Origin of the sequence: Nioella ostreopsis, from assembly GCF_004000255.1 — a bacterium.
Lineage (GTDB): Bacteria > Pseudomonadota > Alphaproteobacteria > Rhodobacterales > Rhodobacteraceae > Nioella > Nioella ostreopsis.
The window spans coordinates 1-54566 of record NZ_RCIQ01000007.1; the positions used below are offsets into that span (position 1 = coordinate 1).

A 54566-nucleotide genomic window follows, 5' to 3' on the forward strand; every position below is an offset into this window, starting at 1 on the left:
AGAGCGCCTCGAACTCCGCATAGTTATCGAATACGCGGCGGCTTGCTTTGTCGATGAAAGTCTCAGCAGGGGCACCATTGGCGAGGATGATCTCATGGGCCTCTGTTTCGATGTGGTAGACAGTAACGGCATTTCAAAGCTCCAGATCAATCAGCCTGAACCCGGTGTCCCCCCGTCCTGCGTCGAACGCTGATCCTCCGATCAGTCCCTTTCCAGCTCTGTGGGGGCTGCGATTGAGCAATGAAAGCTTCCGCACCGCTTGAGGCTCGAAAGAGAAAACCCGTGACAGCCGATACCACCTGTCAGGTTGAAGTATCGACAACCGCACCGAGAGGCTTCATCTGCTCAGGTCCTCCGCTGTCACGTCGCCCCAAATGGCGGAGGCTCACAGATCCCCGGGCCGTCGCGCATAGCGACTCTCCATCACGTAATCCTTGCGCGGGCCTGTGACCTGCCAGATCGCGCGCCAGGCGGGCCAGGTGCTGAAATCATAGCGCACTTGGTAAAGATCCGGCGGACAGTCATGGCTGGCTTCGGTCTCCTCGGCGGAAAACCAGTGAAACGCACGCCCGTCATAGAAGAACACGGCGATACCGCCTGCCTCCGACCGCCACAGATAGCGCCGTTCGGCCTGCAAGGGCGCGCCATCGCCGTAGCGCAACATCCCGGTTTCGGTCACCACCAACCCGCCCTGCCCGACCTCGAACCGCGCCTCGCCCTGCAACCGTCCCGTCAGCCCGGCGCGTTGGTCCACGATCTTGCGGCTGAGGCTCCAGCGCCCTTCGAATTCGGCCAGCCCCGTCACCTCAGCGGCCTGCCGATGGTGCTGTTGCCGTAAGCGGCGTCCCACCGGACCGCGCCGGTGTCATGGCCAAAGACGTCATAGCAATCCCACTCAAGCCCCGGCGGCCACTGGCTGCAATACTGGCCACCCTCCACCCGCCAATATCCCCAGCTGGGTTCCGCCGAGGTATAGCGCGTGCGACCCGAGCCATGGAAATGCTGCGTGGCCGTGTCGTCATAGGCGAAGTCCCGGTCCGTCAACGCTGCCTTGATCCCCGCATCGTCCAGCTGCACCCAGTCGGCATGGGCCATGCCGGTCATCATCATCAGGGCAAGCCCGGCCTTTCCGATCATCCTGCGACACCCCTTAACTTGTGGTCACGGTCCTCTGCCCTTAAGAGGACGCCAACTCCTCCCCAAAGGCAAGGCTGCGCCCCATGATCCCCCGTTATTCCCGCCCCGAAATGGTCGCCATCTGGAGCCCGGAAACCAAGTTCCGCATCTGGTACGAGATCGAGGCCCATGCCTGCGACGCGCAGGCCGATCTTGGCGTGATCCCGCGCGAGAATGCCGAAGCCGTCTGGAAGGCGAAAGATGTGGAGTTCGACGTCGACCGCATCGACGAGATCGAGGCCGTCACCAAGCATGACGTGATCGCCTTCCTCACCCACCTGGCCGAGATCGTCGGCAACGAGGAAGCCCGCTTCGTGCATCAGGGCATGACGTCCTCGGATGTGCTGGACACCACGCTGAACGTGCAGCTGGTCCGCGCCGCCGATATCCTGGTTGCGGATGTGGAGGCGCTGCTGGCGGCGTTGAAGCGCCGCGCATTCGAACACAAGGACACGGTCCGCATCGGCCGCAGCCACGGCATCCACGCCGAACCCACCACCATGGGCCTGACCTTCGCGCGCTTCTATGCCGAGATGGACCGCAACCTCAGCCGCCTGCGCGACGCACGGGCCGAGATCGCCACCGGCGCCATTTCTGGCGCGGTCGGCACCTTCGCCAATATCGACCCGGCGGTGGAAGAGCATGTCTGCGACAAGATGGGCCTCGTGCCGGAGCCGATCAGCACGCAAGTGATCCCGCGCGACCGTCACGCGATGTTCTTCGCCACTTTGGGCGTCGTGGCCTCCTCGATCGAGAACATCGCCATCGAGATCCGCCACATGCAACGCACCGAGGTGCTGGAGGCGGCGGAATTCTTCTCCATGGGGCAAAAGGGCTCGTCTGCCATGCCGCACAAGAAGAACCCGGTCCTGACCGAGAACCTGACGGGCCTCGCGCGGCTTGTCCGCATGGCGGTGATCCCGGCGATGGAAAACGTGGCGCTTTGGCATGAACGCGACATTTCGCATTCTTCCGTTGAACGGATGATCGGGCCGGATGCCACGATCACACTCGATTTCGCGCTGAACCGTCTGACAGGCGTGATCGACAAGCTGCTGGTCTACCCGCAGAACATGCTGGACAATATGAACAAATTCCCCGGTCTGGTGATGTCGCAGCGCGTGCTTCTGGCGCTGACGCAAGCGGGCGTCAGCCGCGAGGACGCCTATCGGCTGGTGCAACGGAACGCCATGAAGGTCTGGGACCACCGCACCGATTTCCGCGAGGAACTGCTGGCCGATGACGAGGTCCGCGCGGCGCTGTCAGAGGACGAGATCAACGAAAAGTTCGATCTCGGCTACCACACCAAGCATGTGGACACGATCTTCGCGCGGGTGTTTGGCGAGGACTGATCCGAAAGGGTGTTTCGCCGCCTGACGGCGTCGACCCGCGGGGGGCGCTGCCCCCGTCGCCATTGGGCTTGAACCAATGGCGCATCCAATGGCGACCCCCCGAGGTATTTCTGCCAAGATGAAAGGGGAAAACGAATTCGGTGTGCGGGGCTTCGCGCGCTAGAGATTTCGTGCTAGTATTACGCCCGCGTCGACATGCGACACAGATTTCCCAAGCAGGAGGCCCCCATGCGCCCCGCCGCTTTGATCATCGCCCTGACCTTCGCTCTGTCGCCTGTTGCGGCACTGGCCCAATCGGGCTGCGAGCATGGCGACCGACGAGCGAGCTGCATGGATGGGACGACCTGGGACCCGGTAACGGGCCGCTGCGAGACCTCGGTCAGCAGCTGATCACCCCCAAACACCCCGTGCTTTGATCCGGACAATGCTTTGGCGTTGAGCCCTGTCCGATTTCGCGTTACCTCCCCCACCACTACTTGACCAAAAAGGAACAGCCCATGACGGCGAAGGTCTTCATCGACGGTGAAGCCGGCACGACCGGCCTGCAGATTCTCGAACGGCTTCAGGGCCGGGCGGATATCACGCTTGTCCAGGTGGAGCATGAGCACCGAAAGGATGCCGCCGCCCGCGCCGAGGCCTTTGCCGAGGCCGATGTGGCCATCCTCTGCCTGCCCGATGCCGCCGCCATCGAGGCCGTTTCGCTGGCCGGTGACTGCCGGATCATCGACGCCTCGACCGCGCATCGTGTGGCGGAGGACTGGGTCTATGGCATGCCCGAACTGCCCGGCCAGGCCGAGGCCATCGCGGGCGCCTCCCGCGTCGCCAATGTGGGCTGCTACGCCACCGGGTCCATCGCGCTGATCCGGCCCCTGCGGGATGCGGGCATCTTGTCCGAAACCGATGCGCTCGTGCTGACCGGCACCTCGGGCTATACCGGCGGCGGCAAGGCGCTGATCGCGGAATATGACGCGGGCACCGCCCCTGCCTATTTCCTCTACGCCACCGGGCAGACCCACAAGCATGTGCCCGAGATCATGCGCTATGGCCGCCTGACCCGTCAGCCCGCCTTCCAGCCCGCCGTGGGCAATTACGCGCAGGGCATGATCGTTCAGCTGCATTTGCATCGCGATGCGATGGCGGGCGCGCCTGATTTGGCCGCGCTGGAGGAGGCGTTCCGCGCCTTCTACGAATCTGCCCGCTTTGTCGACGTGGTCCCTGCCCCGGCGCGTCTGGATGCACAGGCGATGAACGGCACGAACCGGATGCAGATTTCGGTTCACGGCAGTGACGAGACCGGGATCATGACCGTGACCGCCACGCTCGACAATCTGGGCAAGGGGGCATCCGGCACCGCCGTGCAGAACCTCAACCTGATGATCGGCGCGCCGGAAGACGCCGGGCTCTGAGGCCCCGTCCGATTTTAACAAAACCCGCCGCGTTTTCCCTGCGGCGGGTTACCGGCCCTTAACCCCTGTTCTCCGATCCTGCCTGACGGGTGAGTGACAACAGATGTGGGGCTGAACATGCAACTGACGCAACGACTCGTGGACGCGCCTGCGCCGCCTTTGCGGATGTCGAACGCCGACAAGGCCGCGGTGATCGTGCGGCTATTGCTCTCGGAAGGGGCGATGCCCCGGCTGACGGGCCTCTCGCTGCGCCAGCAAGAGGCACTGGTGCGGCGTCTGGCCGGGCTCGGTCCAGTAGACCGGGACACCCTGTCTGCCGTGGTCCGCGAATTTGCCCACAGGCTGGACACGATCGGCCTGACCTTTCCGGGCAGCGTTGCAGGCGCGCTCGACATGGTGCGCGACCACCTGTCGGAAGAGGCGCGTGACCGGATCGCGGAACTGGCAGAGGGTGACGGCCCGCCCGATCCCTGGCGTCGCATTGCTGCCGCCGACCCGGACCGGCTGAAACCCATCCTGGCCCGCGAAAGCGCCGAGATCTGCGCGATCCTGCTGTCCAAACTGCCCGTCGCCAAGGCCGCCGCGCTGCTGGCGGATCTGCCGGAGGACCGGGGGCATGTGGTGGCCCATGCGGTCGCCCTGACCTCCACCATCGGGGAAGACACCATCACCCGTGTCGGGCGGTCCCTGCTGGACCAGCTTCAGGCGCAACCGACACCCGCCTTTGCCAGTGCCCCGGCGGACCGCGTGGGCGCGATCCTGAACGCCGCCGCTGCGGCGACCCGCGACAAGGTGCTCGAAGGGCTCGACGGGGCGGATGCGGATTTCGCCGGGCTGGTGCGCAAGGCGATCTTCACCTTCGACCATATCCCGAAGCGGCTGGATCAGAAAGACGTGCCCAAGGTCATGCGGGCGCTTGACGCGGAAACCACCACCACAGCGCTCGCCGCCGGGATGGAGGCCGCGCCCGTGGCCGTCGAATTCCTGCTGGAAAACATGTCCAAACGCATGGCCGAACAGTTGCGTGACGATGCCGAAGCACGCGGCAAGGTGCGTGGCCCCGAGGGTGAGGCCGCAATGGCAGACCTGGTCACCGCGATCCGGGATCTGGCCGATAGCGGCGAAATCCGCCTGATCGAGCAGGAGGATTGAGCAGCGCTTGACCGCACCGGGCCCGACGGATCATGATGGTCACCCACCCGCAGCGATCCCCAGAAAAGGAGGAACTGACATGGGAACCAGCGACCTGATCCAATATGCCCATGCGCTCTACAACGCGCATGGCGACAAGGCCGAGGCGGAGGCAGCACAGAAAGCCTTGGCGGAAGAAAACGCCGGAAATGCTGAGGAAGCACAGAAATGGCGGTCTATCCGCGGTCACATCAAGGAGTTGCGCGGCCCGAAATCGACCTGACGCGGCTCAGGCCACGCCCTTGACCGGCACAGCGCGCCGCCCATCTGCCCAGGCCCGGGCGGCGCGCCCGAAAGCCTCGAACAGAGGCCGCGACACCGGGTCTTCTGCAGCCCGGTATTCCGGGTGCCACTGCACCGACAGGGTAAAGCCCGGCGCGTCCGCGATATAGATCGCCTCGGGCGTGCCATCCTCGGCCTGCCCGTCGATCACCACGCGCGCGCCGGGGCGCTTGATGCCCTGCCCGTGCAGAGTGTTGGTCATGACCTCACGCGCCCCCATCAACCGGTGGAACGGCCCGCCTTCGGTGAAGCTCACCGTATGGCGCAGGGCGAATTTCTCCTCCAGCGTGCCATCGGGCGGCATCCGGTGGTTCATCCGCCCCGGCAGGTCGCGGATTTCCGGGTAGAGCGTGCCGCCCATGGCGACATTCACCTCCTGAAAGCCCCGGCACACGCCCAGAATCGGCTGTCCCCGGTCCACGCAGGCCCGGATCAAAGGCAGGCTGACCGCATCCCGGCAGCGATCAAACGCCCCATGCGCCTCGGTCGGGTCCTCGCCATATTCCTCCGGGTGGACATTGGGCCGCCCGCCGGTGAACAGAAATCCGTCGAAGACCTCCAGCAGCTCGCCAGTCGAGGCATAGCGCGGGTCGGCGGGAATCAGCAGCGGCACGCAATCGGAGACCTCGGCAATCGCCTCGGAATTCATCGTACCGCCCGCATGGGTCGGGTACTGATCGTTGATCAGGTGATGATTGCCGATAATGCCGATGACCGGTCGCCGCATGGATACCCTCTGATTTCAGCGCTTTCCCAAGCATATACGCCGCCGCGCGCGGCGAGGAAAGCAGCGTCAGCGCACAACCGACCCGCAGACTGTGCGCTGCCTGCGAATTGGGCGCTCATGCAACCGGGCTAAGCCCCGCTGCGATGATCCCAGCCACCGCCGCCTTGGCATCGTTGTCGGAGGTGTCGCCGGTCACGCCCACGGCCCCGATCACGGCGCCCGACGCGTCCTTGACCAGCACGCCGCCCGGCACCGGAACCACCTTGCCGTCGAAGGCGCCGTTCATCGCGGCCATGAAATAGGCCTGATCCTCGGCCCGCGCCATCTGGGCACTGCCGGGCATGCCCAGCATCACCGCGCCATAGGCCTTGCCGCGCGCGATTTCGAAGCGGCCCGGACTGGCCCCATCCTCGCGCTCGAAGGCCAGCAGATGCCCGCCCGCATCCAGCACCGCCACGGAGAGCGGCTTCAGCCCCAACTCGCGACCGGTGTCACGGGTCACCGCCACCATCGTCTTCGCCTGCTTCAGAGTGATCATCTCAACGCCCCATTAAGGTTAACGGCGCGCCCGCCCCCGTCAGGGAACCCCCGGATGCGCCTTCTTCTTGGCAAAAATACTCACAAACCATAGGCTGGCCGCAATGCGACCAAGTAGGGGATCCTGCCATGGACAGGCTTGAAACCGCGCTCATCATCCTTGCCCTTGCGCTCGTTGTACTCGCCCTTCTACGGCGAATCCTCGGCGGGCGTCGCCGCAAGCCGGGTCTCTTCACCCTGTCTGGCGGCCTGTCGCTCTTCTCCCTGTCCTCTGACGACTCGGCCTCGGACGGCGGAGATTGATCAGCCCGCTTCCTTCAGCTCCAACCGCCGGCGATGCAGCACCGGTTCCGTGTAGCCCGAGGGCTGAACCCGCCCTTCGAACACCAGATCGCAAGCCGCCTTGAAGGCAATCCCGTCGAAGCCCGGCGCCATCGGCCGATAGGCCGGATCGCCCGCATTCTGGCGGTCCACCACCTCGGCCATTTTCTTCATCGCCTCCATCACGCGGTCCTCGCTCACGATCCCATGATGCAGCCAATTGGCCAGTGCCTGGCTGGAAATCCGACAGGTCGCGCGGTCTTCCATCAGGCCCACGTCATGGATGTCGGGCACCTTGGAACAGCCGACACCCTGATCGACCCACCGGACCACATAGCCAAGGATCCCTTGGGCATTGTTCTCGATCTCCTGGCCGACCTCGTCGTCAGACAGGTTCCGCCCCTCCATCACCGGGATCGTCAGCAGATCCGCCAGCGTACCGCGCGCGCCACCGGCCTTGATCTCCTCTTGGCGCGCCAGCACGTCGACCTTGTGGTAATGGGTGGCGTGCAGCGTTGCGGCTGTCGGCGAGGGCACCCAGGCACAGTTCGCGCCGGACATCGGATGGCCGATCTTGGCCTCCAGCATCGCGTGCATCAAGTCGGGCATCGCCCACATGCCCTTGCCGATCTGCGCCTTGCCCTGCAGCCCGCAAGCGAGCCCGATATCGACATTGCGATCCTCGTAGGAGGCGATCCAGGGGGTCGATTTCATCTCGCCCTTGGGCAGCATCGGCCCCGCTTCCATGCTGGTGTGAATCTCGTCGCCGGTGCGGTCGAGGAAGCCCGTGTTGATGAAGGCCACGCGATGTTTGGCGGCCCGGATGCATTCCTTGAGGTTCACGGAAGTGCGCCGTTCCTCATCCATGATCCCCAGCTTCACGGTGTATTGCGGCAGGCCCAAAGCCGCCTCGACGCGGGTGAAGATCTCGTCCGCGAACGCCACTTCCTCCGGCCCGTGCATCTTGGGCTTAACCACATAGACAGACCCGGTGACGGAATTGCCGCCCGGTTTGCCAAGGTCATGCATGGCAATCAGCGTCGTCACCATCGCATCCATCAGCCCCTCGCCCACTTCCAGACCATCCCGGTCGAGGATCGCGGGGTTGGTCATCAGGTGGCCGACATTGCGCACCAGCATCAGCGACCGGCCTTTCAGCGTCAGGGACTCGCCACCGGGCGTCACCACCTCCACATCGGGGTTCAGCGCGCGGGTGAATGTCTTGCCGCCCTTGCTGACCTCTTCGGTCAGATCGCCCCTCATCAGGCCAAGCCAGTTGGAATAGGCCAGCACCTTGTCTTCGGCATCGACGGCGGCGACGGAATCCTCGCAATCCATGATCGTGGACAGCGCCGATTCAAGGATCACATCGGCGATACCGGCGGGATCTGACGCACCGATAGGGCTGCTGGCATCCACTTTAACGCGGATATGCAGGCCATTGTTCTTGAAAACAAATTCCGTTCCATCGGCAGAGGTTCCAACGAATTGCGGATGCCCCGTCAGCGCGCCCATATCGGTGACGGTCGACCAGCCGCCCTCGACCGGCACCGCCCCATCCAGAAACGCCTTGGCCCAGGCAATCACCCGCGCGCCGCGCTCGGGGTCATAGCCCTTGCCCGCGGGCAGATCGCCCATGGCATCGGTGCCGTAAAGCGCATCATAAAGGCTGCCCCAGCGCGCATTCGCGGCATTGAGCGCAAAGCGCGCATTCATGATCGGCACGACCAGCTGCGGGCCCGGCACATGCGCGATCTCGGGGTCGGTCGGGCCGGTGTCCAGGGTGAAATCCGGGCCTTCGGGCACCAGATAGCCGATCTCTTTCAGAAAGGCCGTGTAGGCCGCCGCGTCATGGGGCTGCCCGCGCCGCTCAACATGCCAGGCATCGACCTGCGCCTGAATTGCCTCGCGCTTGTCCAGCAGCGCCCGGTTCTTCGGTCCAAGATCATGCACCAGCCCGGACAATCCCGCCCAGAATTCCTCTGCCGAGACACCCGTTCCGGGCAATGCGCGGGTTTCGATGAAGTCCACAAGGCGCTCATCCACCTGAAGCCCGTGTTTGTCGCTGCGCGCTGTCATGGCCGTAACCCTCTCGATCTGTTCGGTTCGTATGCATTCGCATGCCGTTACCGCATGATCTAGAGCGGAAGTTTCCTATAGGCAACAACCGAGCTTGGGTTCAGGGGCCTAATATAGTTTCAAATCGGAAATGAAAGTTGGCGTGGGGAGGTCTGAGCCGGTTTCGGCCTTGCGGGCCGCAGGGACGCATGGCGCTGCAGCAGCGCGTCTCGCGTGTCGCGGAACCCGTCCTGATCCCGAACCGCCCAGATTCGCTGGCGGGCAGCGCGGGCGGCCTTTGCCGGTTCCACCACCGGCACCGGATAGGCCCGGCCCAGGAACCGCCCTGCCCCGGCCCAGTCCCAGGGGCTATGCAGGAAGACATCGGGCACCGGGCGCAATTCCGGCACCCATTGACGGATGAACCGCCCGTCCGGGTCGTGGTCCCGCCCCTGCTTCACGGGGTTGTAGATGCGCGGCGTGTTCATGCCGGTCACTCCCGACTGCATCTGCGCCTGCGGCCAGTGAATGCCGGGCTCGTAATCGGTGAAGAGCCGCGCCAGATGCGCCCCAGTCACCCGCCAGTCGAGCCACAGGTGATAGCTCGCCACCGCCATCAGCATCGCGCGCATGCGGAAATTGATCCAGCCGGTGTGGATCAGCTGGCGCATGCAGGCATCGACGAAGGGCAGCCCGGTTTCACCGGTCTTCCAGGCCTCCAGCCGTTCGGCATCGGGCATGCGGGGGCGCAGGCTTTCATAGGCGGGATGCAGGCAATGGGTTTCGATATCGGGCTGGCTTTCCAGCTTCTGCATGAAGTGATCGCGCCAGGCCAACCGCGATCCATAGCCCGCAAGCGCCCGGTTCGGCCCGCTCTCGGCCCGGTGATCCTCCAGTGCCTGAACCGCCTCGCGCATCGACAGCGTGCCATGGGCCAGATGCGGCGACAGGCGCGAACAGACCCCGGCTGCCGTCACAGGCGAGGACATGCCCGAGAGATAGCCCACCGCGCGCCGGTCGAGGAACCCCGCCTGAAGCTCCAGCGCGCGCGCCCGTCCACCCTTCTGGCGCCCCGGGCAAGGGTCGAACCGCAACCGCAGGTCTGAGGCGTCGGGAATTGCCCCCGGATCCAGACCATGCGGGGCCAATGCCTCGGGCGCCGCCACCAATGGCCCGCGCATCGCCTTGTCGCGCCGCGCCTGCCAGCCGCGCCGATGGCCCAGCCCGCGCGTGATGCCGGGCTGCGGCAGCTCCTGCCAGGCCACGCCCTGCGCCCGCGCCCATGCGGTAACCCGGCGATCGCGCGCGAAGGTCCACAGGTTTCCGGTTTCCTCGTGGCTGACAAGCCGAGTCACCCCATTGGCGACGCGCAGATCCTCCAGCACTTCCACCGCCTCCCCCGTCCGGACAAGCAGCGGCGCGCCAAGCCGGGCCAGATCCGCCCGCAAATCGGCGAGGCTTTCGGCCACGAAGCGCCATTGCCGCGCCGACATGTCGGGTTCGGCCCAAAGTCCGGGCTCGACGATATAGAGCGGCAGGAACGGCCCGTCTCCGGCCACCGCTGCCGCCAATGCCGGGTTGTCCGCCACCCGCAAATCCCGCTTGAACCAGAGAATCGTGCCCATGCTGCAAATCAGAACATAAAGTGAACATCTGCGGAAGGGGTCAGAGGTGCTTTTCCCCCCAGACATCCATCTTGCGATAGAAATCCTGCAACCGCTTGCCGCGCTCGGGCTTGAAGCTAGGGCCGTCCCCGATATCGTCCATCCGGTCGAGCCTGAACATGCGGAAATCGTCGCGCAATTCGCACCAGCCGACCAGTGTCCAGCTGGCCCCCCAGAACCACAGCCCAAGCGGGCGGACCGTGCGGCGCGTGGCGGCGCCGTCCTTGTCACGATAGGAAAAGGACAGACGGACAGACCCGTCAACCGCGTCTTCCAGCCGGTCGATCAGCGCCCGCAGATCCTCCGATATGCGCCAGCCGATGGCATGAACCTGCACCTTGGCCGCTTTTGCGCGGGTCTCTTCGGGCAGCACCGCGCCGATCTTGACCAGCGCCTCCTCTGCCGCGCGGGCCATGCCTGCCCCACCGAAGGCCCGGATCAGCCGCGCGCCTGCCACCAGCGCCGTCACCTCGTCATGGGTGAACATCAGCGGCGGCAGGTCATAGCCCGACTCCATCACATAGCCCACCCCGGCCTCGCCATCTATCGGCACGCCGGTGGACTGGAGATCCGCGATGTCCCGGTAGATCGTCCGGGTCGAGACCTCCAGCCGCTCGGCGAGTTTCTGCGCCGTCACCAACCGCCCGCCCCGCAGGTACTGCACGATCTGGAACAGGCGGTCGGCGCGGCGCATCGGATTACGAAGCCTCAAAGAGGCCGATGGAATTACCATCGGGATCGGTGGCATAGAAGAACCGGCCCGCCGGGATCTCGATGGCAGGCGAAATCACCTTGCCCCCTGCGGCGGTCACCCGGTCCATCGCCTCTTCCAGCGTGCCTTCGGCGGCCAGATGCACGGTCGGGCCGGTGCCATCGCCCGCGGGTTTGCCTTCATAAAGGTGGCCCGCCACGCCGGACATGAAATCCGAGGCCTTGAACAGCGCCGTTTCATTGGGCCCCATCTGCATGCGCTCCATCGTCAGGCCGGTGGCCTTGCTGTAAAACGCCATCGCGGCGGTCAGGTCGCTGACCGGCAGCTCGATCCAGACGGTTGGGTGGGTGGGGGTAAAGCTCATGGGTCTGTCCTTTCGGGTGAGAGTAGCGAATGCACCCTGTCTGTCACAGCCCTGCTGACAGCATTCTGTCAGCATCCCCCTTGCACCCGTCCGCCGCATGCGAAACCCTGCACGCAGCTTACAGGAGGCCCCAGATGCGCGACGCTGCCCCACAGGTGATTCACCTTGCCGATTACACCCCGCCCAACTGGCTGATCGAGCTGGTGGAGCTCGACTTCACCCTCGACCCGAAGGCGACCCGCGTCCGCTCGCGCGTGCAATTCATCCGCAACCCTGCCGTGCCTCGGGGCGACCTGCATCTCGACGGCGAAAAGCTGACCCTGATTGCGGCCGCAATCGACGGCGAAACGCTCTCGGAAAACGAATACCAGCAGACCGAGACCGCACTGACCGTGCACGCCGAGCGCCTGCCGGACGAGGCCTTCATCTGGGAGGCAGAGGTGGAAATCTCCCCCGCCGAGAACACCGCGCTCGAAGGGCTCTACATGTCGGGCGGCATGTATTGCACCCAGTGCGAGGCCGAGGGCTTCCGCAAGATCACCTATTACCCCGACCGCCCCGACGTGATGGCCCCCTTCACCGTGCGAATCCATTCGCCGATGCCGGTGCTTCTGTCAAACGGCAACCCGGTGGACCGGCACGGGTCGGTGGCCCAATGGCACGATCCCTGGCCCAAGCCCGCCTATCTCTTCGCCCTCGTCGCGGGCGATCTGGTCGCCTATTCTGATCATTTCGTCACCATGTCGGGCCGCCCGGTGGCGCTCAATATCTGGGTTCGGCGCGGGGATGAGGACAAGACCCATTACGCCATGGGTGCGCTCAAACGGTCGATGACATGGGACGAACAGGTCTATGGCCGCGAATACGATCTCGACGTGTTCAACATCGTGGCCGTCGATGATTTCAACATGGGCGCGATGGAGAACAAGGGGCTGAATGTCTTCAATTCGAAGTATGTGCTCGCCAGCCCCGAAACCGCCACCGACCGCGACTATGAGTTCATCGAGGGCATCATCGCGCATGAGTATTTCCACAACTGGACCGGCAACCGCATCACCTGCCGCGACTGGTTCCAGCTCTGCCTCAAGGAAGGGCTGACCGTTTTCCGCGACCAGCAGTTTTCCGGCGACATGCGCGGCCATGCGGTGAAACGCATCGACGATGTGCTGAGCCTCCGCGCCCGCCAGTTCCGCGAGGATGCGGGGCCATTGGCCCACCCGGTGCGGCCCGAAAGCTTCGTCGAGATCAACAATTTCTACACCGCGACCGTCTACGAAAAAGGCGCCGAGGTGATCGGGATGCTGAAGCGGCTGGTGGGGGATGACGCGTACTCCAAAGCGCTCGATCTCTACTTCACGCGCCATGACGGAGAAGCCGCCACGATCGAGGATTGGCTGAAGGTGTTCGAAGACGCCACCGGCCGCGACCTGACCCAGTTCAAGCGCTGGTATTCCCAGGCCGGCACTCCCCGGCTGAGCGTGTCAGACGACTTCAAGGATGGCACATACCGCATTGAGTTTACACAGGAAACCAAACCAACCCCCGGCCAGACCGAAAAACTGCCACTGGTGATCCCGGTGGCCATGGGCCTGATCGCAGAGGACGGCACCGAATTGGAACCAACCCGCGTTCTGGAAGTGACAGAGCCCCGACAGGCCTTCCAGTTCCACGGGCTGACCTCCCGCCCTGTGCCCTCGCTCCTGCGTGGCTTCTCCGCCCCGGTGATCCTCGATCACAGCCCCAGTTTCGAAGACCGCGCCCTGCTGCTGGCCCATGACACCGACCCGTTCACCAAGTGGGAGGCAGGCCGCTCGCTCAGCCGCGAAACCCTGCTCGCCATGCTGCGCGACGGCACGCCCCCGGCAGAGGCCTATCTTCACGCACTTGCCACTGTCGCGGGCGACGACAGCCTCGACCCGGCCTTCCGCGCCCTCGCGCTGGCGCTCCCGTCGGAAGATGACATCGCCCAAGGCTGCGTCGATGCGGGCCTCGTGCCCGATCCGATGAAGATCCACGCCACCCGCAAGGCGCTGGCCAACGCCATCGCGGAGGCCGCCAGAGATACGCTGGAATCCCTTTATGATCAGATGGTTACGGATGGACCTTACAGCAGCGATGCAGGCCCCGCTGGCCGCCGCGCCCTGCGCAATACCGCGCTGCGCCTGCTGACCCCGCTGGACGGCCCCGTGCGCGCCCGCGCCCATTACGACGCCGCGACCAACATGACCGACCAGCTCGCCGGTTTCGCCTGCCTGCTAGAGGCCGGGGACACGGACATCGCCGCACGCTTCCACGAACAATGGCACAGCGACCGGCTGGTCATGGACAAATGGTTCATGATGCAAGTGGCCCATGCCGCCCCCGAAGATGCTGTAAATCGCGCGAAGATCCTCACGGAACATCCTGATTTCGATTGGAAAAACCCAAATCGCTTCCGGTCCGTCATCGGCGGGCTCACGGCTGCCAACCCGGCAGGCTTCCATGACCCCTCCGGCGCGGGCTATGCGTTCCTCACCGACTGGCTGCTCAGGCTCGACAAGGCCAACCCGCAGACCGCCGCGCGCATGTCCACGGCTTTTGAGACCTGGAGCCGCTACGACGCCGACCGGCAGGCGCTGATCCGCGAACAGCTGGACCGCATCGCCGGAACCGACGGGCTCAGCCGCGATCTGGCCGAGATGACCGGGCGCATGCTGACAGGCTGACCGCGTTTTCACGACCCTTCCCCGGCTCTGCCATGAAAAGGGCGGAATGCGGCGGCATGCTGCCGTCATGAGCAAGCGCTACACATATCTGGTGCATCAACGCTCCGGGCTGGCCTGGATGGGGCTGGCGTCGGGGCTGATGATGCTGGTCACGGCCATGCAAAGGGACGCGCCGCTCTGGGTCTGGGCCCTGCTGGCCCCCTGCATCCTGATCTGCGTGTTGCAGATCGCGTTGCGCCCGTCTTATGGCATCGACTACAGCGCGAAAAACCTCTCGATCTTCAACGGCTTCTCCCGCCAGAACCTGCCGCTGTCCCGCGTCGATCACCTGCGCCTCGCCGATGATCGCGCTGTTGTCGTGCTGCGGTCGGGGGCCGAGATTCCGCTGCCCCATCAGGCCCTGCGCAACACCCTTGCGCTGATCCGCGAAACCACGGATCGCGGTATTCCGGTGCGCGCGCTCTAACCGCTGCAATACTCCTGTTCCGACACCCAGGCCCGCATCCCTTCGCGCCGCTGGCTGCTGTGAAACGGCCCCCATTCCGCCGCGACGCCGCGCATGCCCCGCGACACGACGCCATCGCGTTCCACGTTCTGCGCCATGATCCGCACCGCGCAGCGCAGATTCGCGGCCCCGTTCATCAGCGCCTCGCCCGTGCCGACGGCGCAGCCCCGATAGCGTGCCGTGGCCGGCGCGATCTGCACCAGCCCGAACCAGCGCCCGCCGCCGCCGACCGCATCCGCCCGGTGGGTGCTCTCATACCAGCTCAGCGCCGAAACCAGCCCCGCCCAGAACGCCGCCCGCTGATCCGGGCCCGCATCGGCATAGGCCGGGCACCAGGTCTCGATATCCTCCGGCACCAGGTCCAGCAGCCCCTCCTGCGCCAGCACCGCCCGGAACAGCGCCGGGCCCCAGGCCGGTCGGGCCGGGGCTGTCATGCCGGGGCGCAACTCATCCCAATGCAAGGGCGGCACGGCCAGGGCCGGACGCGGCACCGGCGCGGGGCTTGTCGCGGGCGCAAACCCGGGGCGCTGAATCGGGGCCGGGCTGATCTCCGGGGCAAATCCCTGCCCCCAGAGGCTCCAGGGCGTCAGCAGCAACAGGCAGATCAGCACGGCACGCATGGGGCGTCTCCTCCTGCCGGACAGGCTGCCCGTGCCGTTTGCCGCTGGCAAGCGCCTAGCCCTGGCAATAGCTCTGCTGGTGCAGCCAGCCCCGCATCTCCGCGTTCACATGCGCCTGCCGCATCGGCCCCCAATCGGCAGCAACGCCACGGGTGCCCTGACTGACCACCCCGTCACGCGGCACGGTCTCGGCCATGATCCTCAGCGCACAGCGCAGGTTCGCCGCCCCATCGGTCAGCGCCGCACCCGACCCGGCCTCGCAACCGCGATAACGCGCCGTGGCGGGCGAGATCTGCATCAGCCCGAACCAGCGCCCGCCGCCGCCCACAGCATCCGGCTCCCAGGTGCTTTCATAGCGCGCCAGCGCCGACACGAACCCCACCCAGAACGCCGCCCGGTCCGCTTCGCTCGCCTCGCTATAGCCCGGGCACCACGCCTCCGCATCCGAGGGCACGACCGAGGTCAGCACCGCCGCATCGCTCTCCAGCATGTCGATGGAGGCGCGCGTCCAGATCTCCGCCTCGGGCCGGTGATCCCAGCGCGTGGCAGGAAGCGGTTCGGGCTCGGACGCAGACATGGCGCAGGCCGACAGCAGAACAGAGGCCGTAAGCCCCAAAGCAGGAAAAGACAGGCGCATGGCCAGACTCGCATGATGTTTCAGATCGCCCGTCATTGCGCCTGAACGCGCAATTGGCAAAGCCACCCCTCCCGAAACCGCAAAATCCGGCAAAGCCCCGCCGATCCCGCCTTCATCTTGGCCCAAATACCTCCGCCGGAGGCATCCTGCGCGCGCGGCCCCCTCAGCCCTCTCCAATCATGCGGCGACGCGGGCCGCCATCCCGTGGCAACGCGGCTCGTCGAGGCCTCCGGCGCAAGCCGGGGGTTGAGACGGGCCGCTCCCCGGGTCGACGCGCAAAGCGCGGCGAAACCCCGCCCACACCCTCTTGCTCCCCTGCGTCCCCTGCCCTAGAACCCGAAGCGTTCAACCGGAGACCGCGCCCCATGCTCGACCTGACCTATGAGACCCCGAAACCCAAGACCATCGCCGGTGCGAAACAGGATTGGGAACTTGTGATCGGGATGGAGGTTCACGCCCAGGTCTCCTCGAACGCCAAGCTCTTTTCCGGCGCCTCCACCAGCTTCGGGGCCGAACCCAATTCCAACGTCGCCTTCGTGGATGCGGGCATGCCCGGCATGCTGCCCGTCATCAACGACTATTGCGTGGCGCAGGCGGTGCGCACCGGGCTGGGGCTGAAGGCCGAGATCAACCTTTTCTCCGCCTTCGACCGCAAGAACTACTTCTACCCCGACCTGCCGCAGGGCTACCAGATTTCCCAGCTCTACCACCCGATCGTGGGCGAGGGCGAAGTGCTGGTCGAAATGGGCGACGGCACCGCGCGGCTGGTGCGCATCGAACGCATCCACCTCGAACAGGACGCAGGCAAGTCGATCCACGACATGGATCCGCATATGTCCTTCGTCGATCTCAACCGCACCGGCGTCGCGCTGATGGAGATCGTCTCCCGCCCCGATATCCGTGGCCCGGAAGAGGCCGCCGCCTATGTCGTCAAGCTGCGCCAGATTCTGCGCTATCTCGGCACCTGCGACGGCAACATGCAGAACGGCAACCTGCGCGCCGATGTGAACGTGTCGATCTGCCTGCCCGGCGCCTATGAGAAATACCGCGAAACCGGTGATTTCTCCCATCTCGGCACACGCTGCGAGATCAAGAACATGAACTCCATGCGCTTCATCCAGGCCGCCATCGAGTACGAGGCGCGCCGCCAGATTAGAATCGTCGAGGGCGGTGGCGCGGTCACCCAGGAAACCCGGCTCTATGACCCGGACAAGAACGAAACCCGCTCGATGCGGTCGAAGGAAGAGGCGCATGATTACCGCTACTTCCCCGACCCCGACCTTTTGCCGCTGGAAATTGATCAGGACTGGGTCGATGACATCGCCGCGACCCTGCCGGAACTGCCCGACGCCAAGAAGGCCCGCTTCATCGGCGATTTCGGCCTGTCGGATTACGATGCCAGCGTTCTGACCGCCGAAACCAAGGACGCCGATTTCTTCGAGGCGGTGGCGTCCGAGGCGGGCGACGGCAAGCTCGCCGCCAACTGGGTCATCAACGAGCTCTTCGGTCGCCTCAAGAAAGACGATGCCGAGATCACCGACAGCCCGGTCTCGCCCGCGCAGCTGGCAAGCATCATCCGGCTGATCAAGTCCGACGCCATCTCCGGCAAGATCGCCAAGGATCTGTTCGAGATCGTCTATACCGAAGGCGGCGACCCCGAAGAGATCGTCGAAGCGCGCGGCATGAAGCAGGTCACCGATACCGGCGCCATTGAAGCCGCTGTGAACGAGATCATCGCCGCCAACCCCGCACAGGTCGCCAAGGCCAAGGAAAACCCCAAGCTCGCGGGCTGGTTCGTCGGTCAGGTGATGAAAGCCACCGGCGGCAAGGCCAACCCCAAGGCGGTGAACGATCTGGTTGCGAAGAAGCTGGCCGAATAAGGCCGACTTTCACATCCTGCGTAGGGTGGGCAGTTTGCCCACCTTCCGCGCCCTACTCCCCCTGCCACATCGGCACCAGATCCCGCTCCTCCAGCGCCGGGTCTTCCGCGCAGGCAGCGAGAGGCCGGTGCCAGTATCGGCGTACCTCCAGAACCTCCTGGCTGCCCACGGGTCCGAAATCACCCTCCACGCAGGCGCAGCCATAGCCGTACCCTGCGGGGCTCATCTGCACCCAGTCCACCGGGCTGCCCTCCGCGGCCCAGGCGTCGTCAAATCCCGGCACACCCCCGCGCCCCTGCGCGGACAGCGTCCAGCCGCCATGGGCATCGTCGAGGAAAACATTGGCGGGCGTCGGGTTGGTGAACCAGCCACAGCGTGTTTCGGCGGCAGCAGGCAGGGCGATGAGGGCGAGGGTCACGGCAAGGGCATACTGTTTCATGGGATCAGAATGCCCGCACAGACGGTCGGGATCAACCAGGGTCATCCCCTGCCGATCTGCACCCTTAACCAGTTTCTCCCCACGCCTTGTGCGCCGATTGGTATGCACGGGGGGTGTACAGGGGGTGTACGCCCGGTGTACGGGTGGCGCCGGGCGATTTCGCCCCGGCCAAAGCCCCTTTTACAGCCGGGAGTTTAGTCGTTAATCTTTTGTCCGATGTGATTTCAGGGGTCAGGGTCCAGCATGACCAGATTTGAATACAAGGTGGTTCCGGCCCCCAATCGGGGCCTCAAGGCCAAGGGCGTGAAACGCGCCGAAGACCGGTTTGCGCTGGCTTTGTCCACGCTCATGAACGAGCTTGGGGCAGAAGGCTGGGACTATGTCCGCGCCGATATTCTGCCCACCGAGGAACGCTCTGGCCTCGCGTCGAAACAGACCGTCTATCACAACATGCTGGTCTTCCGCCGCATACTGGAAGAGCCCGCCGAAGACACCGATTCCCCGGCCCTCGAAGAGGCTGAAGAACCGCTGGCCCTTGCCGCCCCCGATGACGAGGAAGCCCTGTGGGACGACCCGCCGGAAGTGCCCCTGGAGCAAACCGCCGCGGCGGAAGAGGCGGGTCCGGAAGACCAAAGGCGCGAGGCTGCCGCCGAATAGGGTCAGACCCGAACCACCAGAGCCAAGGCATGGATTTCATTCATCAAATCCTTGCCAAGCGCGTTGTGAATTGCGCGATGGCGGGCAATTCGGGACAGAGGCTGTAGCGCATCCGCACCGATCACCGCGCGAAAATGGCTTTCGCCGCCGTCCTGATACCCCGCATGACCCCGGTGGCTCTCGCTCTCGTCGATCACCTCCAGATGGCGCGGCGCAAAGGCGCGTTCCAGCCGGTCGCGGATTTTCTCCGATCGCGTCATTTTTCTGGTCTCTCCCCCTTCAATCCCCTGCGAAAAACCTTAGACTGCCTGTTCCGAGTCGAGAAGGTGTGTCCAATGGCCGACAAAGATCCATTCAATTTCGATCTGCGCGTCTCCACCGACAAGAAGAAACGCAGGGGCGGGCGTCGTGGCATGTCCGGTGCTTTCGAGACGTCTCAGCGCGTCTGCCAGCATGACGGCTGTGAAGAACCCGGCCAGTACCGCGCGCCGAAATCACCCGACGTGCTGGATGATTACCTGTGGTTCTGCAAGGATCACGTGCGCGAATATAACCTGAAATGGAACTTCTTCGAAGGCACGACAGAGGCCGAAATGGAAGCCCAGATGGAACGCGACCGCGTCTGGGACCGGCCCACGAAAAGCTTCAAGAAATCGGTCGAGGAACGCGCCTGGTCGCGGCTTGGCGTCGACGATCCGCATCAGGTTCTGGGCGGCAATGCCACCCGCAATCCGGGCAAATCCATCACCGGCAGCCGCCGTCTGCCCCCCACCGAACGCCGCGCCATCGAGATCCTGGAGGCCAAGGATCACTGGACGAAGGCCGAGGTACGCAAGTCCTACAAGGCGCTGATCAAGGTGCTGCACCCGGATATGAACGGCGGCGACCGCAGCCAGGAAGAACAGCTGCAAGAGGTGGTCTGGGCCTGGGACCAGATCAAGGAAAGCCGCAACTTCAAGTAGGCGGCACCGACCTCCAGACACAAAAAAGGCGGCCATCGGGGCCGCCTTTTTCATGTCATGTCAGGGGTTTGTCAGCCGAGGCTCATGCTGGCCGCGCTTTCCGGCAGCTCCTCGTCAAAGCAGCGCTGGTAGAATTCCGCCACGGTCTGGCGTTCCAGTTCATCGCATTTGTTGAGGAAGCTCAGGCGGAACGCATAGCCGACCGAGCGGAAGATCTCGGCGTTCTGCGCCCAGTTGATCACGGTCCGCGGGCTCATCACCGTGCTGAGTTCGCCATTCATGAACGCGGTCCGCGTCAGGTCGGCGACGGTCACCATCTGGCTGATCGTCTTGCGGCCGTTTTCGGTGTTGTAATGCGGGCTTTTCGACAGGACGATCTGGGTTTCCGCGTCATGGCTCAGGTAGTTCAGTGTAGCCACAAGGCTCCACCGGTCCATCTGCGCCTGGTTGATCTGCTGCGTACCGTGGTAGAGGCCCGTCGTGTCGCCCAGACCCACGGTGTTCGCGGTAGCGAATAGGCGGAAATAGGGATTCGGCGTGATGATCTCGTTCTGGTCCAGCAGCGTCAGCTTGCCGTCATGTTCCAGCACCCGCTGAATGACGAACATCACATCGGCGCGGCCCGCATCATATTCGTCGAAAACGATGGCGACGGGATTGCGCAGCGCCCAGGGCAGGATGCCCTCGTGAAACTCCGTCACCTGCTTGCCATCGCGCAGCTTGATCGCGTCCTTGCCAATGAGGTCGATCCGGCTGATATGGCTGTCGAGGTTGACGCGCACGGCAGGCCAGTTCAGGCGGGCGGCGACCTGTTCGATATGGGTCGATTTCCCGGTGCCGTGATAGCCCTGGATCATGACGCGGCGGTTATGGCTGAAGCCTGCGAGAATCGCCAGCGTCGTGTCGGGGTCGAATTTATAGGTGGGGTCGATCTCGGGCACGCGGTCGGCGCGTTCCTCGAATCCCTTGACCTTCATGTCACTGTCGATGCCGAACACATCGCGGACAGAGATTTCTTCGGTGGGTTTGACAATCTTGTCCATCGCTCTTGTGCCTTCTCGCTGTATCTTCGGCTCCGCCGCTTGGTGTTGCACGATATTTCGAGGGGCTGCAAGGCCCCAGACCCTGTGCCGCGGCGGCGCGATTTTTTCATTGCTGCTCCGAGGAAACACACTATTTGAAGGGAAATGAGCGCGCAGACCGATCTGGAAGACCTGCTGGCCCGCATTGTCCTCAGGGACAGGGCGGCGTTCCGCGCGCTTTTTTCCGCGACCTCCGCGAAACTCTTTGGCATCTGCCTGCGTGTCTTGAACGACCGGGCCGAGGCCGAGGATGCCTTGCAAGAGGTGTTCATCAAGATCTGGAACCGCGCAGACCGCTACAAGGTCACGGGTCACAGCCCGATGACCTGGCTGATCACCATTGCGCGCAACCATGCCATCGACCGGCTGCGCGCCCGGAAAGGCGGCGGGGATACGGCAGAGCCCGATCTTGTACTCGCCGATCCTGCCCCTGGACCGGAGGCGCAGGCCATTGCGGCCGGAGAGGCGCGGCGTATCGCCGATTGTCTCGGAGAACTGGACAAATCCCGCGCGGCGGCCGTGCGGGGCGCCTATCTTGAGGGCGAAACCTATGCCGATCTGGCGGCGCGCTTTGACGTGCCGCTGAACACCATGCGAACCTGGCTGCGCCGCAGCCTGCTAACCCTGAAGGATTGTCTCAGCCGATGAGCGACCGGCCAACCATATCCCCTGACGACAGCGGCAAGGCGGCGGAATACGTCCTTGGCCTGCTGCCGGATGCGGAAGCGCGCGAGATGCGGGCGCGGCTGGAGTCAGAGCCCGCGTTGCGTGCCGAAATCCTTGCGTGGGAACGGCGTTTCGCAACCATGGCCGAGCAGGAGGTCGCGCCGGTGACGCCGCCCGCATCGGTCGAGGCGCGTCTGGTGGCCCATCTCTTCCGCGATGACGCCCGCTCGCGCTGGCAATGGTCAGGGCTTTGGCGCGGGGCCGCGGCCCTGGCCATGGCGGGATTGGTCGCGGTGGCGGTGCTGGTCTATAACGGCGGCCCGGGCAGCCGTGGCGAACCGGAATTCACTGCGATCATCGCCGCCGAGGATGGCACCTTGCAACTGGCCGCGGCGCTCGATCTCGACAGCGGGCAGCTGCGCGTCAGCCGCCAATCGGGTTCCGTGGCCGAAGGCCGCGCGCAGGAGCTTTGGCTGATTGCGGGCGACGCGGCCCCAGTGTCGCTTGGCCTGCTGTCGGCAGAGGCCGAAACGCAAGTCGACGTGCCGGAACCCCTGCGCGCGCTCTTCGCCGGGGGCATTCTGGCCGTGTCGGATGAGCCGCCGGGTGGATCGCCGACCGGCGCGCCCACGGGGGATGTGCTGGCCATTGGCGTCGTGACCGAGATCTGACCCGCGTCTTGCGAAGCGGACCCAGTCGGAGCGGAAAAAAAATCACGCAGGCCTGAAACTTTCTCCCCTCTCCTCCCGTTTCTTGGTGTGAGCGTCCGCAACGGGGCGTGCATCAACAGGAGAGACATCATGCTATCGAAAACCTTTACCGCAGGCATTCTGGCACTCGGGCTGACCGCAACCGCAGCTGTGACCTATGCCCAAAGCAACCCCATGGTCGGCGGTGCGCCCATGTTTGCCAACATGAACATCGTTGAAAACGCCGTGAATTCGGCCGATCACACAACCTTGGTGGCCGCCGTGCAGGCCGCAGGTCTGGTCGACACGCTGTCCAGTGAAGGACCGTTCACCGTATTTGCGCCCACCAATGCCGCCTTCGCAGCCCTGCCCGAGGGCACTGTCGAGACGCTGCTTCAACCCGAAAACCTCGACCAGTTGCAACGCATCCTGACCTGCCACGTCGTTGCGACCAACGCGCTGTGGGGCGATGTCCGCGGCATGATCAGTGACGACGGTGGGGCGCATGTGATCCGAACCGTGGGTGGCTGCGAATTCACCGCCTATTTCACCGATGGCGTGATCCAGATCGAGGACGGCCAGGGCCGTCGCGCGTCGATCACGATTGCGGATGTCCGTCAGTCGAACGGCGTGATTCACGTGATCGACTCCGTCCTGCTGCCCTGACGTGTTGACGTAGATATGGTTTGGCGCCTTCTGGCGCCGAGCTGACCCCGTTCTCGGGACGGGGGGTGTGGCCCCTGCGATTTCCTGGTCTTTGGAGCTTGCTCCCGCAGGGGCCGCACGCAATCGGTTCAGCGGGTCACGGTCAAGGAAAAGACCCGTTCACAAGCACCGATTATTTTCAATTTTTCAGCACCTTGAGGAATTTTTTGTGATTTTTTCTTCGTGCTCGTGAAACTTCCCGCACCTCTGCCCCGTGGCTTCTGGCAAGCGTCCCGGAACGGACGTGTCCAACATCAGAGGAGACGACCACATGACATCCAAGACCCTGACTGCCGCCCTTCTGGCCCTCGGCCTGACCTCGGGCGCGGCACTCGCCGAATCTCATGCGTCCACCGGCAACCCGATGGTCGGCGGCGCGGCGATGTTCCCGACGATGAATATCGTGGAGAACGCGGTGAATTCCGCCGATCACACCACCCTTGTGGCCGCCGTGCAGCATGCGGGCCTTGTCGATACGCTGGCAGGCGACGGCCCCTTCACCGTCTTCGCCCCGACCAATGACGCCTTCGCAGCCCTGCCCGCTGGATCGGTCGAAGCGCTGCTGGAGCCTCAGAACATGGGCCGCCTGCGCGAGATCCTGACCTGCCACGTGGTCGCGACCAATGCCCTGTCTGATGCCATCATGGGCATGATCGCCGACGACAGCGGCGCGCATGAGGTGCAGACCGTGGGCGGCTGCGTTCTGACCGCACGGATGCAGGACGGAATGATCACGCTGACCGACCAGCAAAACCGCACTGCAACGGTGACCGTGGCCGATGTGGTGCAGTCGAACGGTGTGATCCACGTGATCGACACGGTGCTGTTGCCCGGCGCCTGACAGGTCACGTCCCGTCCCGGCCAGCCCCCACCCCCGGCCGGGACGGACCCCTACCGACGGATGCAACGCGCTTCCTGTCCGATCTGTCCCCGGCAGGAAAACCGGTCCCGCTTCTGACCGCGTCGTGAAAAGCCCTCGTCCCTTGGGGCATCGCATCCCCGGACGGGGCGACCCATCCGAGCGGGGTCGCCCGCAAGCGCCCGGTCGTTGGCTCAGCCAGGGACCGGGCGTGTTGCTATGGCGCGCCCCGCCGCGACAGCCGACGACCAGGCCCACTGGAAGTTGTAGCCGCCAAGCCAGCCGGTCACATCCACCACTTCGCCAATCAGGAACAGCCCCGGTTGCAGCCGCGATTCCATGGTTTTCGAGGAGATCCCGTCGGTCTCAACCCCGCCAAGCGTCACCTCCGCCGTGCGGTAGCCTTCGGAGGAGGTGGGCGTCAGGTGCCAGTTTTCCAGCCGGTCCACCAGCCCCCGCAATGCCTTGTCCGATTGATCGGCCAGATTGCCCGCCAGTCCCCAGCTTTCCGCCAGAAACTGACACAAGGCGCGTGGCAGGTGATCGGCGAGAACCGTGGTCAGCGCCTTAGCCCCGTCGGTCTGACGACGCGCCCGCAAGGCATCATAGAGATCGGTGCCGGGACAGAGCCTCAGCGACAGGCTGTCGCCTTCCCGCCAATAGGACGAGATCTGCAGGATCGCGGGGCCGGAAAGGCCCCGGTGGGTGAACAGCATCGCCTCCTCAAAGCTGCCGCCATTGCACCCCGCCACCACCGGCACGGCGCTGCCCGCCAGGGGACGAAAGGCGGCCTTCTGCTCCTCGTTGAAGGTCAACGGCACAAGGCCGGGCCGCGTTTCGGTCAGTCCATGGCCGAACTGTTCCGCGATACGATAGCCAATACCGGTCGCACCCATCTTGGGGATCGACTTGCCGCCCGTCGCCACCACCAGATTGCGGGCGGTGACGGTGACCGCGCGCCCCTCCCGCGTGAGGGCGACCGTGAAGCGGCTGCCATCATGAGTGATCTCGCCGATCTCGGTACGCAGCCACAGCTCGGCGGGGCGCATTTCCGCCAGGAGCATCGCGATGATTTCCTTTGCCGAGCCATCGCAAAATAGCTGCCCGAGCGTCTTTTCATGCCACGCGATTCCGTGCTTGTTCACCAGATCGAGGAAATCCCATTGCGTGTACCGGCTGAGCGCGGATTTCGCGAAATGGGGGTTCTGCGAGAGGAAATTCTCTGCCCCCGCATACAAATTGGTGAAGTTGCAGCGCCCGCCGCCCGAAATGCGGATTTTCTCCCCGGGCGCCTTGGCATGATCCACCACCAGCGTATCCGGCCCGGCATGGGCGGCACACATGAGCCCCGCAGCCCCGGCGCCAAGGATCAAGGTGGTGACATGCTGCGCGGTCATGGCGCCCTTCTGCGGGTCTCTTGCCGCGAAGGCAAGCGTCATCACGGCTTGGGGGTGGCGGCGAGCGGGCTTTGCCGTCATGATCCCCCAAATATTCAAACCCCGGAGATGCCCGTTGACCATCCGCACCCTGACCCTGCTGGCCCTGCTGATGCCCCTGCCCGCCCTCGCCCAGGAAGAGATGCAGCCCCTGCGCGTGGAGGTCGGAGACGGCGCGCCCATGTCCTATATCGGCACCCGCTGCGCCGCCTTCTATGCCTCGTCCGCGGCCTATCTGGGCGACCAGATCGGCGAGGACATGCAGGATCAGGTCAACGATATCGTGGCGCTGCTGATGATGACGGCGGTGGACGCGATGGAACAGGAAGGGCTGGAACCCGACGCCGCGCGCGATGCGGTTGCCGAAGAGGTGGTGCAGATCTCGGACGCCTACCGTCGGCGGTTCGAAGCCCATGCCGAAGCAGGCCGGAACGCCTTTGCCGACGATCCGGTCTATCTGGCGGACAACGAGGATTGCACGGCGGTCATGACCGGCGAAGGCTAGGCCACGCGACGCGACGCGACAAAGGGCTGACAAACGGGCGGTCTGTCCGGTATCCTTTGGATATTTTCAGCACCAAGTCCCTCAGCACCAAGTCCCAAGGATAGTCCGCATGCGTTTCCTCGCCCTGATCCCCGCACTTCTGGCCACCCCTCTTTCTGCGCAGACCCTGACGCTTGCCGAGGCCGACACCCTGCCTCGTCTCATCGACAGCCTTTGCGTCGATATCCACCCTCTCAATGGCTGCGAACAGGTGATCCTGCTGACCGGGCGCGACGACGAGAGCAGCGCTGATCTGGTGATCCTCACCGACCGGAGATTGGCCGACGACCCAAGCGCGCCGCTGCTGGTTCTGCGCAATGCCACCTATAACGGGTCCATGTGGGGCATGTCGCCCTCGCTGGAGGAGGGCGACGGGCGCACCGTTCTGCTCCGTTCCGAACAATCCGGCATCGGACGGCATCCATGGTTCCAGACCCTACGGATCGGCTGGCAGGAGGACGCGTTCCGCGTGCTTGGCTTCGGCTATTCCAGCTACGACCGGTTCACATCCAGCAGCTATAGCTGCTCACTGGACTATGACAGCGGCGCATGGATGGCAGAGGCGACCTGGGTCGATCCGGAAAGCGAAGAAGAGCAGTCGGTATCGCAAAGCGGCACCCTGGACAGCCCCGCCCCGTTGCTCAGCGATCAAGGGGCCTTCGCTGCTCTGCCCGATCCCTGTCAGGACGTGCAGACCTTGTTTTTCGACAACCTGCCGTGACCCGCAAGAATCTGCCCTTCCCCCGGCTTAGTGCAGCGCAGGGCATCCCAGATCGGCCCCGCCATTCAGAACCTCGACGAAATGCCGGTTGATCGGGGTCTCGATCAGGGCGACATAGCGCTCCATGAACTCTTGCATCAGGGAAGAGCCATCTTCCGGCGGCGTGTCGCTACGCAGCTCCGCCATCAGGGCCTCACGTTCAAGCGAGGCCGACCAGAGGCTATTGATCCAGTCCCGCGCGTCTGCCGTTGAATAGGGCGCGAAAGCGTCGATCAACGGCCCCTCACCATCGCTGAGCTGATGCACGAAACAATCGAAAAACCGCCCATAGCTCAGCTCAGCCGCCACCACGAGCTGAAGCGCAAAATCCACCGCAGCCGCATCGACCCGCGTGTAGGTGCGCAGCACCGGTGACAGGTCGCGCGAAACCGGGTCACGCCGATCGCTTTCCATCACCAGCACATCGCCATCGCGCAGGAACGTCACGGGAAGTTCGAAATGATTGAGTTGCGAAAGCACGAAGAGATCGTAGGATCGCTCATGCTCCAGCTGAAATCCGGAATAGGCCATCACGCCATCACCGAACAGCACGGGCGCATAGACCTCGGCACGCGCTTCCGACCGAAGCTCGCCGCGGGTGATCCATCCCTGATATCCATCTTCCATGTCCCATGGCAGGCTGGAAAAATCAGGAAGGTTCGGCTTGATCCAGTATTGCACCACACCGATCTGCCCCTCTTCGGAGCCCGGCCCGATCTCCAGCACCTCGGTTCCGGGCACGGTGATCCCGGTCATGTACAAAAGCGCGTCATCCGAGAGCCAGGTGCCGTAGAGCGCTTCGGGACCGGTCACGGGGACCGCCCGTTCCGCAGCCGCCAGATTGACTTGAAAAGCCATCAGCTGCTCGTCATCGCAGATGTCATGCGTGGGCTCAGCGATCCCCGGCACCGGCTCGGCCCGGAAGGCCTGCATGACGGACAGACAGTCGAAATCCTGTGCCAGCGCCACACCGGGCAGAATAAGGCTTCCGATCACGGCTAATGCGCCTGCTGAGAGCTTCATGGCAATCCATCCCTTCCAAGACCGAATACTGAAATCCACCCCAATCCTACCCCAGGACGGCACAGACAAAAATCACCTCTTTTCGCCGTCCCGGTGCAGGTGCATAACAGGGGCATGAAAAAGCCCTCGGATAACCCCGCAGATCCTTTCAAGAAGGCCCTGGCCGAAACCACCCGCGTGATGGCGGATGACCCTGAGCTTGGGGTCACCTATTCCGTCGATCCGCCGGGAATGACCGGCGACAGCGTGCGCCTGCCGCAGATCAGCCGCCGCATGACCCGCGAAGAGGTTCTGCTGGCGCGCGGCACGGCGGATGCCTTCGCGCTCAGGCACAAGTTCCACAACGCGTCCACTGCCGCCCGCTATGCCCCGCAAGGTCAGATGGCGCGCGACCTGATGGACGCGATGGAAACCGCTCGCTGCGAGGCCATGGGCGCGCGCTTCATGCCCGGCACGGCGGGCAATATCGACGCCAAGATCGGCAACGAGGCCCGCCGCAAGGGCTATGGCGAGATTCGCGAGGCAGCCGACGCGCCGCTGGCCGTGGCCGCGGGCTACCTGATCCGCCATCTCGCCACCGGCCGCGATCTGCCGCCGGAGGCCGCGAATGTCATGGACCTGTGGCGCGGCTACATCGAGGATCGCTGCGCCGACACGCTGGACAATCTCGACAAGGTGCTGTCCGACCAGACTGCCTTTGCCAAGCTTTCCCGCCAGCTGATCGAAGATCTGGGCTATGGCGACCAGTTGGGCGACGACCCCGATGAGATGGACGAGGATAACGAGGACGAAGCGGAAGCCGACGACGACGAGAACCCCGATTCCACCGGCGAGGCCGATGACGATCAGGACGAGCAGGCCGATGCCTCGCCCGAGCAGTCCCAGGAGGAACAGCAGGACGCCAGCCAGGCCTCGGTCGAGATGGACGATCAGGGCGACATGGAAGAGGCCGAGGAAACCGAGCTGCCAGAGGGCGAGGCCCCGCTGGAACCACCGCCCCCTGCCCCCCATTCCGAGGCCGACCCGGATTACACCGTCTACACGACCGAGCATGACGAAGAAATCATGGCCGAGGAACTGGCCGAGCCTCAGGAGCTGGAACGCCTGCGCGCCTATCTCGACCAGCAGTTGGAGCCGCTGAAAGGCGCGGTCAGCCGTCTGGCCAACAAGCTGCAACGCCGCCTTCAGGCACAGCAGAACCGGTCCTGGGAGTTCGACAAGGAAGAGGGCGTGCTGGATGCAGGCCGCTTGGCGCGCGTGGTGGCGAACCCCACGACGCCGCTCTCCTTCAAGGTCGAAAAGGACATGGATTTCCGCGACACGGTGGTGACGCTGCTTCTGGACAATTCCGGGTCGATGCGCGGGCGGCCAATTTCCATTGCCGCGATCTGTGCCGATGTGTTGGCCCGCACGCTGGAACGCTGTTCCGTGAAGGTCGAGATTCTGGGTTTCACCACCCGCGCCTGGAAGGGCGGCAAATCGCGCGAGGAATGGCTGGCCGAGGGCCGCAAGCAGCAGCCCGGACGCCTCAATGACCTGCGCCACATCATCTACAAACAGGCCGACGCACCGATGCGCCGGACGCGGGACAATCTGGGCCTGATGATGAAAGAGGGCCTGCTGAAGGAAAACATCGACGGCGAGGCGCTGGAATGGGCGCATCGGCGGATGCTGGCCCGGCGCGAGCAGCGCAAGATCCTGATGGTGATCTCGGACGGGGCACCAGTGGATGATTCCACCTTGTCGGTGAACCCCTCGAACTATCTGGAAAAGCACCTGCGCGACGTGATTGCCATGGTCGAAAAGCGCAAGGCCGTGGAACTGCTGGCCATCGGGATCGGCCATGACGTGACGCGGTATTACGACCGGGCGGTGACGATTACTGATGCCGAACAGCTGGCGGGCGCGATGACCGAACAGCTGGCCTCGCTCTTCGACAGCGACCCCCGCGCGCGGGCACGGTTCCTGGGGCTGAAGAAGGCGGGGTAGGCTCGCCGCCTCGCACCGTTGCGCGGATTGCGAGGACGGGAGCGAGGGGCCAGCCCCTCGCGCTCCCCGAGGTATTTTGGCCAAGATGAAAGACAATTTTAGTCAAATAATGTGGGGTTTCCGGGTCACCGCAGCGATGGACAAATCCCGCGCCCCGGTGCAGGCTCCGCGCCATGACAGATACCAGCCCCACCCGTTTCCAAAGCTTCACCGCCGCCACCTGCCCCGAACAGGGGCCGCCCCGTCTGGCTGCATTGCGCGCTGAACTGGCCACGCAGGGCCTGTCCGGTTTCCTGGTGCCGCGCGCTGATGCCCATCAGGGGGAATATGTGGCCGCGCGGGACGAACGGCTGGCCTGGCTGACCGGATTCACCGGATCGGCCGGGTTCTGCGCGGTGCTGCCCGACAGGGCGGGCGTGTTCATCGACGGGCGCTACCGGGTGCAGGTCAAGGACCAGGTGGCGCTTTCCGATTTCACCCCGGTGAACTGGCCCGAAACCGCGCTGGAGGATTGGCTGAAGGATCATCTGCCCAAGGGTGGCACCATCGGCTTCGATCCCTGGCTGCACACCAGCCAGGAGATTGACCGGCTGGAGGCAGCACTCACGCCCGCGCAGATCTCGCTGCGCCCCGTTGCGAACCCGGTTGACGCGATCTGGCCCGACCAGCCGGATCGGCCCGACGCGCCTGCCACCGGATTTCCGGTGGAAATCGCGGGGAAGAGATCAGGCGAAAAGCGCGCCGAGATTGCCGATGCCCTCGCCAGAGCGGGACAGGCCGCCGCCGTTCTGACCCTGCCCGATTCCATCTGCTGGCTGCTCAACATCCGGGGCGGCGACCTGCCGCATCTGCCCGCGGTTCAGGCCTTCGCCATCATCGACAGTCGCGGTCATGTGACCCTGTTCAGCGACCCGGCCAAGTTCGAGGCGCTCGGCCCCGATCCGAACATCACGCTGACCCACTGGGATGAGTTCGAGGCGGCCCTCGCCACGCTCTCCGGCCCCGTTCGCGTCGATCCCGCCACCGCGCCGCATCGTGTGCGGATGGTGCTGGACGCGGCAGGGGTGGAGATCGCCACCGGTCAGGACCCCTGCATCCTGCCAAAAGCCTGCAAGACGCCCGCCGAAATCAGAGCCACCACCACCGCCCATATCCGCGACGGGGTGGCTTTTGCCCGCTTCCTGCACTGGTTCGATACCGAGGCCCCGACGGGCGGGCTGACCGAGATCGACTGCGCCCGCAAGCTGGAAGCGTTCCGGGCGGACACCGGGGTGCTGAAGGATATCTCCTTCGACACGATTTCCGCCGCCGGTCCCCATGCCGCCCTGCCCCATTACCGGGTGTCCGAGGCCTCGGATGCGACGATCACACCTGGGCAGATCTATCTGGTCGACAGCGGCGCGCAGTACGAGGACGGGACCACCGACATCACCCGCACCATCGCTGTGGGCACGCCAGGTGAAGACGAGCGTAGCGCCTTCACCCAGGTGTTGCGCGGAATGATCGCGGTCAGCCGCGCGCGCTTTCCCAAGGGGATCGCCGGGCGCGACCTCGACTCGCTGGCGCGCATGCCGCTCTGGCAGGCCGGTCGCGATTTCGATCATGGGACGGGCCATGGCGTCGGCGTCTACCTGTCGGTCCATGAAGGCCCGCAGCGGATTTCCCGCGTCTCCACCCTGCCGCTGCTGCCCGGCATGATCCTGTCCAATGAACCGGGCTATTACCGTGAAGGGGCGTTCGGCATCCGCATCGAGAACCTGATCGTGGTGCGCGAGGCCCCGGCCCTGCCCGGCGGCGACCCGCGCGCCATGCTTGAATTCGACACCATCACCTGGGCCCCCATCGACCGGCGTCTGATTGACGCAGATGCGATGAACAGGGACGAAATCGCGTGGATTGACGCCTATCATGCGCAAACCGCCGAAAAACTGCGATCGCACCTGCCGCCCGACGCGGCAGACTGGCTGGATCGGGCCACGGCACCGCTGTGACATCATCCTGTTACAGGCAAGCGGCAGATCATGCCGGGACAAACGCGTTTACGGACGAGGGAGAGGGATAGAAATGACAAGCCATATCAAGATTCGCAAAGCGGCAGGCACCTGGGTTGTGCGGGCCGGTGGGGCCGTTCTGGGGGAATCCAAGAACGCATTGGAACTGACCGAGGGCGACTACCCCCCTGTCATCTACTTCCCGCGCGAAGATATCGGCATGGCATTCCTCGACGCCTCGGAACAGACCAGCCATTGCCCGTTCAAGGGCGATGCGGCCTACTTCTCGATCGTGACCAAGTCGAACGTGATCAAGAACGCGGCCTGGAGCTATGAGACCCCGACCGAAGAGGCCGCCGAGATCGCGGGCTACTTGGCGTTCTTTCCCAACCTCGTGGCGGTCGAAAAGCTCTGATCAGGGACGATCTTTAGGGACGATCTGACAGCAATCGCTCGAAATCCCGGCGCATCAGGGCGCCTTGCATGGCCCGATATGCCTGATTGAACAGCAGCCGGTTGATCTCTGCGTCAATCGGCGTGTCCAGCCGCATGACCAGCACCGGCACCCCGGTTTCAATCACCATCGTCTCGGCATCGCCGCCGATCAGATCGGCAAAGCTGTCGCCCGCGTCGTTAATTGCAAGCCCCGACCAGTTCACCCCCAGTTGGGCGGCCTGGTCGGCGGCGGGCAGGATATGGGTCGGACGCAACGCGACAATGGTGACATGGCCGTCATCGCCAAAAAGATCCGCCATCAACAGGGTCCCGGGATACTCCGCGGGCAACGCATCGACGAAGAGATTGGCAAGGATCAGACGTTCATCGGGATGTGTGGCCGCGTCCAGCGCATCGAGTAGCGCGGCAATTTCGGCGTCATCGACCAGGCGCGGCAGATCGGTGGTCAGCACCGTGTCCAGCACCGCCCATGCATTCGAAAAGGCCAGAATGTCGCCCGCCAATGCCAGCCGAGCGGACCGCCGCACCGCCCCGCCATAAAGATCGTCAGGCGGCAGGTTCGGCTGCATCACCGCATTGTCCTGCTCGCCCCGCCAGAACACCGAATGCCCGTGCCTTTCCTCGCGCGTGAACCCGGCCCCCGGCAGGAGATCGGCTGCCACCGCACCCGCGCCGAAGCCGAGCGACATCAGGTTAAGCCAGATCGGCGGGCGGGCATATTGCAGGTTGGTGTCCACATCGGCGAAACCAAACCCATTGGCGGCGCGAAAACGGGCATCCTGCGCCGATGCCGAGCGCGCGAAAATCTGTGTTCCGCCACGCAGAAGTGCGGCCAGCGCGCGTTCTTCGGGGTCGAAGGGCGCGGCTCCGCTTGCCTCCAGCAGTGCCTGTGCGGCGCGAACATCCCCGAAATCAATCTGATAGCCGCCTGCCGGGGCGTCCTCCACATCGGGCATAGTGGCCAGCATCAATCGGAAGGCAGCGCTTGCGGGCGGTTCATCCGCCAGACTTGGGGCCGCGAGGAATACGGACAGGCACAGGCAGCAAACAGCTTTGACACGAGGCAATACGGGCATTGGGACATCCTGGAAATAATACGACCAATAGCCCACCCTAGCATGGATCGCGCCTGCCACGAAGCCGGATCAGCTATGCTCTTCCTCTGCCGTCGCGGCCAGTGCCCGGTTATAGGCCTTCAGCGCATCGACCTGGAAAAGCGCGCCTTCCAGCGCCGGGGGGGCGTCGCCGGGGGCCAGCGTCACCACCGGGATGATGTCCAGCCCGGTGCGTTCAAAGATCGGCATCGCCCGTTCCAGCGTGGCATTCATTTCCAGATAGATGCCCTGGTCCACAAGCGTCAGCAGCGCCTCGCTGTCGTCGGGCCGGTCATGATCCAGCGGGCGCATCACCTTGGCGACCCGGAACATGCCAAGCAGATAAGCCTGCGGTCCGGCGGCCAGATGGATATTGCGCCGCTCCAGCTGCGTCAGGAAGAAGGACCGGTCGACCATGCGGCTGGCGACGGCAGTAGACAGCGACACCGAGACCATCACCGCAAGCCCGGTCTGCCAGTCGCCCGTCAGCTCGAAAACGATAAGCGTGGTGGAAATCGGCGCACCGAGAACCGCCGCCGCCACCGCCCCCATGCCCGCAAGCGCATAGAGCGTCTCGGACCCGGAGACATCGGGGAAGATGCCCGTGGCGATCATCCCGAAGGCCAGCCCGGTCAACGCCCCGATCATCAGCGAGGGCGAGAACACCCCGCCCCCCATGCGCCCGCCGATGGTGATGCCAACGGCAACCACCTTGAGGATGGCGAAGACGATGGCTTCATGCAGCAGCAATTCGCCGGTCAGCGCGGCCGAGGTCGTCTCATACCCCACCCCGATGATATGCGGGAAGGCGATGGCCAACGCCCCCAACAGCGCCCCGGCAACCGCCGGGCGCAACCAACGCGGCATCCTGGTGGCCCGCTGCACGACGCTGCCCAGATCATCGGCCCAGAACACCCCGCGCATGAAAACCGCGGCGATGACCCCCGCCAGCAGCCCAAGCAGCAGAAAGGCGGGCAATTCCACATAGAATTCCAGCGCACTGTCGGTGCCCAGGTGAAACTCGGTCATGTCGCCGAATTCCAGCCGGTTGATCACCGTGCCCGCGACCGAGGCGATGACGATGGGGGCGAAGGCATGCACCGCGAAATGGCGCAGCACGACCTCCAGAGCGAAGAGCGCGCCCGCAATCGGCGCGTTGAAGCTGGCCGACACCGCCGCCGCCACCGCGCAGCCCAACAGGTCGCGCCCCGTGAGTCCGTCTGCCTTGATCCAGTCCGAGACCCGAGACGACACCACACCCGCCAGATGCACCACCGGCCCTTCACGCCCGGTGGAGCCGCCCGAGGACAGGGTGATCAGCGAGGCAATGGCCGAGGCGATCCCGGCCTTTTGCTCCACCCGGCCATCGGCCAGCGCCGCGCCCTCGATCACATCGGCCACTGCCCTCACCCGTCCATCCGGTGTGAACCAGTGCAGGATCAAGCCCACGATCAACCCGCCGATGATCGGCACCACGAGGATCAGGAACCACGGCAGACCTTCGGCAAAAGAATGCAGCATGCGCGGGTCTTCGACGCCATAGATGGTGCTTTGCAGCCAGTCGATGCCCTTGCGAAAGAAGAGCGCCGCAAACCCCGCGGCAATGCCCACGGCCAGCGCAATAAACCAGAACTGGATCTGGCTTGGCCCCTTGTGGCGCAGCACATCCCAACCGCCTTTGGCAGCGGATGCCAGCTGGCTCAGCTGATCGCGGAAGAAGGGCTGTCGTTCGCCTGCCACGGGCGCGATCCTCGCAATTCCCGGCCCGCCCGCTGCGCACCGGCTCCCCCCATCCCTAACCGCTTTTCTCTGCAATGAAAATCGCGATGTCAGTCGCGCCAGACGCCTTCACCCGGCCTGTCAAGGCGCGCGATGCGCGGCCACACCGGTCAGAGTTTCAGCAATTCCCGCGCCGCCTCATGCGCGGCGTCGGTCACCGTGTCGCCCGACAGCATCCGGGCCACCTCACCCACGCGATCCGCGTTCGACAGGGGCACCACCCGGCTCAGCGTCACCTCGCCCTCGACGCGCTTCTCCACCCGCCAGTGATGCGCCCCAAGCGCCGCCACCTGTGGGGAATGGGTGACGACCAGCACCTGGCTGCCCTCCGCCAACGCTTTCAGCCGCCGTCCAACCGCATCGGCGGTCGCCCCACCGACACCCCGGTCGATCTCGTCGAAGATCATCGTCAGCCCCTCGGCCCGTTCGCTTAGGCAGACCTTCATCGCCAGCAGAAACCGCGACAACTCCCCGCCCGAGGCCACCTTGTTCAACGGCCCGATCGGTGCGCCGGGATTGGTGCGAGCGGCGAAGACCACCGCGTCCTGCCCGGTCGGGCCGGGGTCAGTGGCCGAGATTTCGGTCACGAAGACCGCGCGTTCCATCTTCAGCGGTGCGAGTTCCTGCATGATCCGCGCATCCAGACGCGCCGCCGCCTCCACGCGCGCTTTGGTCAATGCGTCGGCTGCCGTATCAAACGCTGCCCGCGCCCGGTCCCGCGCCGTTTTCAGCGCCCCAAGATGCGCAACCGATCCATCCAGCGCTTCCAGGCGTCCGCGCAATTCCTCCGCGAATCCGCCCAGATCATCGGGGGCAACGCCATGCTTTCGCGCCAGCGCCCTAAGCGCGAACAGCCGCTCTTCGGTTTCTTCCAGCTCCGCCGGGTTGAAGCTCAGCCGATCCGCGAAGGCCTCCACCCCCGCCTGCGCCTCGCCCAATTCCACAAGCGCCCGTTCGAGCGCTGCCAGCGGCTGCTCCAACCCGCCCTCGGCCTTGTCCGACAGCCCGTCCAGCCAGCGCAGCGCATCCGACAGAGCGCCCTCGCCGCCCTGGCTTCCGAGCGCCTCCAGCGCCCGCGCCACGTCGGACCGCATCTTCTCGGCCCCCTGCATCAGGCGGCGGCGCGCGTCGAGCACCTCTTCCTCGCCCGGTTGCGGGTCGAGCCCGTCCAGTTCCGCCACCGCATGACGCAGGAAATCCTCCTCTGCCTTCAGCTCCGCAGCTTCCGCCTCGGCAGCGGCCAGCGCCCGTCCGGCGGCTGAAACGGCCCGCCAAAGGGCTGCCACCTCGTCGCGCTGCGACCCAAGCCCGCCGAAATCGTCCAGCATGTCGCGATGCACGCGCGGGTCCAGAAGGCCCCGGTCATCGCCCTGCCCGTGCAGCTCCACCAGCGTGTCCGACAGCGCCCGCAACACCTCGCCCGACACCCGCCGGTCATTGACCCAGGCCGTCTTTCGCCCCTGTGCGGTGTTCACGCGGCGCAGGATCAGTTCATCGCCACCGGGCAGGCCGGCCTCTTCCAGCACCGCGTGCGCACCGTGGCCGGGAGGCAAATCAAAAACCGCCTCGACCTCACCCTGTTCAGCGCCTGCTCGCACCAGATCGGCACGGCCCCGCCACCCCAGAACGAAGCCGAGAGAATCGAGCAGGATCGACTTGCCCGCCCCGGTTTCGCCGGTCAACACATTCAGACCCGGCTGGAAGCTCAGCTCCAGCCGGTCAATGATCAGCATGTCACGAATGTCGAGATTGCGCAGCATCTCTGCCCTCACGGCCCTTGAGCGTCAGAGCCATTCCCCGCGCACCGTCTGCTGCCAGATCTCGCGCAACCAGCTTTCACCCGCAGCCTCAGGTGCCAGTTCCTGATCGTTGAGCAGGCGGAAGGCATCGTCATAGAAGGGCGAGGCCTGGAAGTTGTGGCCCAGGATTGCGCCGGCGGTCTGTGCCTCATTGGGCAGGCCAAGCGCCAGATAGGCCTCGACCAGACGCAACAGCGCCTCGGGCGTATGGCTGGTGGTCTGGAACTGCTCCACCACCACGCGGAAGCGGTTGATGGCGGCGGTATAGTTCTCGCGGCGCAGGTAGTAGCGCCCGATTTCCATTTCCTTGCTCGCCAGATGATCGAAGGCGAGATCGAATTTCAGGATCGCGGAGGCGGCGTATTCGCTGTCGGGATAGCGTTCGATCACCACCCGCAGGGCCTGCAATGCCTGGTAGGTCAGACCCTGGTCGCGACCCACCTGGTCGATCTGGTCATAATAGGACAGCGCCAGCAGATACTGGGCATAGGCGGCATCTTCATCGGCGGGGTAGAAGTCGAGAAAGCGCTGCGCGGTGGCGCGGCTGTTCTCGTAATCGCGGTCCTGATGATAGGCATAGGTGGCCATGATCAGCGCGCGCCGGGCCCATTCCGAATAGGGGTGCAGGCGTTCGACCTCAAGGAACAGGGCGGCGGCATCATCGGGATTTCCCGCTTCCATCTCGGCCTCGGCCTGCTGGAAGATCGGCTGCGCCTCCATCTCCTCGATCGGGGTGTCATTGTTCCGGTTGCGCCAGCTGGCACATGCCGAAAGCGACAGGACCAAGGCCAATGCCACGCTCGCTTTCAACCCAGTTCTCAGCAATCCTCGCCCCCGTGCCATTGCCCGAAACCTCATGCGTCTACTTGCGGCAAGCTTGCTTGCCTGCCCTCTCTGCCATTGGTCCTAGCACATTAATTCTGAGGGCAAAACGCCTGAATCGTCCCTCGCGCGTTTCACGCAACGGCGGACAGGTCCTCGGGGTGCAGATCGACGCCGGGAAGCTGCGCCGCCTGATCGGGCGTGCATTCCACCATGCGCCACGCGCCGGGGGTCGCGAACAGCTTTCGCAACAGCTGGTTGGTCAGCATGTGACCGGCGCGCACGCCCTCGTATTCGCCAAGCACCGGCGCCCCGGCAAGGCCCAGATCGCCAAGCGCATCCAGCATCTTGTGGCGCACGGGTTCATCGGCATGGCGCAGACCGCCGGGGCTGGTCACATAATCCCCGTCCACGACAACCGCGTTTTCACCGGGCACACCGCCAAGCGCGAGCCCGTTGGCCTGCATGAATTCCACATCCGCCTGACGGCAGAAGGTGCGGCTATCGCACAATTCACGCACGAAATGGCCGTTGCACAGGTCCATTTCGCGGGTCTGGCGGCCGATGGCCGCATCGGGAAACTCGATATCGAAGCGCATCTTCATGCTGGCCGAGGGGCGCAGCGTGGCGCGCGCGTCGCCCTGTTCGACGCTGACCTCCGTCAGGATCTCGATCGCGGTGATCGCGCTGCCCTGCCCCTGCACGCCGCGTGCCAGAATGCCCCGCACGAATTGCGCGGCCGACCCGTCGAGGATCGGCACTTCCGGCCCGTCAATTTCCACCAACGCATTGTGAACGCCGCAGCCGACGAGCGCGGCCATAACATGTTCCACGGTCGAAACCTCGACCCCCGCCTCGTTGCGCAGGATGGTGCACAGCTGGCTTTGCGGCACCGCGTCGTAGCGGGCCGGGATCATGTTGTCACGGTCAGTAATGTCGCTGCGCCGGAACCAGATGCCGAAAGAGGCCGCCGCCGGATGAATCGTCAATCGCGCAGGGCGACCGGAATGAAGCCCGATGCCCTTGAATTGAACTGCTGTTCTGATGGTGGCCTGCAAGGCGCGCTCCACTGTCTGTCCCAGGATCATGAGGTCCAACGCAGCCCGTGTCTCACGGCCATGATGCAATCCCCATGGCAAACAGAGTGCCCCCTCCATTTGCATGACCAAGGGCTTAACCGCCCCCTTCATGATTAACAATTCAAGGATTGTGACTCGCTGCAACAAAGCGGAAATATGTCGGCAGATTTTCGCCACTGGCCTGTGGACAACCACGTATCTCCCTGATCCTGAACGAAAAAGGACCGCCCCGAAGGGCGGCCCTCTCGGTCACAATGTGTAACGCGATCAGTTCGCCTGACGCCGCAGGAAGGCAGGGATCTCGATCCGGTCTTGCTCGGGATCGACCTGGTCTTCCTCGTGATGGGCGCGCGACTGCATGCTTGGCTGACGGCGCTGTGTGGGCACCGGGGCCTCTTCGCCATGGCCGGTCATGCGGTTGAGCAGCGAATTGATGCCAAAGCGCGATCTGTTGCCGTGATCCTCCGCCTCGGGGGCCGGGGTGGCGGCACGGGGCGCATTGCCACGGTCCTTTGCAATCGCATCGCGAAGACGGGCCAGCGTTTCAGGGGTCGGATGCCCCTTGTTGGCGCGCGGAGCGACGTAGTCTTCTTCCACCGGTTCCGAAGCGACCCGAGCCGTCGGGCGCGGGGCCGGAGCGGATTCGGCCACCTGAGGCGTGTAGGCCGGGGCCGGAATGCCGTCATCCTCTTCGAACAGGTCTTCCGCCTGTTCATGGGCGGTTTCCGCATCGAAGCGGGTAAAGAGGCTGGGTTCCGGCGTGGCAGCGGGCTGCTCTTCCTCGATCTCTTCTTCCAGCATCATCGGAGCGGCCGCAGCGGCAGCACCACCCCGGCCTGACATGGCAACCGAGTCCGTGTGCAGGCGGCGCATCGGCGCCGGGATGTCCTGATGGATTTCGGCGGCATCGATGCCGGTGGCCACGACGGACACGCGCATCTTGCCTTCCATTTCCACATCCAGCGTGGAACCCACGATGATATTGGCCTCCGGGTCCACTTCCTCGCGGATGCGGTTGGCGGCTTCGTCCAGTTCAAAGAGCGTCAGGTCATAGCCGCCGGTGATGTTGATCAGCACGCCACGGGCACCCTTGAGGCTGATTTCATCGAGCAGCGGGTTGGCAATGGCGCGCTCGGCGGCCTGAACCGCGCGATCTTCGCCCTCGCTTTCGCCGGTGCCCATCATCGCCTTGCCCATCTCGTTCATCACGGCGCGCACGTCGGCGAAGTCGAGGTTGATCAGGCCGGGACGGACCATCAGGTCGGTCACGCCCTTGACGCCCTGATAGAGCACATCATCGGCCAGCGCGAAGGCTTCGGTGAAGGTGGTCTTTTCATTGGCCAGCCGGAACAGGTTCTGGTTGGGAATGATGATCAGCGTATCGACGACCTTTTGCAGCGCCTCGATGCCCTCATCCGCCTGCCGCATGCGCTTGGCGCCTTCGAACTGGAACGGCTTGGTCACCACGCCGACGGTCAGCACACCCAGTTCACGGGCGGCCTGCGCGATGATCGGGGCCGCACCGGTGCCGGTGCCGCCGCCCATCCCGGCGGTGATGAAGCACATATGCGCGCCGACCAGGTGGTCAACGATGGTCTCGATGCTTTCCTCGGCGGCAGAGGCGCCCACGGCAGGGCGCGCGCCTGCGCCCAGACCTTCCGTCACTTTCGCGCCCATCTGGATGCGAGAGGAGGATTTGGAATGCTGCAATGCCTGTGCATCGGTGTTGGCGACCACGAATTCGCAGCCGTCAAGCTCTTGGTCGATCATGTTGTTGACGGCATTGCCGCCTGCCCCGCCAACGCCAAACACGGTGATGCGCGGCTTCAGGTCCGGTTGATCCGGCATGGTCAAATTCAGGGTCATTTGAAAGTCCGCCTGTGGTTCTTGTTTGATGGCCCCGATCTTGTGCCGGATAGCCGATTTCTGCCTTGTTTGGAATGAATCCTAACGCGTTCGCTACGGGGCGTCACGCAAAAACTGGCCCAATGACGCGAAATATGGGGCAGAATCCGGGCATGGCGGCGGGATTTTGCTCGTTCCCCCTGCATCTAGCGTCAGAATACCGGCCCCACACCAAAGATGCAGGGTCGGGTCCGGCTGATTTGTCCGCGGATCACCAGTTGTCGCGGAACCATTTCACCGCGCGGCGCAGGGACCGGGCGGGGTATCTGTCGGCGGGCACTTCGAAATCCCACCATTCATCCTGCGGATAGGCCGCGAAAAGCGCTAGCCCCACACAGGCCGAGAAGGCCGGGCCACAGGCCGATTGCGGCAGGCCCTGCACGCGCAGCGGGCGGCCAAGGCGCACCTGGTTGCCGAGGATGCGGCTGGCCAGTTGGTCGAGGCCCGGAATCTGGCTGCCACCGCCGGTCAGAACGATCCGTTGCGAGGGCAGATGGTCGAAGCCCGCATCCTCCAGAATGGCGCGCACCTCTTCGAGGATCTCCTCGACCCGGGGCCGCATCACGCCGATCAGTTCCGCCCGGCTGATGGACCGGCGGTCATGTTCCCAATCGCCGGTATCGGCCTCCAGTTCTATCCGCTCCCGGTCATCCATGCCGGTTGCCACCAGCCCGCCGAACCGGGTCTTGATCCGTTCCGCATCGGCGGCAGGGATCTGCAACCCCTGGCTGATATCGCTGGTGACGTGATCGCCGCCCATGCGCACGGTGTCCGCATAGATCATGTGTTTCTTGATGAAGATCGACACACCCGTGGTGCCGCCCCCCAGATCGACGCAAGCCGCGCCAAGCTCCTGCTCGTCCTCGACAAGGCTGGAGACGCCCGCCACATAAGGCGACGAGGCCACCCCGGCCAGTTCCAGATCACAGCGCTTCACGCAATGCAGCAGCGTCTCGATGGCATGGGCCTCGATGGTCAGCATATGCATATCCGCCGACAGCCGGTTGCCCACATGCCCGCGCGGATCCTTCAGACCCGACCGGTGGTCGAGCGCGAAGTTGACCGGCTGCGCGTGCAGCACCTCGCGCCCCTCGCCGATATCGGGCACCTCGCAGGCGGCCAGCGCGCGGGCCACATCGCATTCGGTCACGGTGCCGGTCTGCAAGCTCGTCTCGCCGACCAGCCCGTAGGACCGGGGCCGCGCACCCGAGAAGCTGACGATGACATGGTCGACGCGCATATTGGCCATCTTCTGCGCCGCCTGCACGGCGGTGCGAATGGCGCGTTCGGTTTCCTGAACCGTGTCGATCTCTCCGAATTTCACGCCCCTCGACCGGGTCGTCGCCGCGCCGATCACGCGGAAATTCGACTGCCCCGCCATGGCCCCCACCTCTTCCGAGGGGTGCAGGTCGTCCGAGCTGTCGAAGCGCAGCACAAGGCAAGATGTCTTGTAGCTGCCGATATCGAGAATGGCGATCACGCCCCGGCGCATCGCCTCCTGACGCTTGGCGCGCATGGCCCGCTGTGACTGATACAGCATACTCATCCGTTCCGCTCTCCCGTGATATCCGTCGCCCGCATGCGGCGCAGTTCCGCCATTGCCTGCGGGGTCAGTTGCAACACTGTCCGCGTGCCATCGCGCATGTCGACGCGAGCCACATCCCTGTCCAAAAGCTCCTGCGCGTCATGCAGGGCCAATACCTCTTCCAGCGCACGCACCGGCTGATCGGCGGGCAGCTGAATGCGCGGACCGCCGTCCAGCACCACGTCCCACCGGCGCTCGCCCATCCGCACGAGGCCCCGCAACCGGTCCCCCAAGGGACGCGCCACGGCAAAGAGCGCCATCGCTTCGGCCGCCGCCTCGTTCGCGCCATCACCAGAGATCACCGGCAGGTCCACCAGTTGCGGCCGCGCCAGCAGCGGCGCCACCCGTTCGCCGCCCGCATCCACGACCCAAAGCCCCTCGCGCGCCTGCCAGACCAGTGCCGGGCGGCGTTCGGTCACGATGATGGCCAGTTCCCCGCCCGACCGGATGCGAAGCTCTGCCGTTTCGACGGCGCGGATCTCCTCGACCCGCTCGCGCAGACGTGGCAGGTCCAGATCGAAGGAGGATGTGGGAAAGTCCAATGCCAGCGTGGCGCGGATTTCCTCGGCCAGAACCGGGGTCGCGCCCTCGATCGCCATCAGGTTGACGCGAAATTCGGGCCGGTCCTCGACCGACCGGCGGATCTCCGCGACACTGTCCTGCAGTTGTTGGATATTCGTGGGGTCAGAGGCATAAAGCCCAACCGCTCCCGCAATCAGGAAAGACGGGATACCGACCCGCAGCACCGACCGGAACAGCGGCGTCAGCCACAACCGCTGCGCCCGGTAGGACCAGCGCGAGGGCGCGGGATCGCGCGGCACATCCCCCCGGCGGCGGATTATCTGTCGCATGACGCATCCTCCACCATCCAGGCGCACATCTGGCCAAAGCTGATGCCGCAATGTTCGCCCTGCTCTGGCGACAGCGAGGTGGGCGTCATGCCCGGCTGCGTGTTGACCTCCAGCATGATCAGCCCGTCCAGCCCACGCGTGTCGTCCCACCGGAAATCGGCGCGGCTCACGCCCCGACAGCCAAGCGCGTTGTGCGCGGTCAGCGCCTGCTCCATGCAGGCGTCGAACACCTCCTGCGGCACATCGGCGGGCATCTCGTGGCGCGATCCGCCGACGGAATACTTGGCGTGATAATCATACCAGCCATCGGTGAAGATCTCGGTCACCGTCAGCGCCCGGTCGCCCATCACCGTGACGGTCAGTTCGCGGCCCGGCGCATAGGTTTCGACCATCAGCATCTCGGGCATATCTTCGGACAGCGCGGGCGGGCCGTTCGCCGCCTCTTGCACGATATAGACCCCGACCGAGGACCCCTCATTATTGGGTTTCACCACATAAGGTGGGTCCATCAGATGGGCGGCCATGATCTCGGATTTCGGGGCGATGATGCTATCCATCACCGGAATGCCCGCCGCGCGGAACACGTCCTTGGACCGCTGTTTGTCCATGGCAAGGGCTGAGGCCAGAACACCCGAATGGGTATAGGGCAGCCGCATCCATTCCAGGATGCCCTGCACGCAGCCATCCTCGCCCCACCGACCGTGGAGCGCGTTGAACACGATATCTGGTTTGATCTCGGCAAGCCGCTTGGCCAGATCAAGGCCCGCATCGACCTCGATCACCGTGAATCCTTCATCCCTCAGCGCGGTTACGCATTCCTTGCCGGATGACAGACTGACCTCGCGCTCGGCTGAGAGCCCGCCCATCAAAACCGCAACTGTGGGGAGTGTTCTGCCCGAACTATCCGCCACCTGTGCCTCATTCATGCCGCGGGCTTATCTGCCCGTCTGGCTTATCGTTATTGTCGCCGGTTGCCCGGCAAGCGCCGGTTACTCCGGCTTGTCACCGCCCGCCGGTTCGCCGACGCGCATGATTTCCCATACTAGCTCTATTCCGCTGTTTTGGAAAACCCTTTTTCGAACCTCTTCGCCAAGGGACTCGAGGTCATCCGCCGTCGCCCCGCCGGTATTGAGCAGAAAGTTGCTGTGCTTCTCTGACATCTGCGCGCCGCCCCGACTGGCGCCCCGCATGCCGGCATCGTCGATCACCTTCCAGGCCTTGAGGTCATGGACATCATCCGCGCGCCCCGTGCTGGAAAATCCCGCCGGATTGCGGAAGGTGCTGCCGGCGCTGCGCTCTTTCGTGGGCTGCGTCGCGTCGCGTTTGGCGAGTTGATCGGCCATGCGAGCCTCCAACGCCTCCGGGTCACCGGGGTCTGCGCGGAACGTCACCGAGGTGATGACCGCGCCCTCGGGCAGATCGGTCTGACGGTACTGGAACTGAATGTCATCCGGGGTCAGCGATACGCGGGCACCATCGCGCAGCACCGCTTCGGCGCTTTGGAAATGATCGGCCACATAGCTGCCATAGCACCCCGCATTCATCCGCAGCGCGCCGCCGATGCTGCCCGGGATGGTGCGCAGAAAAGTCAGGTCAAGCCCTGCCGCCGCCGCCTTGCGCGCCACATGCGCGTCAAGCGCCGCCGCACCAGCCGTCACCGTCCCCTGCCCCGTCTCGATCCCGTTGAAGCCGCGCCCCAGCCGGATCACCACCGCGCGCAAGCCCCCGTCTCGCACGATCAGGTTCGAGCCGACCCCCATGGGAAAGACCGGAACCACCGGGTCCAATGCGGCGAGGAAATCGCTCAGATCCTCCACATCCTCGGGCTGGAACAGCCAGTCCGCAGGCCCGCCGACGCGCAGCCATGTCAGATCGGAAAGCGGGCGGTCGGGCGTCAGGCGGCCCCGGGGCGTCGGCATCTGTGTCATGTCCGCTTGGCTACTGCCGCCTTGGCACAGGCGCAAGCCCCGGCGTTATCCCTTCGCCTCTGCACGACGGCGAAACCAGCCGATCGCCCCGCCGATCAGGACACCGAGGATCGCAGGCGCCGCCATCAGGATCGCGACAATCGCATAGCCCATCCCGTCGAACCCCGTGCTCTGACGGCCCTGAACAATCGCCCAGGCCATGATCGCCGCCCCAAGCAGCGCCAGCACCGGCACCAGCCAGCCCTTGCGGTGCCGCATCGCAACGGTGCCGATGATCAAGGGGATCACAAAACAGAAGATCGGAAGGATATAAACCATGGCTCAGACTGCGGTGACCGCCCGAATTTGTCCAGCCCTAGCTGTCGTCCCGGGCGCGCCGCGCCGCCTTGGCACGCGCGCCCAAGCGGCCTCCAAGACCCGAGGCCAGAAGCGTCGGCAGCACGAACCCCACAGCAAGGTAGAACTCCGCCACACCGTCAAACCCCGTGCCCTCGCGCCAGCCAGCCCAGATCTGCAGCACGGGCCACATCAGCATGGCAAAGATCAGCACCAGTGCCAGCCAGACCCCACGCAGCAGCGCCCGGCTGAGATAGCGTCCGATGACCCAGGACAGGCCGAACCCAAGCACAAGGCACACCGCCAGCATGATCCAGATCGCCGGAGACATCAGTCCCGATCCCCCCGCAACATCGCGGCGCGCCGCAGCCCCAGCCAGCCGAACAGGACCGCCCCGACCAAGGCGGGCGCCAAGGCGCTGTATCCCAAAATCCGGTTTCCCTGCGCGTCATCGCCAAGGATCGCCGACATGTCCACTCCGATCGCGGGCAGGATCAGAAACGCGACGGTCGCCAGCCCCAGAAGCACGCAGACCACCAGCAGCGGCCCCCGCCCGAAGACGCGGCCGAGGATATAGCCTAGGATGCCGCCAACCGTGAAATAGACCGCCACGACCAGGAGAATGACCAACAACATGCTCCGCTATTCCTTCATTTGTTCCAGGCCGACCATCCACGCGTCCCGGACCCGAGCGGCCATCTCAATCGGTCCCCCGCACCCGCGACGCACGCCACAGGCCGATCCCGCCAAAGACGATCGCCCCGGCCAGGCCCGGCATCAGGACCAACATGCTGAAGGCGACATAGCCCAGATGGTTGAACCCTTCGCGCGGAATGCCGATGGCCTCCAGCAGATCGCTGCTCAGCAGGCCGAGCGCGGGCAGGCCCAACAGCAGGCAAAAGCTGAACAACCAGCCCCCGCCCGCATAGCGCCCCAGCACAAACCCGATGCCAGAGCCCACAACCAGCCCCGTACCAATGGCGATCAGCGCCTCAGGATTCATGCGCACCCCCCTGCAACAGCCGACGCCGCAGCCAGCGTCCCGCATAAAACACCGGCCAGCGCAGCACCGACACGCCCGCCGCAAGCAGGGCCAAGCCCCACCACGGCCCCATCTGCATGGTCGTATATCCCAGCAACGGGATGCCCGTGGCGATCAGAACGATGGCCGCAGGCCAGTGATAGCGGCTCGGGGTCAGGCCCAACAGGCAGGCCGTAAGCCCCCAAAGGCTCGCCAAAGTCAGGGAAAACGGCATCACGTGCCTCCTTCTCTCAGACGTCCCCACAGATGTCGTCCCAGAAACCAGAGCGGGCGGCGAAACATCGACACCAGCCCCATCACGGCCAGCAACACCACCCAGAAGGAATGCTGAATGCCGATATAGATGAGCAGAGGAACCGCGAGAATGAGCAGCGTCAGCCCCGGCACATACTGCATCCGCATCGGCAGAAACGCGACGATGGCCGCCGCCACGACCCAGACGCAGGCTAGGGTGAGCGAAATGGTCATGTCGAACCCTCCTCTTCTTACCGGCCAGCCCGCGTTTCGGATCTAGCCCTTCAACCGCTCCGGCAGGCCATGCGCCCAAGCGGAAATCGTCCCTGCCCCAAGACAGACGACCATATCCCCCGGCCGGGCTTGCTCCCGGACCAGCCGTTCCAGATCATCCTCGTTCAATATGGCGCGGGCGTGGCGGTGGCCGTGGGCGACGAGGCCTGCGACCAGACCATCGCGGGTGGCGCCTTCAATGGGGTCTTCGCCCGCCGCATAGACCTCGGCGATGGCGACCACGTCGGCCTCGTTGAAACAGGTGCAGAAATCCTCAAAGAGCGAATGCAACCGGCTGTAGCGATGCGGTTGATGCACGGCGATGACCCGGCCTTCGGTCGCCTGCCGGGCGGCTTTCAGTACGGCGGCGATTTCCACCGGATGGTGGCCGTAATCATCGATGATGGTGATGCCGTTCACCTCGCCCACCTTGGTAAAGCGGCGGTTGACACCCTTGAAATTGGCCAGCGCCTCTCGGATTTCCGCGGATTTCATGCCCAGATGGCGGGCCACAGCGACGGCGGCCAGGGCGTTGGAGACATTGTGATCGCCTGGCATCGGCAGGGTGCAGCCCTCGATCACCTGCTCCTCATTGCCCAAACGAATGTCGAAATGCGCCACGCCCGCCTTGTAGGTCAGGTTCACCGCCCGCACATCGGCCTGCGCGTTGAACCCGTAGGTAACAACCCGGCGATCAGTAATCTTGCCCACGAGGCTTTGCACCTCGGGGTGGTCGGTGCAGCAGACGGCGAGCCCGTAGAAAGGGATGTTCGACGCGAAATCGAGGAAGCCCTGACGCAGCCGGTCGAAATCGCCCCAATGTTCCATATGCTCGGGGTCGATATTGGTGATGATGGCGATGGTCGCGGGCAGGCGGTTGAAGCTGCCGTCTGACTCGTCGGCCTCCACCACCATCCAGTCGCCCTGCCCCACACGGGCGTTCGATCCATAGGCGTGGATGATCCCGCCATTGATCACCGTCGGATCGACCCCGCCCGCATCCAGCAGCGTCGCGACCATGGTCGTGGTGGTGGTCTTGCCATGCGTGCCCGCCACGGCGATGTTCGACCGCAGACGCATCAGTTCGGCCAGCATCTCGGCCCGGCGCACCACCGGCAGGCCCTGCAAACGCGCGGCATCAAGCTCCGGGTTGCCGGGTTTGATGGCGGAGGAAATCACCACGACTTCGGCATTCTCCAGATTCTCGGCGGCCTGCCCGATGAAGATGCGCGCGCCAAGAGATTCCAGCCGCTCGGTGATTTTCGAGGGCTTCAGGTCCGACCCCTGCACCGCGTAGCCATGATTCAGCAGCACCTCGGCAATGCCCGACATGCCGATGCCGCCAATACCGACGAAATGGATCGCGCCCAGTTGGGTGGGTAGTTTGGTGGCGGCGGCGTTCATGCGGTGTCCTTTTCGGTGGCGTCTTCCCCGGCCAGTTCCTCGACCAACCCGACCAGCAGATCGGTGGCATTGGGCATCCCGACAGACAGCGCGGCCTGAGACATTTTCAGCGCGGCATCGGGTTGGCTGAGAACGGTGGCGATGGCCTCGGCCAGTGCCTCGGGGGTGAATTTGCTTTCAGGAATGCGGATCGCGGCGCCTGCTTCGACCAGCCCCTGCGCATTGGCGGTCTGGTGGTCGGCGGTGGCGGCAGCGTAAGGCACCAATATCGACGGGCGCCCGATGACCGAGATATCAGCTACCGATGAGGCGCCCGAGCGGCTGATGACAAGCTGCGCCTCGGACAGGCGGCGGGGGATGTCGCGGAAGAAGGGTTCGACCTCGCAGCCCACGCCGGTCTCGTAATAGGCGGCAATGACGCGGTCCTGATCCTCGGGGCGCGCCTGTTGGGCGACGCGCACATATTGGCGGATCTCCTCGGGCAGCAGCGCCACGGCAGCGGGCACCACATCCGACAGAATGCGCGCGCCCTGACTGCCGCCGATGACCAGCAGGCTCATCGGGTAATCGCCAGGGCTTATGTAGGCCGCGCCCGCCCGGTCCAGGACCGCGCCGCGCACCGGATTGCCGGTATGAATGCCCTCGACGCCCGCGGGCAAAGCCGTCGGCCACGTCCCGCAAGCCACCGCATCGACGCGCTTGGCAAAGAGCTTGTTGACGCGTCCCAGAACCCCGTTCTGTTCATGGATCATCCGGGGCCGCCGGGTGATCCAGGCAGCCGCCAGCGCCGGGATCGTCGGATAGCCGCCAAAGCCCACCACCACGGCAGGCTTGTCGCGCATCATGCCAAGCGTGGCCGACACGATCCCACCCAGAATGCGGAACGGCGCCAGCAGCTTGGCCAGCACACCGCCGCGCGCGAAGGTGGCCGACGCCACCTGCCGCACCTCGACCATATGGGGGAACCCGCCCGCATAGTGCGCGCCCCGCGCGTCGGTCGACAGCCGCACCCGCCAGCCCTTGCGGATCATCACCTCGGCCAGCGCCTGCGCGGGAAACATATGCCCGCCCGTTCCGCCTGCCGCGATGATCAAGAGGGGGCCGTTTGACATGTACTCACCTGTGTCGGTTCAGAAGGATATCGCCGATCTCGCCCTGCGGACGCGACCGGGTGAAAGACAGAAGCATCCCCACGGCGATCCCCGTCGCAATCAGCGACGAGCCGCCATAGGACACGAAGGGCAGCGTCATCCCCTTGGCAGGCAGCAGGCGCACCGCCACCCCCATATTGATGATCGACTGCAACGCGAAGAGCGACGCGATCCCCGCACCGGCCAGCCGGGTAAACGGGTCACGCTCCTTCATCAACCGGAAAAACGCCCGCATTGCCACGGTGGCGAAGAGGGCGATGATCAGAAGGACCAGGACCAGCCCATATTCCTCTGCCGCGACCGCGATGATGAAATCCGTGTGCGCGTCAGGCAGCGTCCACTTGACCGATCCCTCCCCCAATCCGGTGCCGAAGATGCCCCCCTCACGGATGGCATTGGCCGCATAGGCCAGCTGCGTGTTGGGATCGACCTCGGGCGACAGGAACCCGTCGATCCGCCGCGCCACATGTTCCGACGTGGAATAGGCAAAGACCCCGCCCGCGCAGACCACCAGCGCCACAAGCCCTAGCACCCAGATCGGTGCCCCCGCCACGAAATAGATCACCGCCCAGGCAAAGAGGATCAGCGCCCCCTGTCCGTAATCGGGCTGCATCACCAGGAACCCCACGATGATCAGCATGACAAAGAGCGACAGCGTCTTGCCCGGCGGCCCCGCGATCTGCTGGCTCGCTGCGATCATCCAGGCGGTGAAGATCACGAAGACGGGCTTGAGAAATTCCGAGGGCTGCACCGAGGCGAAGCCAAGCGAATACCACCGCGTCGCGCCCTGCCCGAAATCGGTGCCGAAAACCGGCAGCAACGCCAACGCCGCGAAGGCCGCGAAGAACCCCATCACGCCGATCCGGCGCACCATCGTGGGCGTCAGCATCGAGGTCAGGATCATCGCCACGAAGGCCATGCCCCCGAAAAACGCCTGCCGCGAGACGTAATAGAACGGGTCGTGCCCGTTGCGCTCGGCCAGCGGCGGCGAGGCGGCAAAGCCCAGAAGCAGCCCGATCAGGAAGAGGGTGAGAATACAGGCCAGAGTGACCCGGTCCACGGTTCGCCACCATCGCGGCAGAATCGCTTCGCCAGATTGCACGAGCACCGTGCCATGCGCCATTTCCGTCATTGAGTACCGCCCGATACTGCCTCTGTTCGCCCGGTTTTCCGGGTCTGATCGGCAGTCTAGCGTGAAAACGGACCCGGGGCTAGGGAAATGGCATCCCTTGGCAAAGCCCCGCCCGATCCGCTCCGCGCTGTTCCTTCCCGGCTGGCTGTGCCACGCTGCCCGACATCCGGAACAAAAAAAAGGGAGAGCCCAGATGGGACAGATCGCGACAAGCTGGCAAGTCTGGGCGGGTCTGGCCGCCGTCTTTGCCGCCCTCACCGCCATATTCGCCAAACTCGGCGTTCAGGATATCGACAGCGACCTCGCCACCTTCCTGCGCACCATCGTCGTCATGCTGGCCCTCGGCGGTCTGGTCTGGGCCACCGGCAAGACCGAGGGGCTCAGCGCGCTCACCCCGCGCAGCACGGTCTTTCTGGTGCTCTCGGGCCTCGCCACCGGGGCGTCCTGGCTGTGCTATTTCCGGGCGTTGCAATTGGGGGACGCGTCTCGCGTTGCCCCCGTGGACAAGCTAAGCGTGGTGCTGGTCGCCGTCTTCGCTGCGACCTTCCTGGGGGAACGGCTCAGCGGCCTCGGCTGGGGCGGTGTGGCCCTGATCGGGTTGGGCACGATGCTGGTGGCGGTTGGCTGAGCGGGGTCATTCCGCCGCGATGCGGGCCTGAGCGTCAGACCGAATGGAGACAACAAGTCCGCGCGCGCTCTGCTCCAGCAGAAACATGCCGTGGCGCTTTTCAAGATACTCTTTCCACATCTTGTCGGGATGATCGCGAATGTGTGCCCCATGACGCTCGCCCATCAGCATGCCGAGTTCTCCGGTCGTCAACCCGCCGGAGTACCCGTAGTCCCGGATGAGTTGAGTGATCGCCTTGGGCCATCCCCTCAGGGTAAGCGGCTGATTGGGGTCGCTCGGCGTAGGGTCATCCGGCAGATCAGCAGGTTGCGCCGCAGCGGCGGCAGGCAATGTCGGCTTCTGACTGAGAGACACAAACCGGCTGCAACTGGCCTTGAACCGCAACCCGGCCTTTTCCTGCCCCATCCCCAGGACCATCACACCCCGTTCGCGCAGCCGCTCGGCCAGGTGCCGGAAATCCCCGTCCGAACTGGCAATGACCACCGCGTCGCAGGCCCCGCTCAAGGCCCGTTCCATCGCATCGACCGTCAGCAGCAGATCGGCGGCGTTCTTGCCGGTGCCGGAATGGATCAGCCGGAACCCGGCCGTGTCCTCCCAGCCTGTGAGCCGCCCCGCGTCGCCATAGGCGCGCAGCAGATCAACCTCGCCCAACTCCTGCGCCGCATGGAAAATCCTCAACGCGAAACTGGCCGAGATATTCTCTCCATCGACGAAAACGGACACGCGACTCATTGGGCTCTCCCGACACTTGCAATGGGCTCAGCCTGTCGGACCTATTTGACGAAAATGGGACGGATCGGCGATTTTCCGACCCCATCCGTCGCCGCGATCCGTCATGCCCGCCGCTCGGACAACAGCCCGTGACGCCCCCGTCGCAGCCCAAAACCGCGCCTCTCCTCCTGCCCCGGCCCTTTCATCTTGGCAAAAATACCTCCGCCGGAGGCATCCCGCCCTCGCAACCGGACCCGCCGCCAGACCCGACACACCTTCCGCGCCACACCCCCGTGGCAACGCGGCCCGACGAGGCCTCCGGCGCAAGCCGGGGGTTGAGGAGGGCCGCTCCCGGGTCGGTGACGCAGTCGGCGAAACCGACTTTCGTCTGCACAGGGGGTGCACAGGGGGTGTACGCCCGGTGTACGGGGGGCACCCCCCGCTTTCCAGCCCCTCAGCCGTCCAGTTTAGCCACCTGCCGGGCGAAGTCCTCGCCCCGCTGTTCGAAATTGTCATATTGGTCGAAACTGGCCGCCGCCGGGGCCAGCAGCACAACCTCGCCCGGCCGGGCTTCCGCCGCCGCGCGGGCCACGGCCAATTCCATGGTGGTGCAGATTTCCGCTTCCGTATCAGTCAGTTGCAGGGCGAATTTCTCCGCCTCCCGGCCGATCACATAGGCCTTCACCACCGATCCCAGAGCCGGTTTCAGCGTCTCCAGACCACCGTCTTTCTCAAGGCCCCCGCAAATCCAGCGGATCTTTGGGAACGCAATCAGAGCCTTCGCCGCTGCGTCCACATTCGTGGCCTTGGAATCATTGACGAATTTCACCCCATCCCGCTCCGCAATCAATTGCGATCGATGCGGCAAACCCTTGAAAGAATGAAAGGATTTCTCGACGATCCGGGGTGCCACCCCGATCGCCCTGACAGCGGCATAGGCACAGCAGGCATTCTGATGATTATGCGCGCCCGGCAATCCCGGAACCTCCCGCAGATCGATCGAGCCAACCTGCCGCCCCTTGCGCCATTCGGCCAGAAACCCCTTGCGCGCAAAGACATTCCAACCCGGCCCCGACAGCTTACGCGACGCAGACACCCGAATGAGCCGCCCGTCGCCATTGCCCTCGCTCATCTGCCCCGCAAGGAACGCGCCCTGGGGCTCATCCACCCCGATCACCGCCCGGTCCGGCCCGCCCTCGGCAAAGAGCCGGCGCTTGGCCGCGAAATAGCCGCCCATACCGCAATGCCGGTCGAGGTGATCGGGGGAAAGGTTTGTGAAAACAGCCACATCAGGGGTGAGAGAGCGGGCCAGCTCGGTCTGGTAGCTCGACAGCTCCAGCACGATCACCTCGCCATCCACCGGCGGATCAATGTCCAGAACCCCGCGTCCGATATTGCCCGCAAGCTGCACCGGCGTGCCGTTTTCCTCAAGGATATGCGCGATCAGCGCCGACGTTGTCGATTTCCCGTTCGACCCCGTCACCGCGATGACGCGCGGCGGCGTGTCCATCTCGTCCCAGCCCGAGGCTGCAAGCGAGCGGAAGAACAGCCCGATATCGTTGTCGACCGGCACCCCCGCCTCATAGGCCGCCGCAATCGCCTTGTGCGGCGCGGGGTAGAGATGCGGAATGCCGGGGCTGGTGATCAGCATGGCGCATTCGTCCAATGCGCCGGGACGGGTCAGGTCGGCAAGCACAAAGCCCTCGGCCTCCGCCGCCTCGCGCCCCTTGGCGCCATCGTCCCAAGCCACCACATCGGCGCCACCAGCCCGCAGGGCACGCGCCGCCGACAGGCCGGACCGCCCCAGCCCCAGAACCGCCACCTTCTGCCCTTCGACACCCTGAACCGGGATCATGCCTCGCCCTCCGCATCCGCTAGTGCCTTCAGTATTGCCAGCGCGCGGGGGGCGTCTGCAAGCGGCACGAAAGCGTGGTCATGATGGAAGGCCGCGACCATGTTGCAGGCGATGCCCGCATCGGCAAGCGCCGTCGCCACGGCGGCGGTCAGCCCCACGCCGTCCAATGCGGAATGAACGGTCAGGGTGATGCGCGCCATGGGCAGGTCGCTGGAAAGCCCAAGTGCCTCTGCGTCCTCTTCCGACAGGATCAGCGACAGGCCCTCATCTTCTTGAAACATGGCCAGAGGCGAGGCCCGCGCAGCGATTTCAGGATCAGCAACGAGACAGAAATGCCAGGTGGACGGATCGAGCACCGGCGCCATGCCCCGGATCATCCCGGCCCTGTCCCTGACCGGCCCCATCAGCGCAGCTTCAGCGTGGCCAGACCAATCAGCGCAAGGATCAGCGAGATGATCCAGAAGCGGATCACGATCTGCGGCTCGGCCCATCCGCGCTTTTCGAAATGGTGGTGAATGGGCGCCATCAGGAAGACCCGCTTGCCGGTGCGCTTGAAGTAGAGC

59 protein-coding genes and 1 pseudogene (1 of these 60 running past the window's edge) are annotated in these 54566 nt (G+C 64.8%); 21 read left to right on the top strand and 39 right to left on the bottom strand.

Features of this window, described 5'->3' with window-relative positions; genetic code table 11:
• The 3 genes and pseudogenes from EP237_RS23760 to EP237_RS09030 form a co-directional block, all read right to left on the bottom strand.
• Window positions 1-112: pseudogene (locus EP237_RS23760) on the bottom strand (Hint domain-containing protein); the annotation flags it as partial.
• 273 nt (window positions 113-385) lie between these two features.
• Window positions 386-850 (bottom strand): DUF6314 family protein, encoded by a 465-nt coding sequence (locus EP237_RS09025; protein ID WP_240661590.1) that lies wholly within the window; start codon window positions 848-850, stop codon window positions 386-388.
• Complete coding sequence (locus EP237_RS09030; protein ID WP_127560327.1) at window positions 802-1137, bottom strand: hypothetical protein; 336 nt, start codon at window positions 1135-1137, stop codon at window positions 802-804. The genes EP237_RS09025 and EP237_RS09030 overlap by 49 nt, the downstream gene beginning before the upstream one ends.
• An 83-nt stretch (window positions 1138-1220) precedes the next feature.
• Between EP237_RS09030 and purB the strand changes: the two genes are divergently transcribed.
• From purB to EP237_RS09050, 5 genes are all read left to right on the top strand, one after another.
• Window positions 1221-2528 carry an adenylosuccinate lyase gene (gene purB / locus EP237_RS09035; protein ID WP_127560329.1) on the top strand — a complete coding sequence of 436 codons (1308 nt, stop codon included), beginning with the start codon at window positions 1221-1223 and terminating at the stop codon, window positions 2526-2528.
• Between the two features lie 228 nt (window positions 2529-2756).
• Window positions 2757-2918 (top strand): hypothetical protein, encoded by a 162-nt coding sequence (locus EP237_RS23110; RefSeq protein WP_158514326.1) that lies wholly within the window; start codon window positions 2757-2759, stop codon window positions 2916-2918.
• Between the two features lie 107 nt (window positions 2919-3025).
• Complete coding sequence (gene argC, locus EP237_RS09040; RefSeq protein WP_127560331.1) at window positions 3026-3934, top strand: N-acetyl-gamma-glutamyl-phosphate reductase; 909 nt, start codon at window positions 3026-3028, stop codon at window positions 3932-3934.
• A 93-nt stretch (window positions 3935-4027) separates the two neighbouring features.
• Complete coding sequence (locus EP237_RS09045; protein ID WP_127560333.1) at window positions 4028-5086, top strand: FliG C-terminal domain-containing protein; 1059 nt, start codon at window positions 4028-4030, stop codon at window positions 5084-5086.
• A gap of 79 nt (window positions 5087-5165) precedes the next feature.
• The gene (locus tag EP237_RS09050) at window positions 5166-5348 is read left to right on the top strand and encodes a hypothetical protein (RefSeq protein WP_127560335.1); all 183 of its coding nucleotides are present in this window, start codon (window positions 5166-5168) and stop codon (window positions 5346-5348) included.
• 6 nt (window positions 5349-5354) lie between these two features.
• Here EP237_RS09050 and EP237_RS09055 read toward each other — a convergent pair whose 3' ends face one another.
• Both EP237_RS09055 and EP237_RS09060 read right to left on the bottom strand, forming a co-directional pair.
• Window positions 5355-6134 carry a gamma-glutamyl-gamma-aminobutyrate hydrolase family protein gene (locus EP237_RS09055; protein WP_127560337.1) on the bottom strand — a complete coding sequence of 260 codons (780 nt, stop codon included), beginning with the start codon at window positions 6132-6134 and terminating at the stop codon, window positions 5355-5357.
• Window positions 6135-6249: 115 nt separating this feature from the next.
• The gene (locus EP237_RS09060) at window positions 6250-6672 is read right to left on the bottom strand and encodes a GlcG/HbpS family heme-binding protein (protein ID WP_127560339.1); all 423 of its coding nucleotides are present in this window, start codon (window positions 6670-6672) and stop codon (window positions 6250-6252) included.
• A gap of 128 nt (window positions 6673-6800) precedes the next feature.
• Between EP237_RS09060 and EP237_RS23115 the strand changes: the two genes are divergently transcribed.
• The gene (locus tag EP237_RS23115; RefSeq protein WP_164744671.1) at window positions 6801-6974 is read left to right on the top strand and encodes a hypothetical protein; all 174 of its coding nucleotides are present in this window, start codon (window positions 6801-6803) and stop codon (window positions 6972-6974) included.
• Here EP237_RS23115 and EP237_RS09065 read toward each other — a convergent pair whose 3' ends face one another.
• From EP237_RS09065 to EP237_RS09080, 4 genes are all read right to left on the bottom strand, one after another.
• Window positions 6975-9071 carry a malate synthase G gene (locus EP237_RS09065; protein ID WP_127560341.1) on the bottom strand — a complete coding sequence of 699 codons (2097 nt, stop codon included), beginning with the start codon at window positions 9069-9071 and terminating at the stop codon, window positions 6975-6977.
• A gap of 119 nt (window positions 9072-9190) precedes the next feature.
• A complete protein-coding gene (locus EP237_RS09070; protein WP_127560343.1) occupies window positions 9191-10675 on the bottom strand; it encodes an FAD-binding domain-containing protein in 1485 nt (494 codons plus the stop codon).
• Window positions 10676-10715: 40 nt separating this feature from the next.
• Window positions 10716-11408 carry a helix-turn-helix transcriptional regulator gene (locus tag EP237_RS09075; protein WP_127560345.1) on the bottom strand — a complete coding sequence of 231 codons (693 nt, stop codon included), beginning with the start codon at window positions 11406-11408 and terminating at the stop codon, window positions 10716-10718.
• A gap of 4 nt (window positions 11409-11412) precedes the next feature.
• Window positions 11413-11790, bottom strand: a complete 378-nt coding sequence (locus EP237_RS09080; RefSeq protein ID WP_127560348.1) for a VOC family protein — start codon at window positions 11788-11790, stop codon at window positions 11413-11415.
• A 134-nt stretch (window positions 11791-11924) separates the two neighbouring features.
• Between EP237_RS09080 and pepN the strand changes: the two genes are divergently transcribed.
• Together pepN and EP237_RS09090 are read left to right on the top strand one after the other, a co-directional pair.
• On the top strand, window positions 11925-14495 hold the full coding sequence (pepN, locus tag EP237_RS09085; protein WP_127560350.1) for an aminopeptidase N: 2571 nt from the start codon (window positions 11925-11927) through the stop codon (window positions 14493-14495).
• Window positions 14496-14562: 67 nt separating this feature from the next.
• Window positions 14563-14961, top strand: a complete 399-nt coding sequence (locus EP237_RS09090; RefSeq protein ID WP_127560352.1) for a hypothetical protein — start codon at window positions 14563-14565, stop codon at window positions 14959-14961.
• Here EP237_RS09090 and EP237_RS09095 read toward each other — a convergent pair.
• On the bottom strand, window positions 14958-15620 hold the full coding sequence (locus EP237_RS09095; protein ID WP_240661591.1) for a lytic transglycosylase: 663 nt from the start codon (window positions 15618-15620) through the stop codon (window positions 14958-14960). The two genes, EP237_RS09090 and EP237_RS09095, sit on opposite strands and share 4 nt — an antisense overlap.
• 55 nt (window positions 15621-15675) lie before the next feature.
• Window positions 15676-16257, bottom strand: coding sequence for a transglycosylase SLT domain-containing protein (locus EP237_RS09100; RefSeq protein ID WP_127560354.1), 582 nt, complete (start codon window positions 16255-16257; stop codon window positions 15676-15678).
• A 365-nt stretch (window positions 16258-16622) separates the two neighbouring features.
• Here EP237_RS09100 and gatB point away from each other — a divergent pair, with 365 nt between their 5' ends.
• On the top strand, window positions 16623-18137 hold the full coding sequence (gatB, locus tag EP237_RS09105) for an Asp-tRNA(Asn)/Glu-tRNA(Gln) amidotransferase subunit GatB (protein WP_127560356.1): 1515 nt from the start codon (window positions 16623-16625) through the stop codon (window positions 18135-18137).
• A 52-nt stretch (window positions 18138-18189) separates the two neighbouring features.
• Here gatB and EP237_RS09110 read toward each other — a convergent pair whose 3' ends face one another.
• The gene (locus EP237_RS09110; RefSeq protein ID WP_164744672.1) at window positions 18190-18576 is read right to left on the bottom strand and encodes a DUF4087 domain-containing protein; all 387 of its coding nucleotides are present in this window, start codon (window positions 18574-18576) and stop codon (window positions 18190-18192) included.
• A 243-nt stretch (window positions 18577-18819) separates the two neighbouring features.
• Here EP237_RS09110 and EP237_RS23310 point away from each other — a divergent pair, with 243 nt between their 5' ends.
• Window positions 18820-19233, top strand: coding sequence for a DUF4177 domain-containing protein (locus tag EP237_RS23310; protein WP_206052272.1), 414 nt, complete (start codon window positions 18820-18822; stop codon window positions 19231-19233).
• Between the two features lie 2 nt (window positions 19234-19235).
• On the opposite strand, the gene EP237_RS09120 is transcribed toward EP237_RS23310, so the two are convergent.
• Complete coding sequence (locus tag EP237_RS09120) at window positions 19236-19493, bottom strand: BolA family protein (RefSeq protein WP_127560360.1); 258 nt, start codon at window positions 19491-19493, stop codon at window positions 19236-19238.
• A gap of 75 nt (window positions 19494-19568) precedes the next feature.
• Here EP237_RS09120 and EP237_RS09125 point away from each other — a divergent pair, with 75 nt between their 5' ends.
• Window positions 19569-20195: a DnaJ domain-containing protein gene (locus EP237_RS09125; RefSeq protein ID WP_071690288.1), complete on the top strand. Its 627-nt coding sequence runs from the start codon at window positions 19569-19571 to the stop codon at window positions 20193-20195.
• Window positions 20196-20266: 71 nt separating this feature from the next.
• Here the strand turns inward: EP237_RS09125 and cobS are convergent, their stop codons facing one another.
• Complete coding sequence (gene cobS / locus EP237_RS09130) at window positions 20267-21238, bottom strand: cobaltochelatase subunit CobS (RefSeq protein ID WP_127560363.1); 972 nt, start codon at window positions 21236-21238, stop codon at window positions 20267-20269.
• Between the two features lie 144 nt (window positions 21239-21382).
• On the opposite strand from cobS, the gene EP237_RS09135 reads away from it, so the two are divergent.
• The 4 genes from EP237_RS09135 to EP237_RS09150 all read left to right on the top strand — a co-directional run bounded on the left by EP237_RS09135 (window position 21383) and on the right by EP237_RS09150 (window position 24178).
• On the top strand, window positions 21383-21925 hold the full coding sequence (locus EP237_RS09135; protein WP_127560365.1) for a sigma-70 family RNA polymerase sigma factor: 543 nt from the start codon (window positions 21383-21385) through the stop codon (window positions 21923-21925).
• A complete protein-coding gene (locus tag EP237_RS09140; RefSeq protein ID WP_127560367.1) occupies window positions 21922-22614 on the top strand; it encodes an anti-sigma factor in 693 nt (230 codons plus the stop codon). The genes EP237_RS09135 and EP237_RS09140 overlap by 4 nt, the downstream gene beginning before the upstream one ends.
• 129 nt (window positions 22615-22743) lie before the next feature.
• Window positions 22744-23298 (top strand): fasciclin domain-containing protein, encoded by a 555-nt coding sequence (locus EP237_RS09145; protein ID WP_127560369.1) that lies wholly within the window; start codon window positions 22744-22746, stop codon window positions 23296-23298.
• Window positions 23299-23608: 310 nt separating this feature from the next.
• The gene (locus EP237_RS09150) at window positions 23609-24178 is read left to right on the top strand and encodes a fasciclin domain-containing protein (protein ID WP_127560371.1); all 570 of its coding nucleotides are present in this window, start codon (window positions 23609-23611) and stop codon (window positions 24176-24178) included.
• 212 nt (window positions 24179-24390) lie between these two features.
• On the opposite strand, the gene EP237_RS09155 is transcribed toward EP237_RS09150, so the two are convergent.
• Entirely contained in the window at window positions 24391-25593 is a 1203-nt protein-coding gene (locus tag EP237_RS09155; protein ID WP_127560661.1) for a BaiN/RdsA family NAD(P)/FAD-dependent oxidoreductase, read from the bottom strand.
• A gap of 115 nt (window positions 25594-25708) precedes the next feature.
• Between EP237_RS09155 and EP237_RS09160 the strand changes: the two genes are divergently transcribed.
• Window positions 25709-26137, top strand: coding sequence for a hypothetical protein (locus EP237_RS09160; RefSeq protein ID WP_127560373.1), 429 nt, complete (start codon window positions 25709-25711; stop codon window positions 26135-26137).
• Window positions 26138-26246: 109 nt separating this feature from the next.
• Entirely contained in the window at window positions 26247-26897 is a 651-nt protein-coding gene (locus EP237_RS09165) for a hypothetical protein (RefSeq protein WP_127560375.1), read from the top strand.
• Window positions 26898-26924: 27 nt separating this feature from the next.
• On the opposite strand, the gene EP237_RS09170 is transcribed toward EP237_RS09165, so the two are convergent.
• Window positions 26925-27959: a hypothetical protein gene (locus EP237_RS09170; protein ID WP_127560377.1), complete on the bottom strand. Its 1035-nt coding sequence runs from the start codon at window positions 27957-27959 to the stop codon at window positions 26925-26927.
• 114 nt (window positions 27960-28073) lie between these two features.
• Here EP237_RS09170 and cobT point away from each other — a divergent pair, with 114 nt between their 5' ends.
• From cobT to EP237_RS09185, 3 genes are all read left to right on the top strand, one after another.
• On the top strand, window positions 28074-29948 hold the full coding sequence (gene cobT, locus EP237_RS09175) for a cobaltochelatase subunit CobT (protein WP_127560379.1): 1875 nt from the start codon (window positions 28074-28076) through the stop codon (window positions 29946-29948).
• Window positions 29949-30121: 173 nt separating this feature from the next.
• Window positions 30122-31939 carry an aminopeptidase P family protein gene (locus EP237_RS09180; protein ID WP_127560381.1) on the top strand — a complete coding sequence of 606 codons (1818 nt, stop codon included), beginning with the start codon at window positions 30122-30124 and terminating at the stop codon, window positions 31937-31939.
• A 73-nt stretch (window positions 31940-32012) separates the two neighbouring features.
• Window positions 32013-32354, top strand: a complete 342-nt coding sequence (locus EP237_RS09185) for a DUF427 domain-containing protein (RefSeq protein ID WP_127560383.1) — start codon at window positions 32013-32015, stop codon at window positions 32352-32354.
• Window positions 32355-32367: 13 nt separating this feature from the next.
• Here EP237_RS09185 and EP237_RS09190 read toward each other — a convergent pair whose 3' ends face one another.
• From EP237_RS09190 to ftsW, 19 genes are all read right to left on the bottom strand, one after another.
• Window positions 32368-33471: a hypothetical protein gene (locus tag EP237_RS09190; RefSeq protein ID WP_127560385.1), complete on the bottom strand. Its 1104-nt coding sequence runs from the start codon at window positions 33469-33471 to the stop codon at window positions 32368-32370.
• 69 nt (window positions 33472-33540) lie between these two features.
• A complete protein-coding gene (locus EP237_RS09195; protein ID WP_420812514.1) occupies window positions 33541-35193 on the bottom strand; it encodes a chloride channel protein in 1653 nt (550 codons plus the stop codon).
• 185 nt (window positions 35194-35378) lie between these two features.
• A complete protein-coding gene (gene recN / locus EP237_RS09200) occupies window positions 35379-37028 on the bottom strand; it encodes a DNA repair protein RecN (protein ID WP_127560389.1) in 1650 nt (549 codons plus the stop codon).
• Between the two features lie 24 nt (window positions 37029-37052).
• Window positions 37053-37925 carry an outer membrane protein assembly factor BamD gene (locus tag EP237_RS09205; RefSeq protein ID WP_240661592.1) on the bottom strand — a complete coding sequence of 291 codons (873 nt, stop codon included), beginning with the start codon at window positions 37923-37925 and terminating at the stop codon, window positions 37053-37055.
• A gap of 98 nt (window positions 37926-38023) precedes the next feature.
• Window positions 38024-38947 (bottom strand): UDP-3-O-acyl-N-acetylglucosamine deacetylase, encoded by a 924-nt coding sequence (lpxC, locus tag EP237_RS09210; protein WP_127560665.1) that lies wholly within the window; start codon window positions 38945-38947, stop codon window positions 38024-38026.
• A 288-nt stretch (window positions 38948-39235) separates the two neighbouring features.
• Window positions 39236-40834, bottom strand: a complete 1599-nt coding sequence (gene ftsZ, locus EP237_RS09215) for a cell division protein FtsZ (RefSeq protein ID WP_127560391.1) — start codon at window positions 40832-40834, stop codon at window positions 39236-39238.
• 250 nt (window positions 40835-41084) lie between these two features.
• Complete coding sequence (gene ftsA, locus EP237_RS09220) at window positions 41085-42419, bottom strand: cell division protein FtsA (RefSeq protein WP_127560394.1); 1335 nt, start codon at window positions 42417-42419, stop codon at window positions 41085-41087.
• A complete protein-coding gene (locus tag EP237_RS09225; protein ID WP_127560396.1) occupies window positions 42416-43309 on the bottom strand; it encodes a cell division protein FtsQ/DivIB in 894 nt (297 codons plus the stop codon). The genes ftsA and EP237_RS09225 overlap by 4 nt, the downstream gene beginning before the upstream one ends.
• Window positions 43297-44175, bottom strand: coding sequence for a D-alanine--D-alanine ligase (locus tag EP237_RS09230; RefSeq protein ID WP_240661593.1), 879 nt, complete (start codon window positions 44173-44175; stop codon window positions 43297-43299). Before EP237_RS09230 ends, EP237_RS09225 begins: the two co-directional genes overlap by 13 nt.
• 123 nt (window positions 44176-44298) lie before the next feature.
• On the bottom strand, window positions 44299-45237 hold the full coding sequence (gene murB, locus EP237_RS09235; protein WP_127560400.1) for a UDP-N-acetylmuramate dehydrogenase: 939 nt from the start codon (window positions 45235-45237) through the stop codon (window positions 44299-44301).
• A gap of 45 nt (window positions 45238-45282) precedes the next feature.
• Window positions 45283-45555 (bottom strand): hypothetical protein, encoded by a 273-nt coding sequence (locus EP237_RS09240; RefSeq protein WP_127560402.1) that lies wholly within the window; start codon window positions 45553-45555, stop codon window positions 45283-45285.
• A gap of 37 nt (window positions 45556-45592) precedes the next feature.
• A complete protein-coding gene (locus EP237_RS09245; protein WP_127560404.1) occupies window positions 45593-45904 on the bottom strand; it encodes a hypothetical protein in 312 nt (103 codons plus the stop codon).
• Window positions 45904-46209: a hypothetical protein gene (locus EP237_RS09250; RefSeq protein WP_127560406.1), complete on the bottom strand. Its 306-nt coding sequence runs from the start codon at window positions 46207-46209 to the stop codon at window positions 45904-45906. The genes EP237_RS09245 and EP237_RS09250 overlap by 1 nt, the downstream gene beginning before the upstream one ends.
• Window positions 46210-46273: 64 nt before the next feature.
• On the bottom strand, window positions 46274-46576 hold the full coding sequence (locus EP237_RS09255) for a hypothetical protein (RefSeq protein ID WP_127560408.1): 303 nt from the start codon (window positions 46574-46576) through the stop codon (window positions 46274-46276).
• Window positions 46566-46829, bottom strand: a complete 264-nt coding sequence (locus EP237_RS09260) for a DUF2484 family protein (protein ID WP_127560410.1) — start codon at window positions 46827-46829, stop codon at window positions 46566-46568. The genes EP237_RS09255 and EP237_RS09260 overlap by 11 nt, the downstream gene beginning before the upstream one ends.
• Entirely contained in the window at window positions 46829-47083 is a 255-nt protein-coding gene (locus EP237_RS09265; RefSeq protein WP_206052273.1) for a DUF2484 family protein, read from the bottom strand. Before EP237_RS09265 ends, EP237_RS09260 begins: the two co-directional genes overlap by 1 nt.
• Window positions 47084-47125: 42 nt before the next feature.
• The gene (gene murC / locus EP237_RS09270) at window positions 47126-48526 is read right to left on the bottom strand and encodes a UDP-N-acetylmuramate--L-alanine ligase (RefSeq protein WP_127560412.1); all 1401 of its coding nucleotides are present in this window, start codon (window positions 48524-48526) and stop codon (window positions 47126-47128) included.
• A complete protein-coding gene (locus tag EP237_RS09275; protein WP_127560414.1) occupies window positions 48523-49638 on the bottom strand; it encodes a UDP-N-acetylglucosamine--N-acetylmuramyl-(pentapeptide) pyrophosphoryl-undecaprenol N-acetylglucosamine transferase in 1116 nt (371 codons plus the stop codon). The genes murC and EP237_RS09275 overlap by 4 nt, the downstream gene beginning before the upstream one ends.
• A gap of 4 nt (window positions 49639-49642) precedes the next feature.
• Entirely contained in the window at window positions 49643-50809 is a 1167-nt protein-coding gene (gene ftsW / locus EP237_RS09280; RefSeq protein ID WP_127560416.1) for a putative lipid II flippase FtsW, read from the bottom strand.
• Window positions 50810-51002: 193 nt separating this feature from the next.
• On the opposite strand from ftsW, the gene EP237_RS09285 reads away from it, so the two are divergent.
• Complete coding sequence (locus EP237_RS09285; RefSeq protein ID WP_127560418.1) at window positions 51003-51437, top strand: EamA family transporter; 435 nt, start codon at window positions 51003-51005, stop codon at window positions 51435-51437.
• 6 nt (window positions 51438-51443) lie between these two features.
• On the opposite strand, the gene EP237_RS09290 is transcribed toward EP237_RS09285, so the two are convergent.
• The 4 genes from EP237_RS09290 to mraY all read right to left on the bottom strand — a co-directional run.
• Complete coding sequence (locus tag EP237_RS09290) at window positions 51444-52169, bottom strand: NYN domain-containing protein (RefSeq protein WP_127560421.1); 726 nt, start codon at window positions 52167-52169, stop codon at window positions 51444-51446.
• Between the two features lie 433 nt (window positions 52170-52602).
• On the bottom strand, window positions 52603-54003 hold the full coding sequence (murD, locus tag EP237_RS09295) for a UDP-N-acetylmuramoyl-L-alanine--D-glutamate ligase (protein WP_127560423.1): 1401 nt from the start codon (window positions 54001-54003) through the stop codon (window positions 52603-52605).
• The gene (locus EP237_RS09300; RefSeq protein WP_240661594.1) at window positions 54000-54380 is read right to left on the bottom strand and encodes an ACT domain-containing protein; all 381 of its coding nucleotides are present in this window, start codon (window positions 54378-54380) and stop codon (window positions 54000-54002) included. Before EP237_RS09300 ends, murD begins: the two co-directional genes overlap by 4 nt.
• Before the next feature lie 26 nt (window positions 54381-54406).
• On the bottom strand, window positions 54407-54566 hold the end of the coding sequence (mraY, locus tag EP237_RS09305) for a phospho-N-acetylmuramoyl-pentapeptide-transferase (protein ID WP_127560427.1). It continues 926 nt past the right edge of the window; 160 of the gene's 1086 nt are visible here — the last part of the coding sequence; its start codon lies off the right edge, out of view; it ends in the stop codon at window positions 54407-54409.

Excerpts from the sequence above, each read along its gene's own strand:
- EP237_RS09030 (WP_127560327.1), bottom strand. The coding sequence starts at position 1,137 with ATGATCGGAAAGGCCGGGCTTGCCCTGATGATGATGACCGGCATGGCC.
- purB (WP_127560329.1), top strand. The coding sequence starts at position 1,221 with ATGATCCCCCGTTATTCCCGCCCCGAAATGGTCGCCATCTGGAGCCCG.
- EP237_RS23110 (WP_158514326.1), top strand. The coding sequence starts at position 2,757 with ATGCGCCCCGCCGCTTTGATCATCGCCCTGACCTTCGCTCTGTCGCCT.
- argC (WP_127560331.1), top strand. The coding sequence starts at position 3,026 with ATGACGGCGAAGGTCTTCATCGACGGTGAAGCCGGCACGACCGGCCTG.
- EP237_RS09050 (WP_127560335.1), top strand. The coding sequence starts at position 5,166 with ATGGGAACCAGCGACCTGATCCAATATGCCCATGCGCTCTACAACGCG.
- EP237_RS09055 (WP_127560337.1), bottom strand. The coding sequence starts at position 6,134 with ATGCGGCGACCGGTCATCGGCATTATCGGCAATCATCACCTGATCAAC.
- EP237_RS09060 (WP_127560339.1), bottom strand. The coding sequence starts at position 6,672 with ATGATCACTCTGAAGCAGGCGAAGACGATGGTGGCGGTGACCCGTGAC.
- EP237_RS23115 (WP_164744671.1), top strand. The coding sequence starts at position 6,801 with ATGGACAGGCTTGAAACCGCGCTCATCATCCTTGCCCTTGCGCTCGTT.
- EP237_RS09065 (WP_127560341.1), bottom strand. The coding sequence starts at position 9,071 with ATGACAGCGCGCAGCGACAAACACGGGCTTCAGGTGGATGAGCGCCTT.
- EP237_RS09070 (WP_127560343.1), bottom strand. The coding sequence starts at position 10,675 with ATGGGCACGATTCTCTGGTTCAAGCGGGATTTGCGGGTGGCGGACAAC.
- EP237_RS09075 (WP_127560345.1), bottom strand. The coding sequence starts at position 11,408 with ATGCGCCGCGCCGACCGCCTGTTCCAGATCGTGCAGTACCTGCGGGGC.
- EP237_RS09080 (WP_127560348.1), bottom strand. The coding sequence starts at position 11,790 with ATGAGCTTTACCCCCACCCACCCAACCGTCTGGATCGAGCTGCCGGTC.
- pepN (WP_127560350.1), top strand. The coding sequence starts at position 11,925 with ATGCGCGACGCTGCCCCACAGGTGATTCACCTTGCCGATTACACCCCG.
- EP237_RS09090 (WP_127560352.1), top strand. The coding sequence starts at position 14,563 with ATGAGCAAGCGCTACACATATCTGGTGCATCAACGCTCCGGGCTGGCC.
- EP237_RS09095 (WP_240661591.1), bottom strand. The coding sequence starts at position 15,620 with ATGCGTGCCGTGCTGATCTGCCTGTTGCTGCTGACGCCCTGGAGCCTC.
- EP237_RS09100 (WP_127560354.1), bottom strand. The coding sequence starts at position 16,257 with ATGCGCCTGTCTTTTCCTGCTTTGGGGCTTACGGCCTCTGTTCTGCTG.
- gatB (WP_127560356.1), top strand. The coding sequence starts at position 16,623 with ATGCTCGACCTGACCTATGAGACCCCGAAACCCAAGACCATCGCCGGT.
- EP237_RS09110 (WP_164744672.1), bottom strand. The coding sequence starts at position 18,576 with ATGAAACAGTATGCCCTTGCCGTGACCCTCGCCCTCATCGCCCTGCCT.
- EP237_RS23310 (WP_206052272.1), top strand. The coding sequence starts at position 18,820 with ATGACCAGATTTGAATACAAGGTGGTTCCGGCCCCCAATCGGGGCCTC.
- EP237_RS09120 (WP_127560360.1), bottom strand. The coding sequence starts at position 19,493 with ATGACGCGATCGGAGAAAATCCGCGACCGGCTGGAACGCGCCTTTGCG.
- EP237_RS09125 (WP_071690288.1), top strand. The coding sequence starts at position 19,569 with ATGGCCGACAAAGATCCATTCAATTTCGATCTGCGCGTCTCCACCGAC.
- cobS (WP_127560363.1), bottom strand. The coding sequence starts at position 21,238 with ATGGACAAGATTGTCAAACCCACCGAAGAAATCTCTGTCCGCGATGTG.
- EP237_RS09135 (WP_127560365.1), top strand. The coding sequence starts at position 21,383 with ATGAGCGCGCAGACCGATCTGGAAGACCTGCTGGCCCGCATTGTCCTC.
- EP237_RS09140 (WP_127560367.1), top strand. The coding sequence starts at position 21,922 with ATGAGCGACCGGCCAACCATATCCCCTGACGACAGCGGCAAGGCGGCG.
- EP237_RS09145 (WP_127560369.1), top strand. The coding sequence starts at position 22,744 with ATGCTATCGAAAACCTTTACCGCAGGCATTCTGGCACTCGGGCTGACC.
- EP237_RS09150 (WP_127560371.1), top strand. The coding sequence starts at position 23,609 with ATGACATCCAAGACCCTGACTGCCGCCCTTCTGGCCCTCGGCCTGACC.
- EP237_RS09155 (WP_127560661.1), bottom strand. The coding sequence starts at position 25,593 with ATGACCGCGCAGCATGTCACCACCTTGATCCTTGGCGCCGGGGCTGCG.
- EP237_RS09165 (WP_127560375.1), top strand. The coding sequence starts at position 26,247 with ATGCGTTTCCTCGCCCTGATCCCCGCACTTCTGGCCACCCCTCTTTCT.
- EP237_RS09170 (WP_127560377.1), bottom strand. The coding sequence starts at position 27,959 with ATGAAGCTCTCAGCAGGCGCATTAGCCGTGATCGGAAGCCTTATTCTG.
- cobT (WP_127560379.1), top strand. The coding sequence starts at position 28,074 with ATGAAAAAGCCCTCGGATAACCCCGCAGATCCTTTCAAGAAGGCCCTG.
- EP237_RS09180 (WP_127560381.1), top strand. The coding sequence starts at position 30,122 with ATGACAGATACCAGCCCCACCCGTTTCCAAAGCTTCACCGCCGCCACC.
- EP237_RS09185 (WP_127560383.1), top strand. The coding sequence starts at position 32,013 with ATGACAAGCCATATCAAGATTCGCAAAGCGGCAGGCACCTGGGTTGTG.
- EP237_RS09190 (WP_127560385.1), bottom strand. The coding sequence starts at position 33,471 with ATGCCCGTATTGCCTCGTGTCAAAGCTGTTTGCTGCCTGTGCCTGTCC.
- recN (WP_127560389.1), bottom strand. The coding sequence starts at position 37,028 with ATGCTGCGCAATCTCGACATTCGTGACATGCTGATCATTGACCGGCTG.
- EP237_RS09205 (WP_240661592.1), bottom strand. The coding sequence starts at position 37,925 with ATGAGGTTTCGGGCAATGGCACGGGGGCGAGGATTGCTGAGAACTGGG.
- ftsZ (WP_127560391.1), bottom strand. The coding sequence starts at position 40,834 with ATGACCCTGAATTTGACCATGCCGGATCAACCGGACCTGAAGCCGCGC.
- ftsA (WP_127560394.1), bottom strand. The coding sequence starts at position 42,419 with ATGAGTATGCTGTATCAGTCACAGCGGGCCATGCGCGCCAAGCGTCAG.
- EP237_RS09225 (WP_127560396.1), bottom strand. The coding sequence starts at position 43,309 with ATGCGACAGATAATCCGCCGCCGGGGGGATGTGCCGCGCGATCCCGCG.
- EP237_RS09230 (WP_240661593.1), bottom strand. The coding sequence starts at position 44,175 with ATGGGCGGGCTCTCAGCCGAGCGCGAGGTCAGTCTGTCATCCGGCAAG.
- murB (WP_127560400.1), bottom strand. The coding sequence starts at position 45,237 with ATGACACAGATGCCGACGCCCCGGGGCCGCCTGACGCCCGACCGCCCG.
- EP237_RS09240 (WP_127560402.1), bottom strand. The coding sequence starts at position 45,555 with ATGGTTTATATCCTTCCGATCTTCTGTTTTGTGATCCCCTTGATCATC.
- EP237_RS09245 (WP_127560404.1), bottom strand. The coding sequence starts at position 45,904 with ATGTCTCCGGCGATCTGGATCATGCTGGCGGTGTGCCTTGTGCTTGGG.
- EP237_RS09250 (WP_127560406.1), bottom strand. The coding sequence starts at position 46,209 with ATGTTGTTGGTCATTCTCCTGGTCGTGGCGGTCTATTTCACGGTTGGC.
- EP237_RS09255 (WP_127560408.1), bottom strand. The coding sequence starts at position 46,576 with ATGAATCCTGAGGCGCTGATCGCCATTGGTACGGGGCTGGTTGTGGGC.
- EP237_RS09260 (WP_127560410.1), bottom strand. The coding sequence starts at position 46,829 with ATGCCGTTTTCCCTGACTTTGGCGAGCCTTTGGGGGCTTACGGCCTGC.
- EP237_RS09265 (WP_206052273.1), bottom strand. The coding sequence starts at position 47,083 with ATGACCATTTCGCTCACCCTAGCCTGCGTCTGGGTCGTGGCGGCGGCC.
- murC (WP_127560412.1), bottom strand. The coding sequence starts at position 48,526 with ATGAACGCCGCCGCCACCAAACTACCCACCCAACTGGGCGCGATCCAT.
- EP237_RS09275 (WP_127560414.1), bottom strand. The coding sequence starts at position 49,638 with ATGTCAAACGGCCCCCTCTTGATCATCGCGGCAGGCGGAACGGGCGGG.
- ftsW (WP_127560416.1), bottom strand. The coding sequence starts at position 50,809 with ATGACGGAAATGGCGCATGGCACGGTGCTCGTGCAATCTGGCGAAGCG.
- EP237_RS09285 (WP_127560418.1), top strand. The coding sequence starts at position 51,003 with ATGGGACAGATCGCGACAAGCTGGCAAGTCTGGGCGGGTCTGGCCGCC.
- EP237_RS09290 (WP_127560421.1), bottom strand. The coding sequence starts at position 52,169 with ATGAGTCGCGTGTCCGTTTTCGTCGATGGAGAGAATATCTCGGCCAGT.
- murD (WP_127560423.1), bottom strand. The coding sequence starts at position 54,003 with ATGATCCCGGTTCAGGGTGTCGAAGGGCAGAAGGTGGCGGTTCTGGGG.
- EP237_RS09300 (WP_240661594.1), bottom strand. The coding sequence starts at position 54,380 with ATGATCCGGGGCATGGCGCCGGTGCTCGATCCGTCCACCTGGCATTTC.